A 57,277-nucleotide genomic window follows, 5' to 3' on the forward strand; every position below is an offset into this window, starting at 1 on the left:
GCCTGCCCGGGGGTCCGCACCTCCAGGCCCAGCATGTCGTCGGTGCACGGGCCCCCGGGGGTGGGCCCGGCCGGCGTCTCGGGAGCCGGCGGGGGCGGAGGCGCGGTCACCGGCTCCGTCGAGGGCGGCCGTATCTGCGCCACAGGGGGGACGACCTGCTCGAGCGCCGGCAGCTCCGCCGGCTCGGTGACCGCGGTCGGCGTCGTGGGGGTCTCGCCGCCGTCCGTCACGAGGCGCACCACCAGCCAGGCCAGGCCGGCGAGAAGGACCAGCAGGACGGCCAGCACGGTCAACCGGCGGCGCCAGTAGACGGCTGCGGGGAGCGGACCGACCGGGTGCAACACGCCGGGAACGGTAGTGCGCCCGGTCCGGACTGGTCCGCTCGCCGCGCCGCGCCGTCCGCACGGCACACTGGACACCCGTGACCGGTCCGTCCTCCGCCGCCTCCACCACCGCCCCGGCAGGCGAGTCGATCGTGGACTGGTACGCGACGGCCGCGCGGGACCTCCCGTGGCGCACCGAGGGCATCGATCCCTGGGCCGTCCTGGTCAGCGAGGTGATGCTCCAGCAGACCCCCGTCGCGCGCGTGGAGCCCGTCTGGCGCTCCTGGATGCAGCGGTGGCCCACCCCCGCCGATCTGGCGGCCACGCCGCCGGCCGAGGTCATCCGGGCCTGGGGCAAGCTCGGCTACCCACGCCGGGCCCTGCGGCTGCGCGAGGCGGCCGTCGCCGTCGTCGAGCGGCACGGGGGCGTCGTCCCGGCCGACGTGGCGGCCCTGGAGGCGCTGCCAGGCATCGGGACCTACACCGCCCGAGCCGTGGCCTGCTTCGGCTACGGCCAGCGCCAGCCGGTGGTCGACACCAACGTCCGGCGCGTGGTGGCCCGGCTGGTGCACGGTCGCGCCGAGGCCGGGAACGCCCGGGCCGGCGATCTCGCGGACATCGCGGCCCTGACCCCGGAGGACGACGCCCGCGCCGTCCGGTTCTCCGTGGCGGTGATGGAGCTCGGAGCGCTGGTGTGCGTCGCCGGCACCCCGCGGTGCGGGGTGTGCCCCGTGCGCGACCGCTGCGCCTGGCGGCTGGCCGGGTCGCCCGCGCACGACGGACCGCGCCGCCGGGTGCAGAAGTTCGCCGGCACCGACCGCCAGGTGCGCGGCCGCCTGCTCGACGTCCTGCGCGCCGCGGCGGAGCCCGTGGACGCCGCGGCCCTGGAGCCGGCCTGGGACGACCCGGCGCAGCGCAGCCGCTGCCTGGACTCGCTGCTCACCGACGGCCTGGTCGAGCAGACACAGGACGGGAGATTCGCCCTTCCGACGTGAGGCGCCCTGCGAGGGTCGGCTTGCGGGGCGGGGCCGGAGGCTCCCCACGCAGGTCGACGAAAGGGCTCGACGCAGCCGGGGGTACGGCAACTGGCCGCGGTGCGATCCGGAGGATCGCCATGTCACGACGAAGGGGCCGCCCCCACCTCGCGGTGGGGACGGCCCCTGTCGTGCTGCCTACCGGATCACTCGGCCGCGGCCGCGGGACCTTCCTCGTCACCCTCGGCGCCCGAGAGGGCCACCGGCGGGGTGTCGGGCAGGTCGAGCGGCTTGGCCTCGCCGCGGAAGGTGAACTTCTGCGCGGGACCCTCGGCGTCGTCGACGTCGACCACGATGATCTGCCCGCTGGACAGCTCGCCGTAGAGGATCTTCTCGCTCAGCGCGTCCTCGATCTCGCGCTGGATGGTCCGGCGCAGCGGCCGGGCACCCAGCACGGGGTCGAACCCGCGGGACGCCAGCAGCTTCTTCGCCGCCGGGGTCACCTCGATGGCCATGTCCTTGTTCTTCAGCTGCGTCTCCAGGCGGCCGAGCATGAGGTCCACGATGTGGATGATCTCGTTCTCGGTCAGCTGGTGGAACACGACGATGTCGTCGATGCGGTTGAGGAACTCCGGCCGGAAGTGCTGCTTCAGCTCCTCGTTGACCTTGAGCTTCATCCGGTCGTAGTTCGACTGGTCGTCGTTCCCGGCCTGGAATCCGAGACCCACGGCCTTGGAGATGTCCCGCGTACCGAGGTTGGTCGTGAGGATCAGGATCGTGTTCTTGAAGTCCACGATCCGGCCCTGACCATCGGTGAGCCGGCCGTCCTCCAGCACCTGCAGCAGCGTGTTGAACACATCTGCGTGCGCCTTCTCGATCTCGTCGAAGAGGACCACCGAGAACGGCTTGCGCCGCACCTTCTCGGTCAGCTGACCACCCTCGTCGTAACCGACGTAACCGGGAGGGGCACCGACGAGGCGGGACACGGTGAACTTGTCGTGGAACTCACCCATGTCGATCTGGATGAGCGCGTCGTCCTCACCGAAGAGGAACTGCGCGAGCGCCTTGGCCAGCTCGGTCTTACCGACGCCCGAGGGGCCGGCGAAGATGAACGAGCCGCCGGGACGACGCGGGTCCTTGAGGCCCGCACGCGTGCGCCGGATCGCCTGGCTGACGCTCTTGATGGCCTCTTCCTGGCCGATGATCCGCTTGTGGAGCTCGTCCTCCATGCGGAGCAGACGCGTGGTCTCCTCCTCGGTGAGCTTGAAGACGGGGATACCGGTCCAGTTGGCCAGCACCTCGGCGATCTGCTCGTCGTCGACCTCGGCGACGACGTCCATGTCGCCGGCCTTCCACTGCTTCTCGCGCTCGGCCTTCTCGCCCAGCAGCTGCTTCTCGGTGTCGCGCAGCGACGCGGCCTTCTCGAAGTCCTGCGCGTCGATCGCCGACTCCTTCTCGCGGCGGACGGCCGCGATCTTGTCGTCGAACTCGCGCAGGTCCGGCGGCGCGGTCATCCGCTTGATCCGCATCCGGGCGCCGGCCTCGTCGATCAGGTCGATCGCCTTGTCCGGCAGGAAGCGGTCGGAGATGTACCGGTCGGCCAGCGTCGCCGCGGCCACGAGGGCGCTGTCGGTGATGCTGATCCGGTGGTGCGCCTCGTACCGGTCGCGCAGCCCCTTCAGGATCTCCACGGTGTGGGCGAGGGTCGGCTCGCTGACCTGGATGGGCTGGAAGCGGCGCTCGAGGGCGGCGTCCTTCTCCAGGTGCTTGCGGTACTCGTCCAGCGTGGTGGCACCGATGGTCTGCAGCTCACCGCGGGCGAGCATCGGCTTGAGGATGCTGGCGGCGTCGATCGCGCCCTCGGCGGCACCGGCCCCGACGAGGGTGTGGATCTCGTCGATGAACAGGATGATGTCGCCGCGGGTGCGGATCTCCTTCAGGACCTTCTTCAGCCGCTCCTCGAAGTCACCGCGGTAGCGGGAACCGGCGACGAGCGCGCCGAGGTCGAGGGTGTAGAGCTGCTTGTCCTTCAGCGTCTCGGGCACCTCGCCCTTGACGATGGCCTGCGCCAGCCCCTCGACGGCGGCGGTCTTGCCGACGCCGGGCTCGCCGATGAGGACCGGGTTGTTCTTCGTGCGGCGGGACAGCACCTGCATGACCCGCTCGATCTCCTTGGCCCGCCCGATGACCGGGTCGAGCTTCTGGTCGCGCGCGGCCTGGGTCAGGTTCCGGCCGAACTGGTCGAGGACCAGGGAGGTCGACGGCGTGCCCTCGGCGGGGCCGCCGGCCGCGGCCGGCTCCTTGCCCTGGTAGCCGGAGAGCAGCTGGATGACCTGCTGGCGGACGCGGTTGAGATCGGCGCCCAGCTTCACGAGGACCTGGGCGGCGACGCCCTCGCCCTCGCGGATCAGGCCGAGCAGGATGTGCTCGGTGCCGATGTAGTTGTGGCCGAGCTGGAGGGCCTCGCGGAGCGAGAGCTCGAGGACCTTCTTCGCCCGCGGCGTGAAGGGGATGTGACCGGACGGCGCCTGCTGGCCCTGCCCGATGATCTCCTCGACCTGCTGGCGGACGCCCTCGAGCGAGATGCCCAGGGACTCCAGGGCCTTGGCAGCGACGCCCTCACCCTCGTGGATCAAACCCAGGAGGATGTGCTCGGTGCCGATGTAGTTGTGGTTGAGCATCCGGGCCTCTTCCTGGGCCAGGACGACGACTCGGCGGGCTCGGTCGGTGAACCGTTCGAACATCTGCTGCTTCTCCTCTGACCGGCTGGTCCGGCACTGCCCTTCCCGTGCTGGGAAGGAGCACCCGACGTCCGTCGGCGCGCGGGGGCACCGGTCTTTCCACTGTAGTCGCGGACCACGTCGCTCCGTCGTCGTACGGCGGTGCGGTGGATGGCTGCCCGGTGCAACGGCCCCCACGCGGGTGGTGTTCCGCCCCCGTTACGCCGTGAGCGGACGACGGCGTGCCGCCCCCGGTAACGCCGACGGCCCGGCTCCCTGGACAGGGAACCGGGCCGACCGCCGAGCACGTCGGCGTGCTCACACCTCGATCAGTGCGCGGCCTCGTAGGCCTCGACGACGCTGGCGGGGATGCGACCGCGGTCGCTGACCGCGTGGCCGTTCTTGCGGGCCCAGTCGCGGATGGCGCCGGCCTGCTCGCGGTCCATGCGACCGCCGCCACCGGTGGCCCGGGACCGGCCACCGCCGGAGGCCCGGCCCGCGCCACGGCCGACCTTGCGGGCCGCCGAGACGTACCGGGCGAACGCGTCACGCATCTCCTGGGCGTTCTTCTCCGCCAGGTCGATCTCGTACGAGGTGCCGTCGAGCGAGAAGCTCACGGTCTCGTCGGCCGGGAGATTCTCGTCGAGGTCGTCGCTCAGTATGACCTGGACCTTGCGCGCCATTCGTTCCTCGCTATTCGCTACGGCCCGGAAGCCGGACGGAAATTGACACCCGACGGGTGCGAGGACCATTAGAGCACAAGCAACTGCTTTTCCGTAATGGCGGGAGCGGTCGCGCCCTTTCGGATGACACCGGAGATGCGGCACCAATCAGGAACTGATTGGGCGAACCAACGGGAACAGGATCGTCTCCCGAATTCCGAGACCGGTCAGCGTCATCATGAGCCGGTCCATCCCCATGCCCATACCGCCGGTCGGCGGCATTCCGTACTCGAGGGCCTCCAGGAAGTCCTCGTCGAGCGCCATCGCCTCCGGGTCACCGGCCGCGGCCAGCGCGGCCTGCGCGGTGAACCGCTCCCGCTGCACCACCGGGTCGACCAGCTCCGAGTAGGCGGTGGCCCGCTCGATCCCGCCGATGTAGAGGTCCCACTTCTCGGCCACGCCCGGCGCCGAGCGGTGCGCCCGGGTGAGCGGCGAGGTGTCCACCGGGTAGTCGATGACGAAGGTCGGCGCCTCCAGCGTGTGCTGGACCAGGGCCTCGAAGAGCTCCTCGACGAGCTTGCCGTGGATCCACGCCGGGTCGACACCGACGTCGTGCTGCTCGGCCAGCTGCCGGAGCCGCTCGATCGGCGTCTCCGGGGAGATCTCCTCCCCCAGGGCGTCCGACACCGCCGTGTACAGCGGGATCTGCGGCCACTCCCCGGACAGGTCCACTTCGGTCCCGTCGTGGTGTCGGGCCACGTGGTCGCCGAAGAGCGCCGCAGAGCACTCCTGGATCAGCTCCCGGGTGACCGTCGCCATCACCTGGTAGTCGGCGTAGGCCTGGTAGGCCTCGAGCATCGCGAACTCCGGCGAGTGCGAGCTGTCGGCGCCCTCGTTGCGGAAGTTCCGGTTGATCTCGAAGACGCGGTCCAGGCCGCCGACGATGCACCGCTTGAGGAACAGCTCCGGCGCGATGCGCAGGTAGAGGTCGAGGTCGAAGGCGTTCATGTGGGTGCGGAACGGCCGGGCCGCCGCTCCCCCGTGCACCGTCTGCAGCATCGGCGTCTCGACCTCGAGGTAGCCACGCGAGCCGAGGCCGGCGCGCAGGGTCGACATCACGGTCGCGCGCTGGCGCACCGTGCGCCGGGCCTCGTCGCGCACGATGAGGTCGACGTAGCGACGGCGGACCCGCAGCTCCTCGCTCATCGGCTTGTGCGCCACCGGCAGCGGCCGCAGCGACTTGGCGGTCAGCTGCCAGGAGTCGGCGAACACCGAGAGCTCGCCGCGGCGGGACGTCCCGATCTCGCCCTCGACGAAGACGTGGTCACCGAGGTCGACGTCGGACTTCCAGGCGGCCAGCGCCTCCTCCCCCACGCGGTCGCGGGAGAGCATCACCTGCAGCTCGGCGTCGCCCTCGCGCAGGGTGGCGAAGCACAGCTTGCCGGTGTTGCGGTAGAAGATCACCCGGCCGGTGACCCCGGCCCGCTCGCCGGTCATCGTGTCCGGCTCGAGGTCGGGGTGGGCGGCGCGGATGTCGGCGAGCGTCGTCGTGCGGGGCACGCTCACCGGATAGGGGTCGACGCCCGAGTCGCGCAGCCGGTCGAGCTTGGCCCGGCGGACCCGCATCTGCTCCGGCAGCTCCTCGCCGCCGTCGTCGCCGCCCGTCCCGTTCGGTCCTTCGTCGGTCACGGGAGCCCAGCCTACGGGGCACCCGCCCGCCGCTCGGCGGCCTGCTGCCGCTGGAAGGCCAGCCGCAGCCCGTGCACGGTCAGGTCGGGTTCGCGCGCCTGGATCGACCGGCAGCTGTCGACGAGCAGCGGGGCCAGCCCACCGGTGGCGACGACGACGGGCGCGGTGCCGAACTGGCTGACGATCTCCGCCGCGATCCGGGCGACCAGCCCGTCGACCAGGCCGGCGAAGCCGAGCACCAGCCCGGACTGCAGGGCGGCCACGGTGTTCTTGCCGATCGCCTGCGGCGGGCAGCTCAGCTCGACCGAGCGCAGCTGTGCGGCCCGGCTGGCCAGCGCGTCCCGGCTCACCTCGACGCCCGGGGCGAGGGCGCCACCGAGGAACTGGCCGTCGGGGCCGACGGCGTCGACGTTGGTGGAGGTCCCGAAGTCGACGACGACGACCGGACGACGGCCGCCGTCGGGGGCCCGGCCGAACATCTCCGCGGCCGCCAGGGCCGTGACGACGCGGTCGGCCCCCACCTCCCGCGGGTTGTCCACGTGCAGCGGGACGCCGGTGCGCACACCGGGGCCGATCAGCACCACCGGCACCTCGAGGGAGTCCAGCAGCTGCCGCAGCGCCGGCAGCAGCGCGGGAACCGTGGAGCAGGCGGCGACTCCCGTCACCTCGGTGTCGCGCAGGAGCCCGCGCCACAGCATGCGCAGCTCGTCGGCGGTGGCCCGCGGCGCGGTGGTCACCCGCCAGGACCCCACCCGCCGGTCGCCGTCGAAGGTGGCGAGGACGGTCTGGCTGTTGCCGACGTCGACGGTCAGCAGCACGGCAGTACCCGACCGGTCACCGGACCGGCACGCCCAGGTCGCTGCGCCGCTGGTCGGTCGCGCCGGGCACCGGGGCCGACGGGTCGCTGCCGAGCTCGACGACGCGGTTGGCGCCGTCGACGTGGACGACCTTGGGGATGTAGCTCTTGGCCTCGGTCTCGTCCATGACGCCGTAGCTGATCAGGATGACCATGTCGCCCGGGTGGACGAGGTGGGCGGCGGCACCGTTGATGCCGATGACACCGGTCCCCCGCTCACCGGGGATCACGTAGGTCTCCAGCCGCGCGCCGTTGGTGATGTCGACGATCGCGACCTGCTCACCGGGCAGCAGGTCCGCGGCGTCGAGCAGGTCCTCGTCGACGGTCACCGAGCCCACGTAGTGCAGGTCGGCCTGGGTGACCGTGGCGCGGTGGATCTTGGACTTGAGCATCGTGCGCATCATCGGGGCTCTCCCAGCTGGACGGCGGTGTTGTCGAGGAGTCGGGTGCTGCCGGCGCGGACGGCGACCAGCAGGCGGGCGGGGCCGGCGGCCGGCGGCGGCCCCAGGTCGGTATCGGTGAGTTCGAGGTAGTCCTGAACCAGCTGCGGCGCCTCGGCGAGCACCGCCCGGGCGGCGGCGAGGACGGCGTCGCGCCCCTGCGGACCGGCGGCGGCGCCGGCCCGCAGCGCCCGGCTGACCGCCGCCGCCGTGCGGCGCTGCTCCGGGTCGAGGTAGCGGTTGCGGCTGGACAGCGCCATGCCGTCGTCCTCGCGGACGGTCGGCACGCCGACGACCTCCACCCCCAGGGCCAGCTCCCGCGCCATCGCCCGGATCAGCGTCAGCTGCTGGTAGTCCTTCTCGCCGAACAGCGCGAGGTCGGGCCGGACCATTCCGAGGAGCTTGGCGACGACGGTGAGGACGCCCGCGAAGTGGCCGGGACGCACCGCACCCTCCAGAACGCCGCCGAGCGGACCCGGATCGACGGTCACGCCCAGCGCGGCGGGCGGGTAGACCTCCTCGACCGGGGGGTGGAAGACGACGTCGGCACCCTCCTCGGCCAGCGCGGCGAGGTCGGCGTCCCAGGTGCGGGGGTAGCGGTCGAAGTCCTCGCCCGGGCCGAACTGGGTGGGGTTCACGAAGACGGAGACGACGACGCTGCCGGCGCGCGCCCGGGCGTCCCGGACGAGCGTGCGGTGCCCCTCGTGCAGCGCGCCCATGGTCGGCACGAGGGCGACCGGGCCGGGCAGCCCGGCCACGAGGCGGCGCAGCTCGGCGACGGACTCGGCGACCGCGGGCAGCGTTCCGGCCCGGCTCACCAGGAGCCCGCCGGGTCGTCGGAGCGGGCGGCAGCCAGGGCGTCGAGCACCGGTGCGGCCTCGTGGGGCTTCAGCCGGCCGGCGGCCAGCGTGCGCTCGGCGGTGCGCCGGGCCATCGCCACGTAGGCGGCGACCGAGTCCGGGGCGCGCTCGGCGAGGGTGTCCAGGTGGCGGGCGACGGTGCCGGCGTCGCCCCGGCTGACCGGGCCGGTCAGCCCGCGGTCGCCCCGGCGCAGGCCGTTGTCGAGGGCGGCGCCGAGCAGCGGGGCCAGCACCCGGGCCGGCTCGGTGACGCCGGCGGTGCGCAGCAGCTCGGCGGCCTCGGCCACCAGGGTGACCAGGTGGTTGGCGCCGGTGACCAGGGCCGCGTGGTAGAGCGCGCGGTCGCCGTCGGCGACGAAGAACGGCTCGCCGCCCATCTCCAGGGTCAGCGTCTCGGCCACCGGGCGGTGCTCCGGCCGGCTGGTGACGCCGAAGGGCGCGAGGGCGAGCCGGTCGGCGTCCTCGGGCGCGCCGGTGAAGGTCATCGCCGGGTGCAGCGCGAGCGGGAGCACGCCGGCCTGCTCCGCGGGCGCGAGCACGGCCAGCCCGTGGGCGCCGGAGGTGTGGAAGGCCAGCTGACCGGCCCGCCACGCACCGGTCTCGGCGAGGCCGGCGACGAGGCCGGGAAGGGTGTCGTCCGGCACGGCGAGGACGACCAGGTCGGCGGCGGTCACCACCGCGTCGGCGGGCAGCAGCGGCACGCCGGGGAGCAGCCGGGCGGCGCGCTCGGCGGAGGCGGCGGAGAGGCCGGAGGCGGCGACGACGTCGTGGCCGGCGGCGGCGAGCGCCGCGCCGAGGACGGCGCCGACGCGGCCTGCGCCGATGACGCCCACGCGGAGGCGGGCGGGCGCGTCGGACGGGCGGGTGGGCGCATGGGCCGGGGCCAGCGCCGGACGGGCGGTCCTGCGAGCAGCAGGCATCGGTGCACCTCTCGTTCCAGTCCCTGGCGGGTACCGGACGTCGGGCGCGATCTCCGCGGTCGGGGATCGCGGTCGTGCGGGTGGTGCGGGTCGTGCCGGCCGGCGTCCGCTGCAACCGTCTGTGTCACGCGGGCGACCTGCCGGTGGCGAGTCTGTGTCCAGTGTGCGCCCGAGGCAACGCCTGGTTGCTGTGTCGTGGCTCACGCGCGCGCGGAGCCCCCCGGCGGGCGGCGGGTGCGCCGATCCCCCTACCGTGACGGCCGGCACATCGGCGAGGGAGGCAGCGTGCACACGTTCGAGGGACGCACCGCACTGGTCACCGGCGGCAGCCGGGGCATCGGCCTGGGCATCGCCCGGAGCCTGGTCGACCGCGGGGCCCGGGTGGTGCTCACCGCCCGCAAGCCCGACGCGCTGGCCGAGGCGGTCGAGGCGCTGGGCGGCCCGGAGGTGGCCGTCGCGGTGGCCGGCAACGCCGGCGACCCGGAGCACCGGGCGACCGCGGTGCGCACCGCGGTGGAGACGTTCGGCAGCCTGGACGTGCTGGTCGGCAACGTCGGCATCAACCCGGCGTACGGGCCGCTCATGGACCTGGATCTCGACGCCTGCCGCAAGATCCTGGACACCAACGTGGTCGGCGCCCTGGGCCTGGTGCAGGAGGCCTGGCGGGCCTGGATGTCCGAGCACGGCGGAGCGGTGCTGTTCGTCGCCTCCGTGGCCGGGCTGCGGTCCTCGCAGGAGATCGGCGCCTACGGCGTGAGCAAGGCCGCGCTGATCAACCTCACCACCCAGCTGGCCGTGGAACTCGCACCGAAGGTGCGGGTGAACGCGGTGGCGCCGGCGGTGGTGAAGACCCGGTTCGCGGGGGCCCTGTACGAGGGTCGCGAGGCGGAGGCCGCGCAGGCCTACCCGATGGCCCGCCTGGGCACGCCCGAGGACATCGGCGAGGCCGCGGCCTACCTCCTCGGCGACGGCGCCGGCTGGGTCACCGGCCAGACCCTGGTGATCGACGGCGGCGGGCTCTCGCGCGGCCCCCGCTGACCGGCCTCAGCGGCCGAGCACCCGGGCCAGGACGTCGTCGGAGTCGTCCTCCTCCCGGTAGCGCCGCCGGCGGCGCCCGCCCGACGAGGGGCTGACGCCGTTCTCCGCGAGGATCTGCTCGAGCCGGACGGGGGCGTCCGGGCCCGTCCCGCCGTCCGGCTCCGGCTGCGGCGCCGCCCAGTGCGGCGCCATCGCCGGGTGCTGGGTCGTGGGCGCCGCGGCAGCGGGCAGCGGGGGCTCGAGGTCGTCGGTGCGGCGGCGCTGCGGGGCGTCGCCGGCCGGGGTGTCGAGCAGCGACCGGGCGGCCAGCCACTCCAGCGGGGAGGGCAGGGGGTCGACCGGCGGCGGGCCGTCGGACGCGTGCCGCGAGGGGCGGCCACCGAGGTGGGGATCGTCCTCGTGCGCCGCGGCACGGTCGTGCCGGCCGTACTCCGGCGCGGGCACCGGCACCGGCACCGGCGGCGCCGGACGGCGGGTGGCGGCCGGGGGCACCGGGGGGCGCAGCACGGCCGGCGGCGGTGCGGCGGCGGGCACCGGGGCCGGCGGGGTCGGCGCCGGGAAGGACGTGGTCGCCGGCGCCGGCGCGGCGGACCAGGTGCTGGTGCTGGTGTGCACCTGCTCGAACTGCTGGGTGGGGCGCGGCTCGTCCAGCCGGATCGCCGGCCAGCCACCGGTCAGCTCGCGGGGCGGCGCCTCGTCGCTCCAGCCGGCCCCGCCGTCGAGGGTGCGGGCCGGCCCGTCCAGGCGGGCAGCCTCCCCCGGCAGCCGGCTGGCCTGGGTGCGCATGACGATCCGCTCGACCAGCATCTCGCTGGACAGCTGCTCGGCCAGCTCCGTGCGGAGCCGGCCCATGTCCTCGCGCAGCGCGGCCAGCTGGCCCAGCTCACCCCTGAGCCCGGCCAGGGCGGCGACGTCGTCGCGGAGCGCGGCCACCCGGGCCACGTCGTCGCGGAGCGCGGCCACCCGGGCCACATCGTCGCGCAGCCCGCTGAGCGCGGCGAGGTCCCCCCGCATGCTCGACACCTGCGCCACCTCGTCGCGCAGACCGGCCAGGGCGGCGATGTCCCCGCGCAGCGCGTCGAGCTCCGCGCGCATCGAGTCCTCGGTCTCGCGGCGCAGTTCGTTCTCGAGCTCGAGCTCGTACTCCCGGCGGGCGGCGACCTCGCGGTCGAGCTCCAGCTCGTAGGCGCGGCGCAGGTCCACCTCCCGGGCCGCGGCGCGCACCCGGTCGGCGCCGCGCCGGCCCGCGGCGAACGTCGCGAGCACGAACGCCCAGGCGACCGCCACGACGGCGACCCGCAGCAGCTGGGCGTCGTCGGTCAGGAAAACGGCCAGCGTGGCTCCCGCGGCGAGCACGAACCCGCCTGCCTGCAACATCGTCCGGGAGGCCGGGAGGGCAGGGCCGCGGGCGACGTCGTCGTCCTCGCGGCGGGGCATGGGACCAGCGTAGCGACGAGTGGCGCTCACCGGGCGGAACCGCTCCCGTGCCGTCCGTGGTCGGAAGTGCCACAGTGCTGAGGTGACTCTCTCGCTGCTGGACTGGCGCCGCCGGGTGGCCGCGCTGCACGCCGACGTCCGGGCCGCCCCGGATCCCGAGGACGGCTGGCGGCGGTGGCGCGCCGGCCGCGACGAGCTGTTCGCCGGCCATCCCCAGTCACCGCTCGACGCGGGCGCCCGGGCGGCGTTCCGGGGCCTGCCGGTGGCCCCGTACGACCCGGCGCTGCGGTTCGAGCCGGTGCTGGAGCCGGCCGCTCCGCAGCGGCTGGAGGTGCCGACGGCCGCCGACGGCGTGGTGCCGCTGGAGCGGATCGGCGCCGTCACGCTGCCCGGCGTCGGCCGGCTCGACGTCTGGTGGGTGGCGCTCTACGGCGGCGGGGTCTTCCTGCCGCTGCGCGACGGCAGCGCCGGCGGCACGACCTACGGCGGCGGGCGCTACCTGCTGGACACCGTGAAGGGGGCCGACCTGGGCGGCGACGGCGACCGGCTGGTGGTCGACCTCAACTTCGCCTACCACCCGTCCTGCGCCTACGACCCGCGCTGGTCCTGCCCGCTGGCCCCGGAGGGCAACCGGGTGACGACGCCGGTCGCCGCCGGGGAGCTGCTGCCCCCCGGCGGCTGGTACGCCTGATGATCAGGTGACCTGATCATCAGGGGTCCTGGCTCAGCGTCGACGGTGAGCCAGGACCCCTGGTGGTGAGCCAGGACGGTGCTTACTGCTGGGCGAGGGCGCCGTCGGAGCTGAAGACCAGGCCGATGGAGACCTCGCCCTGCTGGATGGCGGTCTTGGTCAGCGGGCCGCCCTCGTCGTACTCCTGGAAGTCGGCGAACTGCAGGCCGTAGGTCTCCTCCAGACCGGGCTGGCACTGCGGCCGCGTCGGGCACTCGCCCGGTCCGCCGAGGATCAGCGACCCGTCGCCGCAGGCATCGGCCAGCTCGGTGAGCGTGGTGACGCCCAGCTGGTCGGCGAACTCCTGGGTGACGGCGAACGCGTTCTGGTCGGCGGCCGCGGCCGGCTCCCCGAAGACGAGCCCGGCCTGCTCGGCGAGCGGGGTGAGCTCCTCGACCGTCGCGTCGACGTCGCCGGAGGCGACCCCCTCGGCCTCGCTGCCGTTGAGCTGCCGGTTGATGATGTCGGTGACGGTGGCCAGGTACTCGGGGAACGCCTGGATCTCGCCGCGCTGCAGGGCGGGCAGGTACAGCTCGCGGTTGCCCACCGTCTGCACGGACGCGTCGAAGCCCGCCGCGGTGAGCACGTCGGCGTACACGGTGGCCAGGATCTGCGACTCGGTGAAGCCGGCCGCCCCGACCACGATCGAGCCGCTGCCGCCGCTGACCCCCGAGTCCAGGCCCTGTTCGGCGACGTAGGCGGCGGCCACCTCGTCCACGGCCTGCCGCTCGACGTCGACCGCGGCGTTCATCGCGATCAGGTCCTCGGTGGTGAGCACCTCGGAGACGGTGTTCAGCGTCTCGAGCAGCGCCGGGTTGGCCTCGGCCGCGGCCGCGTTGACCGCCGGGATGACGTTGTCGGCGTTCTGCAGCTCCTGGTCGTCCTCCAGGACGACCAGCTGGTCGCCGGGGACGGGGGCGCAGGTCTCGCCCGACGCCTGGGCGTCGCCGCCGGCGGCGCCTCCGGTGCCGGAGGAGCCGGACTCGCCGCAGGCAGCGGTGAGGGCCGCGGCCATGGCGAGAGGGATGAGGTGCCGGGTACGTGCGCGCATGAGCCCGCCTTCTGTGTCCCGTGACCGCCTGTTGCAGTCACGCGTGTCTGGCGGGAGGACTCCCGCAGGCACCATCGAACCGCTCCGTTGCACACAACGCAATCGAGATGGCCGTCGCCGGGATTCCGTTACCGACGCGTGATCAGAGGGGGACGCCCGAGGAGGTCGGCTCCGGGACCGGGGCGGTCCGCCGGGCGCGGAGGAAGGGCAGCCGCTTCTCCCCCGGGGTGAGCGCCCAGGACACGGCCACGAGGAGCAGTTCGGTGAGCACGGCGAGGGCGGCGACCAGGACCGCACCGGCGACGACGGCGCCGTAGTCCTGCTGGCGGAACCCCAGCGTGATGATGCTGCCGAGCCCGCCACCGGCCACCAGAGCGGCGAGCGTGGCCGTGGCCACCACCTGGACGGCGGCGGTGCGGACGCCGGTCATCAGCAGCGGAGCGGCCAGCGGCAGCTCCACGCGCATCGCCACCTGCCGTCCCGAGAGACCCATGCCGCGCGCGGCCTCGACGACGTCGCGGTCCACCCCGCGGAAGCCGACGTAGGTGTTGGTGAGGATCGGGGGGACGGCGAAGACGCCCAGCGCGATGGTCGTCGCCGTCGGCCCGAAGCCGATCGGGGTGACCGCGAAGATGGTGAGCAGCGCCAGCGTCGGCACGGCGCGGGACACGTTGGACAGCGCCACCGTGAACCCGCCCCCGCGGCCGGTGTGCCCCAGCAGGACCCCCACGGGGAGTGCCACGAGCATGGCGGCCAGCACGGCGAGGACCGAGATCCGCAGGTGCTCGGCGAGCAGGTCGAGGATGCCCCCGGACCGGCTCCAGTTGAACGGGTCGTTGAGGTACACGAGCGCGTCGGAGAACCGGTTCACGCCCGTGCCCCCCGGGCCCAGGGGGTGAGCAACCGCTCCGCGCCGGCCAGGAGCAGGTCGGCGAGCAGGGCGAGCAGGACGCACCCCACGGCTCCGGTCACGATCTGCGCGCGGTAGAAGTTCGCCGCGAACCCCCCGGTGATCAGCTGTCCGAGCCCGCCGTGGCCGACGATGACGCCCACGGTGACCAGCGCGACCGTCGACACGGTGGCGACCCGGATGCCGGCCATGAACGCCGGCAGGGCCAGCGGCAGCTCGACCTGCCAGAAGAGCCGGACCGGCCCGTAGCCCATGCCCCGCGCCGCCTCCCGCACGTCGGCCGGCACCGCCTGGAGGCCCGCGAGGAAGTTGCGTACCAGGATCACCAGCGAGTACAGGACGAGGCCGATGAGCACGGTCGTCGCGGTGATGCCGGTGATCGGCGCGACGAAGGCGAACATCGCCAGCGACGGGATCGTGTAGATCAGCGTGGACAACCCGAGGACCGGACCGGCCAGCCACCGGCTGCGGCGGGCCAGCAGGGCAAGCGGCAGCGCGATCAGCGCCCCGAGGACGACGGCGGCGATCGTGAGCCTGACGTGCTCGCCCAGGTAGCCCACAATGGTGTCCCAGTTGGACGTCACGTAGGACGGGTCGAACCAGGGATTCGGCGCCGCATCGACCGCGAGCAGCACGGTGCTCGCCGCGTTCACCATCGGGCGCGTACCAGGAAGGCCACCTCGTGGACGCTACTGCTCCCCCGCCCGCCTCGCCGACGTCGTCACCTCGCCCGTCCGCAGCTCCCGGCGGCGCCGAGGAGATCCGCCTCGAGGGGGTGAGCAAGGTCTACGCCGACGGGACCGTCGGCGTGGCCGAGCTGGACCTGACGTTCGCGGCCGGCGAGCTGACCGTCCTGGTCGGGCCCTCCGGTTGCGGCAAGACGACCACGATGAAGATGATCAACCGGATCATCGAACCGTCGACCGGGCGCATCCTGCTCGGCGGCGAGGACGTCACGGGTGCCGATCCGGTGCAGCTGCGCCGGCGCATCGGCTACGTCATCCAGAACGTCGGCCTCTTCCCGCACCAGACCGTGCGGGTCAACGTGGGCACCGTGCCGCGGCTGCTGGGCTGGGACAAGCGGCGCACCCGCGCCCGCGTCGACGAGCTGCTCGACGTCGTCGGGCTCGACCCGGCCGTCCACGGCGACCGCTACCCCCACCAGCTGTCCGGCGGTCAGCGGCAGCGGGCCGGCGTGGCACGCGCCCTGGCCGCCGATCCCGGCGTCCTGCTCATGGACGAGCCGTTCTCGGCGGTGGACCCCGTCGTGCGCGAGCGGCTGCAGTCGGAGTTCCTCCGGCTGCAGGAGTCCGTCCGCAAGACGATCGTCTTCGTCACCCACGACATCGAGGAGGCCGTGCGGATCGGTGACCGCATCGCCGTCATGAGCGGGGGCGGCCGGGTGGAGCAGTTCGCGACCCCCGCCGAGATCCTGGGCCGGCCGGCGAACGACTTCGTCGCCGACTTCGTGGGCGCCGACCGCGGGCTCAAGCGGCTGGCGGTGACCGGTATCGACGCCGCCGACCTCGAGCAGCCACCGGTGGTGCACGTGGCCGACGGACTGGCCGACGCCCGCTCGGCGTTGCGCGACTCCGGTGCCCGTTGGGCCGTCGTCCTCGACGACGCCGGCAACCTGCACGGCTGGTTGCCTCTGGAGCGGTCCGAGGGGCCGGGCACGGTCCGCTCGGCGGCCCGGCGCATGGAGGCATGGGTGCCGCGGGACGCCTCGCTGAAGACGGCGTTCGCCACGATGCTCCAGCAGGAGGCCGGCTGGGTCGCCGTGCTCGACGGCGACCGGTTCCTCGGCGTCCTCACCCCGGAGTCGCTGCACACCGCGCTGCGCCGCTCCGTCGAGGGCACCGTCCCCGAGACCGCCGGCGCCACTTTTGCATGATCGTGCCGAGTGGGGCCCGGAGGGTTCCGCGTAGGCACGATGGACGCGCTCAGGGCAAGCGGGGACGGCTCCTGGCCGCGGTGTCGTCCGGAGGACGACGATGTGCTCAGGCGCTGACGCCGTCGGGAGGGCGGTCGTCCTCCGGGGGGATGCGGCAGACCGACTCCAGCCACAGCGCCGCGGCGATCAGCGCGGCCGAGCTCACCAGCCCGATCAGGGCGGCGACGGCGTCGCTGCCGGCGTACTGGAGCCGGCCCACCGCCGGTCCGACGTGCAGCAGCACCCCGGCCCAGATGCCGGTGAACACCGCACCCACGTAGGCGCTGGCCTGGGCGAGGACGGCCAGACGTGCCACCAGCATCGGCTCCACCGGCCGCACGACCGGCGCCCGCCCGTCGACGGGGGCCCGGCCGGCCCGGGCCTCCCGCAGGGCGGACAGCCGGGTCCGGAGGGTGCGGGCGCCCAGCGCCTCGGCGAGCGCCAGGACGGCCAGCGGCGCCGACAGCCACCAGCGCAGTGGCGGCACGTCCCCGTACCAGGTGCGCACGAGCAGCCAGGTCGCCACGGCCAGCCCGAGGGCGAGCACGGCGAGGTCCCGGCGGCGGACGGGGGTCACGGCCGGCTCAGTGGAGGTGGTCCCAGCGCACGACCGCGGCGACGTCCGCGGGGTCGAGCGCTGCCACGAGGTCGGTGACCTTCCCGCGCCCCGGGAGGACGGCGGTCGGGTCGAGGGTCAGCCACGGCACCAGCACGAAGGCCCGCTCGTGCGCCCGCGGGTGCGGCAGGGTGAGTTCGGGGTCGTCGGAGAGCACCGGCGAGCCGTCGTCCGCGGTCACGGTGACCACGTCGACGTCCAGGGTGCGGGCGCCCCACCGCACCTCGCGGGTGCGGCCGGCCGCCTCCTCCAGCTGGTGCGCCAGGGCCAGCCAGCCACGCGCGTCCCGGTCGCCGCGGACGACGACGACCGCGTTGAGGTACGGCGGCTGCTCGACCGGCCCCCACGGCGGCGTCTCGTACAGCGTGGAACGGGCGACGAGGCCGTGCTCCGTGAGTGCTGCCACCGCGCCGCGGAGCGCGCCGGCGCGGTCGCCGAGGTTGGCCCCCAGCGACAGGACGGCGCGGGTCACCGGCGCTCTCGCCGGATGGTGACCGTGACGTCGTCGAACGGGACGCCCAGCTCGGCCTCGGGCTTGTGCACGGTGATCTCGACGGCGTCGACGAGCTCGTTGGCCAGGCAGACGTCGGCCAGCCGCTGGGCCAGGGTCTCCAGGAGGTTGACCGGCTCCCCGTTCAGCACCGCGTGCAACTGCTGGGCGAGATCGGCGTAGTTCACCGTGCGGTCGAGATCGTCGCCGGCGGCCGCGGCCGAGGTGTCGAGCTCCAGGACGGCGTCGGCGCGGAACATCTGGCCGCGCTCGCGCTCGAAGGCGTAGACCCCGTGGTGGGCGTGGGCGCGGATGCCGCGGACGGCGATCCGGTCGGGGGTGCGGTGGTCAGCCACGGCCGGCTCCCTTCGCGGCCCGGACGGCCTCGAGCGTGCGCAGCGCGTCGACCGACGCCGCGGCGTCGTGCACCCGCACGCCCCAGGCCCCGGCCTCGGCGGCCAGCACCGTGGTGGCGAGCGTGGCGGCGTCGCGCTGCTCCGCGGGCCGGACCGTGCCGTCGTGCCCGGCGAGCAGCCGGCCGAGGAACGTCTTGCGGGAGGCGCCCACGAGCACCGGCAGCCCCAGGGCCACGAGCCGGTCGAGCCCGGCCAGCAGCGCCCAGTTGTGCTCGGCGCGCTTGGCGAAGCCCAGGCCGGGGTCGAGCACGAGCTGCTCGGGCCGTACCCCGGCGGCGACGACGTCCTCGACCCGCGCGGTGAGCTCGGCGCCCACCTCGGTGACGACGTCGCCGTACTGCGCGGCCGCGTACATCTCCCGGCTGTGCCCACGCCAGTGCATGAGCACCCAGGGCGTGCCGGCGTCGGCCACCAGCTTGGCCATGCCCTCGTCGGCCAGGCCGCCGCTGACGTCGTTGACCAGGACGGCACCGGCGTCCAGCGCCGCCTCGGCGACCTCGGCGCGGGTGGTGTCCACGCTCGTGGGCACGCCGGCGGCCGACAGCTCGCGGATCACCGGCAGCACCCGGCGGCACTCCTCGGTGGGGTCGACGCGGTCGGCACCGGGCCGGGTGGACTCCCCGCCCACGTCCACGTAGTCGGCGCCGGCCGCGTGCATCGCCAGCCCGTGCGCGATCGCGGTCGCGGGGTCGGCGAAGCAGCCGCCGTCGGAGAACGAGTCGGGGGTGACGTTGAGGACGCCCATGACCAGGCAGCGGCCCGGCCGCGGCAGGAGTCCCGTGCTCATCGCCGCGTCCCGACTACCGGCCGAGCACGAGGCTCATCGCCTCGCTGCGGGTGGCCGCGTTCTCCCGGAAGATCCCCCGCACCGCCGAGGTGACGGTCGAGGAGCCGGGCTTGCGGATGCCGCGCATGGCCATGCACAGGTGCTCGGCCTGGACCACGACCAGCACGCCGCGCGGCTTGAGGGCGTCGGCGAGGGCGTCGGCGATCTGCCGGGTCATCCGCTCCTGCACCTGGGGACGGCGGGCGTAGACCTCCACCAACCGGGCCAGCTTCGACAGCCCGGTGACCCGGCCGTCCTCCCCCGGGATGTAGGCGACGTGCGCCACCCCGTGGAAGGGCACGAGGTGGTGCTCGCAGGTCGAGTACATCGGGATGTCCTTGACCAGCACCAGCTCGTCGTGGTCCTCGTCGAACGTCGTGGCGAGGATGTCGAACGGGTCCTGCCAGAGGCCGGCGAAGGTCTCCGTGTAGGAGCGGGCGACCCGCGCCGGGGTGTCCTGCAGGCCGGGCCGGTCCGGGTCCTCCCCGACGGCGATCAACAGCTCGCGGATCGCCGCGGCGGCCCGCTCCTGGTCGACCCCGGGAGCCGGCTTCAGCAGCTGGTCCTCCGGTTCCGCCGGGATCTCACTCATCGCTGGGCCGGGGCCCCGACGTCGCCGACGGGAGTGGTGTCGGGGACGGAGCCGTTGTGCCCGGCCCGCTCGGACGGCGTGAGCACCGGCGGCTGGGTGGACGGGGTGCGCTTGCCGAAGCCGTTGTACGGCGCGAGGGAGGGCCGCTTGGCGACCGGCGCGCAGATGCGCGCCATGTCCTCCTTGGACAGCGTCTCCTTCTCCATCAGCTCGAGCACCAGCTGGTCGAGGACGTCGCGGTACTCGACCAGGATCTCCCAGGCCTCGTCGTGCGCGGCCTCGATCAGCGCCCGGATCTCGGCGTCGATGTCGCCGGCCACGGCCTCGGAGTAGTCCGGGCGGGAGCCCATGTCGCGGCCCATGAACGGCTCGGAGTCGGCGCTGCCGTACTTCACCGCGCCGAGCTTGGCGCTCATGCCGTACTGGGTGACCATCGCCCGGGCCATCGAGGTGGCCTTCTCGATGTCGTTGCCCGCGCCGGTGGTCGGCTCGTGGAAGACCAGCTCCTCGGCCGCGCGCCCGCCGAGGGCGTAGGCGAGCGTGTCGATCATCTCCGAGCGCGTCTGGGTGTACTTGTCCTCGGTCGGGAGAACCAGCGTGTGCCCCAGCGAGCGGCCGCGCGGCAGGATCGTCACCTTGTGCACCGGGTCCAGGTTGGGCAGTGCGTGCGCCACCAGGGCGTGCCCGCCCTCGTGGTAGGCGGTGACCTTCTTCTCCTTCTCGCTCATCGCCCGCGTCTTGCGCTCCGGGCCGGCGATCACCCGGTCGATGGCCTCTTCGAGGGTCTCGTCGGTGATCAGCGACCCGTTGTTGCGGGCGGTCAGCAGCGCGCCCTCGTTGAGCACGTTGGCGAGGTCCGCGCCGGTGAAGCCCGGGGTGCGTCGGGCGACGGTCTCGAGGTCGACGTCGGGCGCCAGCGGCTTGCCCTTCGCATGCACCTCCAGGATCCGCTTGCGGCCCAGGAGGTCGGGGCGGTCGACGGCGATCTGGCGGTCGAAGCGACCCGGGCGGAGCAGCGCCGGGTCGAGGACGTCCGGCCGGTTGGTCGCGGCGATCAGGATGACGCCGCCCTTGACGTCGAAGCCGTCCATCTCGACGAGCATCTGGTTGAGCGTCTGCTCGCGCTCGTCGTGACCGCCGCCCATGCCGGCGCCGCGCTGCCGGCCGACGGCGTCGATCTCGTCGACGAAGATGATCGCCGGCGCGTTCTCCTTGGCCTGGGTGAACAGGTCGCGGACCCGGCTGGCACCGACGCCGACGAACATCTCGACGAAGTCCGAGCCGGAGATGGAGAAGAACGGGACGCCGGCCTCACCGGCGACGGCGCGGGCCAGCAGCGTCTTGCCGGTCCCGGGCGGGCCGAACAGCAGGACGCCCTTGGGGATCTTGGCGCCGACGGCCTGGAACTTGACCGGGTTCTGCAGGAAGTCCTTGATCTCCTGCAGTTCCTCGATCGCCTCGTCGGCACCGGCGACGTCACCGAACGTCGTCTTCGGCATGTCCTTGGTCAACTGCTTGGCCTTGGACTTGCCGAAGGCCATGACGCCGCGGCCGCCGCCCTGCATCGAGTTGAACAGCCAGAACAGTAGGAGCAGGAGGATCAGGAAGGGCAGGAAGCTGACCAGCAGGCTGACCAGGAGGCTGTCCTGGGTGACGTTGGTGTCGAACTCGGACTCGCCGTCCTCGGCACGCAGCAGGTCGACGATCTGGTCCTCGATCGCCACCGGGTAGGACGTGGTCACCTCGGTGGCGCCCTCGACCTCGTCGGTGAGCACCAGGTCGAGGGTCTGCTCCTTGGTGTTGAGCGTCGCCGACTCGACGTTGCCCTCCTCGATCTGCTCGAGGGCGGTCGAGGTGGTGATCTCCTTGAGGGCAGCGTCGCCGCTGAACACCGAGGAGACGGTGAGCGCCAGCAGGATCACCAGGACGACCCAGAACCAGACGGAGCGGAAGATCTTCTTGCGTTCCATACACCGATACCGGGAGCCGGCGTGCCGGCCTGCCCGTCGACCCTCCTGATCGTCCCAGGACACCACCAACGGCCCGGGTACGGACCCCGGCGCTCGATGCAGCGTCGTCGGCATCGACGGTACACCGGCTGACCTGTCCGATTCCTGCACGCGACCTGGGAACCCCCCGGGCGGGTAGCGCTGCGGCCGCTCCGCCGGACCGGTGCACCGAGCGGGGGCCGGAGGCTCCCCGAGGCGGACCGGAGACGCGCCGGACGAGAACCGGGAACGGCAGGCAGCCGCGGCACCCGAGGCGACCCGCCCTGCGAGGGTCGCAGCCGGGACGGGCCCGGAGGGTCCTCACCGGCTGCGACGGGAGGGCTCAGCGCAGCCGGGGGACCGCACCTGGCCGCGGTCGTCGTCCGGAGGACGACAGAGTTACTGGTACACCTCGGGCTTGAGGGTCCCGATGTAGGGCAGGTCGCGGTAGCGCTCGGCGTAGTCCAGGCCGTAGCCGATGACGAACTCGTTCGGGATGTCGAAGCCGATGTACTTGACCGGCACCTGGACCTTGACCGCGTCGGGCTTGCGCAGCAGGGCGCAGACCTCGAGCGAGGCGGGCGAGCGGCCGCCGAGGTTCTTCAGCAGCCAGGACAGCGTCAGGCCGGAGTCGATGATGTCCTCGAGCACCAGCACGTGCTTGTCCGTGATGTCCCGGTCGAGGTCCTTGAGGATGCGCACGACGCCCGAGGAGCTGGTGGACGACCCGTAGGACGACACCGCCATGAACTCCATCTGGGTGGGCAGCTGGAGCGCGCGGGCGAAGTCGCTCATGAACAGCACCGCGCCCTTGAGCACGCCGACGAGCAGGACCTCCCTGCCCGCGTAGTCGGCAGCGACCTGGGCGGCGAGCTCGCCGATCTTCTCCCGGATCTGCTCCTCGCTGAGCAGGACGTGGTCGATGTCCGGCCCGTAGCCGTGGTCGGGACCGAGCGCCCCGGGAGTGCTGGCAGGCTCCGTCACGGAAGGGGCTCCTCATCGGGTGCGGGTCCGGGGGGGGGGGGGGGGGGGGGGGGGGGGGGGGGGGGGGGGGGGGGGGGGGGGGGCGGGGGCCCCGGGCCCCCCCCCCCCCCCACACCCCCCCCCCCCCCCCCCCCCCCCCCCACCCCCCCCCCCCCCCCCCCCCCCCCCCCCCCCCCCCCCGCCCCCCCCCCCCCCGCCCCCCCCCCCCCCCCCCCCGCCGCCCCGCCCCCCCCCCCCCCCCCCCCCCCCCCCCCCCCCCCCCCCCCCCCCCCCCCCCCCCCCCCCCCCCGTCAGGGTGTTACTTGATGATCTTCGTGACGCGCCCGGCGCCGACGGTGCGGCCACCCTCGCGGATGGCGAAGCGGAGACCCTCCTCCATGGCGATGGGCTGGATCAGCTCCACCGTCATCTCGGTGTTGTCGCCCGGCATGACCATCTCGGTGCCGGCGGGCAGGGTCACGACGCCCGTCACGTCCGTCGTCCGGAAGTAGAACTGGGGACGGTAGTTGTTGAAGAACGGCGTGTGACGGCCACCCTCGTCCTTCGAGAGGATGTAGACCGAACCCTCGAAGTTGGTGTGCGGGGTGATCGAGCCGGGCTTCACGACGACCTGGCCGCGCTCCACGTCCTCGCGCTTGATGCCGCGGAGGAGCAGACCCACGTTGTCGCCGGCCTGGCCCTGGTCGAGCAGCTTGCGGAACATCTCGACGCCGGTGACGGTCGTCTTCGTCGAACCCTCGCGGATACCGACGATCTCGATCTCCTCGGAGACCTTGACGATGCCGCGCTCGACACGGCCGGTGACGACGGTGCCGCGACCGGTGATCGTGAAGACGTCCTCGACCGGCATGAGGAACGGCTTGTCGATCTCGCGCTCCGGCTCCGGGATCGCGGTGTCGACAGCGTTCATGAGCTCCATGAGCTTGTCGCCCCACTCGGCGTCGCCCTCGAGGGCCTTCAGCGCGGAGACGCGGACCACGGGGACGTCGTCGCCCGGGAACTCGTACTCGCTGAGCAGCTCGCGGACCTCGAGCTCCACGAGCTCCAGGATCTCCTCGTCGTCGACCATGTCGGCCTTGTTGAGCGCGACGACGATGTAGGGGACGCCGACCTGGCGGGCCAGGAGGACGTGCTCCTTGGTCTGCGGCATCGGACCGTCGGTGGCGGCCACAACCAGGATCGCGCCGTCCATCTGCGCGGCACCCGTGATCATGTTCTTGATGTAGTCGGCGTGCCCGGGGCAGTCGACGTGCGCGTAGTGCCGGTTCTCGGTCTGGTACTCGACGTGCGCGATCGAGATCGTGATCCCGCGAGCCTTCTCCTCGGGCGCCTTGTCGATCTGGTCGAACGCGGACGCCTCGTTGAGGTTCGGGTACTTGTCGTGCAGGACCTTGGTGATCGCCGCGGTCAGCGTCGTCTTGCCGTGGTCGATGTGCCCGATGGTGCCGATGTTGACGTGCGGCTTGTTCCGCTCGAACTTGGCCTTGGCCACTGGGTTCCTCTCCTCGTGGTTACGCAGGTGGTGCGTGCTCTGGGGGTTGCGGGCAGTGCTCGGTGGTGCCGGGACTACTCGCCCGTCACCTTCGCGATGATCTCCTTGGCGACGTTGGCCGGGACCTCGGCGTACGAGTCGAACACCATCGAGTAGCTCGCCCGTCCCTGGGTGCGGCTGCGCAGGTCGCCCACGTAGCCGAACATCTCCGACAGCGGCACCAGGGCCTTGACGATGCGGGCGCCGGAGCGCTCCTCCATCGCCTGGATGATCCCGCGGCGGGAGTTGAGGTCGCCGATGACGTCGCCCATGTTCTCCTCGGGCGTCGTCACCTCGACCGCCATCAGCGGCTCGAGCAGGGCCGGGCTCGCCTTGCGTGCCGCCTCCTTGAAGGCGATCGAGCCGGCGATCTTGAAGGCCATCTCCGAGGAGTCGACCTCGTGGTACTGGCCGTCGAGGAGGGACGCCTTGACGCCCACCATCGGGTAGCCGGCCAGCACGCCGTACTGCATGGCGTCCTGCATGCCCTGGTCCACCGAAGGGATGTACTCCTTCGGCACGCGCCCACCGGTGACCTTGTTCTCGAACTCGTAGGTCGCCGAGTCGGCGCTCATCTCGAGCGGCTCGATCGCGATCTGGACCTTCGCGAACTGCCCGGAGCCACCCGTCTGCTTCTTGTGGGTGTAGTCGTAGCGCTCGACGGCCTTGCGGATCGTCTCGCGGTAGGCGACCTGCGGCTTGCCGACGTTCGCCTCGACGTTGAACTCGCGCCGCATGCGGTCGACGAGGATCTCCAGGTGGAGCTCGCCCATGCCGGAGATGACCGTCTGGCCGGTCTCCTCGTCGAGCTTGACCTGGAAGGTCGGGTCCTCCTCGGCGAGCTTCTGGATCGCGGTGCCGAGCTTCTCCTGGTCGCTCTTGGTCTTCGGCTCGATGGCGACCGAGATGACCGGGGCGGGGAAGCTCATCGACTCGAGGATCACCGGCTTCTGCGGGTCGCAGAGGGTGTCACCGGTCGTGGTCTGCTTCATCCCGTTGACCGCGACGATCTGGCCGGCGCCCACGCCCGCGCGCTCCTCGCGCTTGTTGGCGTGCATCTGGTAGATCTTCCCGACCCGCTCCTTGCGGTCCTTCGTGCTGTTCAGCACGGGGGAACCGGCGTCGAGCCGCCCGGAGTAGACCCGGATGTAGGTCAGCTTGCCCAGGTGCTGGTCGGTCTGGATCTTGAACGCCAGCGCCGAGAACGGCTCGTCCTCGTCGGCGTGCCGGAGGACCTCGGTCTCGCCGTCGAGGGCGGTGCCCACGATGGCCTCGATGTCCAGCGGGCTGGGCAGGTAGTCGACGACGGCGTCGAGCAGGGGCTGCACGCCCTTGTTCTTGAACGCCGTGCCGGTGAGGACCGGGTTGACCTGGCCGGCGATGGTCGCCTTGCGGATCGCCGCCTTCAGGCGATCGGTCGCGATCTCCTCGCCGCCGAGGTAGTCCTCCATCAGCGAGTCGTCGAAGTCCGCGATGTTCTCGAGCAGCTTCTCGCGGTACTCGGCGGCCTGGTCGGCGAGCTCGGCCGGGATCTCCTCGACCGCGTAGTCCTCGCCCATCTTGGTCTCACCGCGCCAGGTGAGGGCCTTCATCGTCACCAGGTCGACGACACCGATGAAGTCGGCCTCGGCGCCGATCGGCAGCTGCAGCACCAGGGGGTTGGCAGCGAGCCGCTCGACCATCATGTCGACGCAGCGGAAGAAGTTCGCACCGGTGCGGTCGAGCTTGTTGACGAAGCACATGCGGGGGACGCCGTACTTCTCGGCCTGCCGCCACACCTGCTCGGTCTGCGGCTCGACACCGGCGACGCCGTCGTACACCGCCACCGCACCGTCGAGCACGCGCAGGGACCGCTCCACCTCGACGGTGAAGTCGACGTGCCCGGGGGTGTCGATGATGTTGATGTCGTGGCCGTTCCAGGAGCACTTCGTCGCGGCCGACGTGATGGTGATGCCGCGCTCCTGCTCCTGCTCCATCCAGTCCATCGTGGCCGCGCCGTCGTGGACCTCACCGATCTTGTACGTGATACCGGTGTAGAAGAGGATGCGCTCGGTGGTAGTGGTCTTGCCGGCGTCGATGTGCGCCATGATGCCGATGTTCCGGGTCTTGCGGAGCTGGGCCTCGTTGCTGGCCATTGCTTCTCCTCTTCGTCCTGGTCCGTGTGCGGGTGCCGGGGATCGCCCGGGGTTCCCGCCGACGGCGGGCGCTGGTGGCGTGCGTTACCAGCGGTAGTGCGCGAAGGCCTTGTTCGACTCGGCCATCTTGTGCGTGTCCTCGCGCCGCTTCACGGCGGCACCGAGACCGTTGCTCGCGTCGAGCAGCTCGTTCATCAGGCGCTCGGTCATCGTCTTCTCGCGACGGGCCCGGCTGTACTGGATGAGCCAGCGCAGGCCGAGCGTCGTGCTGCGGGAGGCGCGGACCTCGACCGGGACCTGGTAGGTCGCACCACCGACGCGGCGGCTGCGGACCTCGAGGGCCGGCTTCACGTTGTCCAGCGCGCGCTTGAGCGTGACGACCGGGTCGGTGTCGGTCTTGGCGCGGGCACCCTCGAGGGCGCCGTAGACGATCGCCTCGGCGACCGAGCGCTTGCCGTCGACCAGCACCTTGTTCACCAGCTGGGTGACCAGCGGCGACTGGTACACCGGGTCGGCGACCAGCGGACGCTTCGGCGCGGGGCCCTTGCGCGGCATTAGCTCTTCTCCTTCTTCGCGCCGTAGCGGCTGCGAGCCTGCTTGCGGTTGCGGACACCCTGGGTGTCCAGCGAGCCACGGATGATCTTGTAGCGCACGCCGGGCAGGTCCTTCACGCGTCCACCGCGCACGAGCACCATCGAGTGCTCCTGCAGGTTGTGGCCGACGCCCGGGATGTACGCGGTCACCTCGATGCCACTGGTGAGGCGGACGCGAGCGACCTTGCGCAGCGCCGAGTTCGGCTTCTTCGGCGTCGTCGTGTACACGCGCGTGCAGACTCCGCGACGCTGGGGCGAACCCTTCAGCGCCGGGGTCTTGGTCTTCTCGACCTTGTCCTCGCGGCCCTTGCGGACCAGCTGGTTGATCGTGGGCATGGGTGGCCTGGATCTCCTACCTGCGCTGGGTGAAGCTGTCGAATTCCTGCTGACTAGGTCGTGCTCTGCTGCGGTGCTCGGGTGCCGGCTCCTTGCGGAACCTTCCCGACCCCGGCCATGTTCCACCGTCCGGTCCACGCGGTCGGGTGTGTCGCCCTCCCCGGGACCGGTCCGCGTCGGACCGAACTCGGTTGCCCCTCGCGACTCGGCGCCGCCACCCCACCCCGGCCGGGCCGGGAGGGCGGTCCCCGGCGGCCCGAGATTCGTCATCTCTGGCCACCCAGGCGCACCGCGAACGGGAGCAGGCCCAGGGCACCCTGGGCACGGCTGACCACGATACCCGTGCCTGGTGAACCGGTCAAAGCCGGGTGCCTCACACCGGTCGACAGGTCGACCGGCGAGCGCACGGGCGGCAGCCGGGGTGCCCGGACACTACCGCTGCCGGCACCCCTGGGACAGCTCCACCGCGCCCCCGGCGCGGGGACCGATAGCGTGCGGGAGGCGCCAACGGTGGTGCCGCGACACAGAGGAGTGCACGTGCGCATCGGCATCCAGGCCAGCTACAGCGGCGGGTTCCAGGAGACGGCGGCGGAGATCCGCGACCTGGAGTCGGCCGGCCTCGACCTCGCCATGGTGGCCGAGGTGTACACCTTCGACGCGGTCAGCCAGCTCGGCTACCTGGCCGCCGTCACCGAGCGGGTGGAGCTCCTCAGCGGGATCCTGCCCATCTACAGCCGCACTCCCGCGCTCACCGCCATGACCGCCGCCGGACTGGACTTCGTCTCCGGTGGCCGCTTCACGCTCGGCCTGGGCGCCTCCGGCCCGCAGGTCATCGAGGGCTGGCACGGCCTCCCCTACGACGCCCCGCTGCAGCGCACCCGCGAGATCGTGGAGATCTGCCGCCAGGTGTGGCGCCGCGAGCGCCTGGACCACCAGGGCAAGAAGTACACGGTGCCCCTGCCGGCCGACCAGGGCACCGGGCTGGGGAAGCCGCTGAAGCTGATCAACACCCCGGTCCGCGAGGGCATCCCGGTGATGCTGGCCGCGCTCGGCCCGAAGAACGTCGAGCTGGCGGCCGAGATCGCCGAGGCGTGGGAGCCGATCTTCTTCGTGCCGGAGAAGGCGGCGTCGGTCTGGGGCGACTCCCTGGCGGCCGGCAGGGCCAAGCGCGACCCGGCCCTGGGTGAGCTGCAGGTCATCACCGGCGTCCCGGTGGCCATCGGCGACGACGTGGAGGCGATGCTCGACGTCGTGCGGCCGACGCTGGCCCTCTACATCGGCGGGATGGGCGCCCGCGGCAAGAACTTCTACAACGACCTCGCCGTCCGGTACGGCTACGAGGCCGAGGCGAAGACGATCCAGGACCTCTACCTCGACGGGAAGAAGGACGAGGCGGCCGCCGCGGTTCCCGACGAGCTGGTGCGGGCGTCGTCGCTGATCGGCCCGGAGTCCTACGTCGCCGAGCGGATCGCTGCCTTCTCCGAGGCCGGTGTCTCGACGCTCATGCTGCAGCCCCTCGACGGCAGCCGTGAGGGCCGCCTGAAGACCGTGGAGACGATGAAGCGCCTCAGCAGCTGAGCCGGGGGCTCTGGGAGTGCTCCTCGTGCTCTCGGAGCCCTGCAGGACTCGCAGACCACGAGCAGCACCCCCAGAGCGGGCAGACGAAAGGGCCCCCAGATCGCCAGGCGATCTGGGGGCCCTTTCGTCACTGCATGGCTAGGGGATCAGCCCCGCCAGTCGTACTCCTCGAGGCGGACGGCCTCGCCGGTGCCCTGACCGAAGACGTCCGGGCTGTAGTACTGCCCGTCCTCGTAGCCCGCCATCGTGTAGACGGCGGCCCGCGCCTCCTCGGTCGGCTCGACCGTGATGTTCCGGTAGCGGCTGATGCCCGTACCCGCCGGGATCAGCTTTCCGATGATCACGTTCTCCTTGAGGCCGAGCAGGCTGTCGCTCTTGCCCTGGATCGCGGCGTCGGTGAGCACCTTGGTCGTCTCCTGGAAGGAGGCGGCCGACAGCCACGACTCGGTCGCGAGCGAGGCCTTGGTGATGCCCATGAGCACCGGACGCGCCGAGGCCGGCTCGCCGCCCTCGGCGACGACGCGGCGGTTCTCCGTCTCGAAGATCGTCCGCTCGACCAGCGCACCGGGGAGGAACTCCGTGGCGCCCGAGTCGATGATGGTCACCCGCTTCAGCATCTGGCGGATGATCACCTCGATGTGCTTGTCGTGGATCGACACACCCTGCGACCGGTAGACCTCCTGGACCTCGCGGACCAGGTGCAGCTGCACCTCGCGCGGGCCCATGATCCGCAGCACCTCGTGCGGGTCCACCGCACCCTCGGTCAGCTGCTCGCCGACCTCGACGTGCGCGCCGTCCTCGACCCGCAGCCGCGAACGACGCGACAGCTTGTCGTACACGACCTCCTCGGATCCGTCGTCCGGCGTGATCGTGAGCTTCCGGAACTGCTCGCCGTCCTCGATGCGGACGGAGCCGGCCAGCTCGGCGATCGGGGCCTTGCCCTTGGGGACGCGGGCCTCGAAGAGCTCCACCACACGCGGCAGACCGTGGGTGATGTCGGCACCGGCCACACCACCGGTGTGGAAGGTGCGCATCGTCAGCTGGGTGCCGGGCTCACCGATCGACTGGGCGGCGATGATGCCGACGGCCTCACCGACGTCCACGAGCTTGCCCGAGGCCAGCGACCGGCCGTAGCAGGTGGCGCAGGTGCCCAGCAGCGACTCGCAGGTCAGGACGCAGCGCACCTTGACCTCGGACACCTGGGCGTCGATCAGCGTCTGGATCAGCACGTCACCCAGGTCGGCGTTCGCCTGGGCGATCACCGTGCCGTCCTCGGCCACCACGTCGGCGGCCAGGGCGCGGGCGTAGACGCTGGTCTCCACGTGGGCGTCACGGGCGACCCGACCGTCGACGACGGTGCCGATCGGCATGAGCACACCACGGTCGGTGCCGCAGTCCTCCTCGCGGATGATGACGTCCTGCGAGACGTCCACGAGACGACGGGTGAGGTACCCGGAGTCCGCGGTCCGCAGCGCGGTGTCGGCCAGGCCCTTGCGAGCACCGTGCGTGGAGATGAAGTACTCCAGCACCGACAGACCCTCCCGGAAGTTGGCCTTGATCGGCCGCGGGATGATCTCGCCCTTCGGGTTGGCGACCAGACCACGCATACCGGCGATCTGGCTGATCTGCATCATGTTGCCTCGGGCGCCCGAGTTGACCATGACCCAGACCGGGTTGGTGGTCGGGAAGTTGTCCACCATCGCCTGGGAGACCTCGGCCCGCGCGCGGGTCCAGATCTCGATCAGCTCGCCACGACGCTCGGCGTCGGTGATGACGCCGCGCTCGTACTGGCGCTCGATCTTGGCGGCCTCGGCCTCGTGCCGGTCCATGATCTCGCGCTTGGCCGGCGGGGTGACCACGTCGTCGATGGCGATCGTGACGCCCGAACGGGTCGCCCAGCGGAAGCCGGCCGCCTTGAGGGCGTCCAGCGTCGCGGCCACCTGCACCTTGGGGTAGCGCTCGGCGAGGTCGTTGACGATCGCCCCGAGCTCCTTCTTCGGCACCTGGTAGTTGACGAAGCGGTAGTCCTCGGGCATGGCCTCGTTGAACAGCACCCGGCCCAGGCTGGTCTGCACGAGCGCGGGGGCGCCCGGCGTCCAGTCCTCGGGCGCTTCCCACGGCTCGTTCACCGCGCCGTTGTCGACGCCGTAGACCTCGTCGAGGCGGATCCAGGCCCGCTCCTGCAGGGCCAGGTCGCCCTTGTCGTAGGCCATGACCGCCTCGGACGCCGAGGAGAAGGCGCGCGGCTGACCACCGTCGGCCTCCAGCGGCGAGGCCACCAGGGTCGTGAGGTGGTACAGGCCCAGCACCATGTCCTGGGTCGGCGCGGTGATCGGGCGACCATCGGCCGGGCTCAGGATGTTGTTGCTGGACAGCATCAGGATCCGGGCCTCGGCCTGCGCCTCGGCCGACAGCGGCAGGTGCACCGCCATCTGGTCACCGTCGAAGTCCGCGTTGAACGCGGTGCAGACGAGCGGGTGGATCTGGATGGCCTTGCCCTCGACCAGCTGCGGCTCGAAGGCCTGGATGCCCAGGCGGTGCAGCGTCGGCGCGCGGTTCAGCAGCACCGGGTGCTCGGTGATGACCTCTTCCAGCACGTCCCAGACGACGGGGCGGGCGCGCTCGACCATCCGCTTCGCGGACTTGATGTTCTGCGCGTGGTTGAGGTCGACCAGCCGCTTCATGACGAAGGGCTTGAACAGCTCCAGCGCCATCTGCTTGGGCAGACCGCACTGGTGCAGCTTCAGCTGCGGGCCGACGACGATGACCGAACGGCCGGAGTAGTCGACGCGCTTGCCGAGCAGGTTCTGGCGGAACCGGCCCTGCTTGCCCTTGAGCAGGTCGCTCAGGGACTTCAGCGGGCGGTTGCCCGGGCCGGTGACCGGCCGGCCGCGACGGCCGTTGTCGAACAGCGCGTCCACGGACTCCTGGAGCATCCGCTTCTCGTTGTTGACGATGATCTCGGGGGCACCGAGGTCCAGCAGACGCTTCAGCCGGTTGTTCCGGTTGATCACGCGGCGGTACAGGTCGTTCATGTCGCTGGTGGCGAAACGGCCACCGTCGAGCTGCACCATCGGGCGCAGGTCCGGCGGGATGACCGGGACGCAGTCCAGCACCATGCCCATGGGCGAGTTGCGGGTCTGCTGGAAGGCCGCGACGACCTTCAGCCGCTTGAGGGCCCGCAGCTTGCGCTGGCCCTTGCCGCTGCGGATGGTCTCCCGCAGCGAGACGGCCTCGGCGTCGAGGTCGAAGCCGGCGAGCAGCTTCTGCAGCGCCGCGGCGCCCATGCCGCCCTCGAAGTACTCACCGAAGCGGTCGCGCAGCTCGCGGTAGAGGCCCTCGTCGGCGATGAGCTGCTTGACCTCGAGCTTGCGGAAGGTGTCCATCACCTCGTCGAGGCGGTCGATCTCCCGCTGGGAGCGGTCGCGCAGCTGGCGCATCTCGCGCTCGCCGCCCTCGCGCACCTTGCGGCGGACGTCGGACTTGGCGCCCTCCGCCTCCAGCTCGGCCAGGTCGGCCTCGAGCTTCTGCTGGCGCGCCTCGACGTTCGCGTCCCGCTGGCCCTCGAGGTTGGACTTCTCCGCGCTGATCTCGGCCTCGATGGTCGGGAGGTCGCGGTGGCGCGCCTCGTCGTCGACCGAGGTGATCATGTAGGCGGCGAAGTAGATGATCTTCTCGAGGTCCTTGGGCGCCAGGTCGAGCAGGTAGCCCAGGCGCGAGGGGACGCCCTTGAAGAACCAGATGTGCGTGACCGGAGCGGCCAGCTCGATGTGGCCCATCCGCTCGCGGCGGACCTTGGCCCGGGTCACCTCGACGCCGCAGCGCTCGCAGATGATGCCCTTGAACCGGACGCGCTTGTACTTACCGCAGTAGCACTCCCAGTCCCGGGTGGGACCGAAGATCTTCTCGCAGAAGAGACCGTCCTTCTCCGGACGGAGGGTCCGGTAGTTGATGGTCTCGGGCTTCTTCACCTCACCGTGGCTCCACTGGCGGATGTCGTCGCCGGTGGCCAGCCCGATGCGGAGCTCGTCGAAGAAGTTGACGTCGAGCAAGGTGTGACCCCTTTCAGGGGCTAGTTAATGCTTTTGCCTTTGTTTTTGGCTGTGGCCGCACCGGGTTCTCCGAGCTTGCGAGGAGAACCCGGTGCGGAATGTCAGACGTCTTCGACGGACGACGGCTCGCGGCGGGACAGGTCGATGCCCAGCTCCTCCGCGGCCCGGAAGACCTCGTCGTCGGTGTCGCGCAGCTCGATCGCGTTGCCGTCGCTGGAGAGGACCTCCACGTTGAGGCAGAGCGACTGGAGCTCCTTGAGCAACACCTTGAACGACTCCGGGATGCCCGGCTCGGGGATGTTCTCGCCCTTGACGATCGCCTCGTACACCTTGACGCGGCCGAGGATGTCGTCGGACTTGATGGTGAGCAGCTCCTGCAGCGCGTAGGCCGCGCCGTAGGCCTGCATCGCCCAGCACTCCATCTCACCGAAGCGCTGACCACCGAACTGCGCCTTACCACCCAGCGGCTGCTGCGTGATCATCGAGTACGGGCCGGTCGAGCGGGCGTGGATCTTGTCGTCGACCAGGTGCAGCAGCTTCAGGATGTAGACGTAGCCCACCGAGATCGGCTCGGGGAAGGGCTCCCCCGACCGGCCGTCGAACAGCCGCGCCTTGCCGGTCTCCTTGACCATCCGGTCGCCGTCGCGGTTGGGGATCGTCGAGCCGAGGAGGCCGACGATCTCGTCCTCCTTGGCGCCGTCGAACACCGGGGTCGCGGTCCGGGTGCCGGGGCCGGCCGCCTTCGCCTTCTCGGGCAGGTTCTTGGCCCAGTCGGGGTCGCCCTCGACCTGCCAGCCCTGCTTGGCGACCCACCCGAGGTGGGTCTCCAGCACCTGGCCGACGTTCATGCGGCCGGGCACGCCGAGCGGGTTCAGGACGATGTCCACGGGGGTGCCGTCCTCGAGGAACGGCATGTCCTCCTGCGGCAGGATCTTCGAGATGACGCCCTTGTTGCCGTGGCGCCCGGCGAGCTTGTCGCCGTCGGAGATCTTGCGCATCTGGGCGACGTAGACCCGGATCAGCTCGTTGACGCCGGCGGGCAGCTCGTCGCCGTCCTCGCGCGAGAACACGCGGACGCCGATGACCTTGCCGGACTCACCGTGCTTGACCTTCAGCGACGTGTCGCGGACCTCGCGGGCCTTCTCGCCGAAGATCGCCCGCAGCAGCCGCTCCTCGGGGGTCAGCTCGGTCTCGCCCTTGGGCGTGACCTTGCCGACGAGGATGTCGCCGGGGACGACCTCGGCACCGATGCGGATGATGCCGCGCTCGTCCAGGTCGGCCAGCACGTCCTCGGAGACGTTCGGGATGTCCCGGGTGATCTCCTCGGCGCCGAGCTTGGTGTCGCGGGCGTCGACCTCGAACTCCTCGATGTGGATCGAGGACAGGACGTCGTCCTGCACGAGGCGCTGCGACAGGATGATCGCGTCCTCGTAGTTGTGGCCCTCCCACGGCATGAAGGCGACGAGCAGGTTCTTGCCCAGCGCCATCTCGCCCTCGTCGGTGCAGGGGCCGTCGGCGATGACCTGGCCGACCTCGACGCGCTGGCCCTCGTCGACGACGGGGCTCTGGTTGATCGAGGTGCCCTGGTTCGAGCGGCGGAACTTCAGCAGCCGGTAGGTCTGCCGCGTCCCGTCGTCGGCCATGACGGTGACGTAGTCGGCGGTGGAGTCCTCGACCACACCGGCCTTCTCCGCCACGACGACGTCGCCGGCGTCGACGGCGGCACGCAGCTCCATGCCGGTGCCGACCAGCGGGGCCTCGCTGCGCAGCAGCGGCACCGCCTGACGCTGCATGTTGGCGCCCATGAGCGCGCGGTTGGCGTCGTCGTGCTCGAGGAACGGGATCATCGCCGTCGCGACCGAGGTCATCTGCCGCGGCGAGACGTCCATGTAGTCCACGTTCTCGGGGGCGAGGTAGTCGACCTCACCGCCCTTGGTGCGGACCAGGACGCGCTCCTCGGCGAGGCGACCCTGCGCGTCGAGCGGCGAGTTCGCCTGCGCGACGACGAAGCGGTCCTCCTCGTCGGCGGTCAGGTAGTCGATCTGGGTGGTGACCTGGCCGTTCTCGACCTTGCGGTACGGCGTCTCGATGAAGCCGAACGCGTTCACCCGGCCGAACGAGGAGAGCGAGCCGATCAGGCCGATGTTCGGGCCTTCCGGCGTCTCGATCGGGCACATGCGGCCGTAGTGGCTCGGGTGGACGTCGCGGACCTCCATGCCGGCCCGCTCGCGGCTCAGACCACCCGGACCCAGCGCCGACAGGCGGCGCTTGTGGGTCAGGCCCGCGAGCGGGTTGGTCTGGTCCATGAACTGGGACAGCTGGCTGGTGCCGAAGAACTCCTTGATGGAGGCGACGACCGGCCGGATGTTGATCAGGGTCTGCGGCGTGATCGCCTCGACGTCCTGGGTGGTCATCCGCTCGCGGACCACGCGCTCCATGCGGGAGAGGCCGACCCGGATCTGGTTCTGGATCAGCTCGCCGACGGTGCGCAGGCGACGGTTGCCGAAGTGGTCGATGTCGTCGGTGCCGTGGTCGGGCTCGCCGGCGTGGAGGCGCACGACGTACTCGATGGTGGCGACGATGTCGTCCTCGGTCAGCGTGGAGGTGCTCTGCGGCACCGCGACGCCCAGCTTCTTGTTGACCTTGTACCGGCCGACCTTCGCCAGGTCGTAGCGCTTGGGGTTGAAGAACAGGTTCTCCAGCAGCGCCTGCGCCGACTCGCGCGTCGGCGGCTCGCCCGGCCGCAGCTTGCGGTAGATGTCGAGCAGCGCCTCGTCCTGGCCGGCGATGTGGTCCTTCTCGAGCGTGGCCAGCACGGTGGGCGACCACTGGAAGTGCTCGCGGATGCGGTCCTCGCCCCAGCCGAGCGCCTTGAGCAGCACGGTGACCGGCTGGCGGCGCTTGCGGTCGATGCGGACGCCGACGGTGTCGCGCTTGTCGACGTCGAACTCCAGCCACGCGCCGCGGCTCGGGATGACCTTGGCCGAGAAGACGTCCTTGTCCGACGTCTTGTCCAGGGACTTGTCGAAGTAGACGCCCGGGCTGCGGACCAGCTGGGAGACGACGACGCGCTCGGTCCCGTTGATGACGAAGGTGCCCTTGTTCGTCATGATCGGGAAGTCGCCCATGAACACCGTCTGGCTCTTGATCTCGCCGGTGGTGTTGTTCATGAACTCGGCGGTGACGAACAGCGGCGCCGCGTAGGTCATGTCCTTGTCCTTGCACTCCTCGAGGGACGCCTTGACGTCCTCGAAGCGCGGGTTGGAGAAGGACAGCGACATCGAGCCGCTGAAGTCCTCGATCGGCGAGATCTCCTCGAGGATCTCGGCGAGGCCACCGACGGCCGAGGCCTGCTCCTCGGGCGAGAGCGTGGCCCGCCACTCGGGGCTGCCGACCAGCCAGTCGAAGGACGCGGTCTGCAGGGCGAGCAGATCCGGGACCTCGAGCGGCTCGGAGATCTTGGCGAACGACACGCGCAGCGGCGCGCCGGGGATCTTCTGCTGGTCGGCCTCGCCGGTACGGGGGCCGTCCTGGGGGACCGGGGTGGTCTGGGTGCTACCCGACTCGGTGGTGCCGGGGGTGGTGCTGGTGGGGCGAGAGCCTGCCAAGATGCGTCCTTCCAAGGACCTCACGACGTGCGGGCGGGGGTGCGGGTCGTCCTGGGTCGTCGTCGGTAATGGCGAGGCTGTCCGCGACGGCCACGATCGCCCGCTACGACGGTCAGCGCGGGCGACGCCGGGAGGATTCCCGGGCACCCGTCGTGACCCGTCTCGGCGGGCAGGCAGTCAGAGGGCAGCGCAACAGGAGACCCTACCCCTGCTCTTGCGCGATGTCCACGCGGGGGGTACCGGTGCGACCGGCACCACAGCCCGGGACGTGCGGGCGCAACGGCAGGCGGGGCGTGCACCACCACCATGGGGCACACCGCCCCGCCCCGGGGACCGCCACGCCGGGGCCGCCCCGCGGCCCGGGGGTCAGCTGGAGGTCAGCAGCGTCAGCTCGCTGATCCTCCACTCACCGTCGACGGTGACCATCCGCAGCTGCACCGTCTGGACGCAGGCCTGCGCCCCGTCGGCGGTGACCTGGCACTCGGAGCCCTCCGGCGGCTGCTGCCCGCCGCTGTTCACCGACTCGACGACGTACCGGCCGAAGACCACCAGCGTCGCGGTGTCCTGCGCGTCGTTGATCTGCTGGAGCCCGACGTCGTCCACCTCGTAGCTGGTGGTCGCCGAGACCTGCTCGTAGGTGTCGATGATCCCGCCCTGCGCCAGGTCGCGCTCGTACTGCTCGCGCAGCTCGCCGGTCAGCACGGCGAGCTTGCCCTCCACGCTGCCCTCGGAGTCCTCGTAGTCGTACGCGTAGACGGCGCGGACGCCGTCCCGGGCGGCGTCCACCACCGACGCGTCGACGTAGCGGGGGTCCAGCCGCTGCCAGAGCAGCGCGCCGGCCGCGGCCGCGGCCAGGAGGCAGAGCACCGCCAGGACGGCGGCCAGGGCCCGCCCGCGGGGACGACGGGTCGGGAGGGGGCGGTGACCGGCGCCCCGGGTGCTGCGGCGGGCGCGCGGCTCGGCCGCGGGACCGGCCGCTGTCGCCGTGCCGCCGGCCACGGCGGGTGCGCTCTCGTCCCGCTCGCGCCGGCTGCCGGCCACCCGTGGGCGGGGGGCGGGCCGGGTGCCGGGAGCGGGACGGGGGCGCGCGGTCGGTCGCGGGCGATCCTCGGGGATCTGGCTCACGACCGGCTCACCGTCCCCGGATGGCCGACAGCAGCCACCGGTCGTCGACCTTGGTCAGCTCGACCTCGATCCGGTAGCGCAGCAGCTCGGCCTGGCCGCCGGCGTTGCTCTGCTGCGTGGACGCGATGACCAGCAGGGCCGTGGCGCTGTCCTCGTCCGCCCGCGTGACGCCGGCGCCGACGACCTCCGTGCTGGTGACGGCCTCGGCGTCGAGGATCGCCTGTCGCCGCTCGTCCAGCCGGGCGATCGTCTCCTCCCCGAGCTGGCCGGTGGTGATCGCCTCGATCTCGCGGATGTCGTCGTCGAGGGTGAGGTGGTCGAAGGAGGTCAGGTCCACCACGTGCGAGCGGGCGGCCTGGAGCGCCGCGACGTAGGTGTCGGTCCGGATCGCCGAGGGGTCGGGGCGGGTGGACCAGAGCAGGGCCGCCGCCGCGACCAGCAGGACCAGCAGCGCCCCGAGCAGCGGCACCACCGGGACGGCCGGCCGGGTCGGGGCCGCGTCCGCCCGCGGGCCGGGCGCCGCCGCCTCGTCGTCGGCGACGGGGGGCCGGGCGGCGTCCCCGACCCGGTCCTCCTCGGGCGCTCGGGCCCGCGCGTCACTGGTCACCGGCGCATCCTCCTCTGTCGTCTCGTCGGGATCGGCCCGCGGCAGGCCGTGTTCAGCCGTTCGGGGCAGCCGGGTCAGGCGGTGGTGCGGGCGAAGGGGGTGGCGTGCAGCAGGCCGCCCAGCAGCTCGTCGAGCCCGGCCAGCACCGGCGGCCGGGTGCCCCCTCCGCTCTGCTGCCCGGAGCCGCCCACGCCACCGGAGCGGCCGATGTTCTGCTCGCCGCGGAGGTTGGAGCCGGTCTCGTCGGTGCCGTCGCCCGGATCCGGGTCGACGCCGTCGACCACCCGGCAGCGGACCGCCTCGGTGTCCAGGGCCTGGACGGCGCCCGGACCGGACAGCTGGGCGGTGGACGCGTAGCCGCTGGTGCAGGGCGGGGGGTCATCGGCGTTGAGGACGAAGCCGAAGTGCGCCCGCATGGTGCCGCCGTCGTTGCGGACGACGCTGAACCCGCCGGAGACCACGTCCGGGTAGGTGACCAGGAGCTGCTCGACGCCGTCGAGCCGCGGGATGGTGACCCCGTTGAGGACGTCCAGGTTGCGGATCAGCGGCCCGAGCCCGGGGCCGGCCTCGGCCACCAGCCGCTGCAGGGCGTCGCCGGCATCGGGACCGTTGACCAGCAGGCCGCGCAGGTCGGCGTCGCTCTGCACCAGGGTGTCGCTGACCAGCCGCAGGTCGGCCGCCCACTGCTCGATCGCCGACCGGCTGTCGACCTGGGTCTGCAGCACCGTCCGGCCGTCCGTGATGAGCCGGAGGGTCTCCGGCAGCGACTCCTGGGCGCGGGTGAGCAGCAGGTCGCCGTTGTCGATCAGCCGACCGAGGTCGTCCCCCGCCCCGGCGAAGGCCCGGCCGAGCTCGTCGACGACGATCCGCAGGTTCTCCTCGTCCAGGGAGCCGACCAGCTCGTCCACGCTCAGCAGCAGCTGCTCGACGGGCACCGGGATGGACGTCCGGTCCTGCGGGATGACCGCGCCGTCGGTGAGGTAGGGGCCCGCGTCGTCGTCGGGGACGAGGTTGACGTACTGCTCCCCCACCGCGCTCCGGGTGGCCACCACCGCCGCGGTGCTCGCCGGGATGGGCGCGGCGTCGGGCCCGATGGTCAGCGTCACGCGGACCCCGTCGTCGACGAGCTCCATGTCGCTCACCCGGCCCACGGGGACCCCGCGGTAGGTGACCTCGGCGTTGACGAAGATGCCGCCGGAGTCCCGGAAGTCGGCGGACACCTCGTACCCGGTGCCGAGCAGCAGGCGGTCCAGGCCGACGTAGGTGAACCCCAGGTAGGCCATCCCCAGCACCGCCACCATCGCGAACGCGGCCAGCTGCAGCTTCGTGGTGCGGGTGATCACGACAGGCCTCCCAGCAGGTCGGGCAGGCCGACGACGCCGCCCTCGCCGGGCGCCCGGCCGACGACGTCCTCGGGCAGCAGCGCCCCGAGGACCGAACCCGGCACGGTCCCCGGCGCGGCCGTGCCGCCCCCGGCGTTGCCGACCTCGTTGCCGGGCGGGGTGCCCGGGACGCCGCACTGCTCGCCGGTGACGTCGTCGGGCGCCGACTCCTCGAGGGCCCCGGTGAGCGGATCGACGACGTAGCGGCAGAGGACCTCGGTGAGGTCGAGGTCGAGCGTGGCGGTCATGTTGGTGAACAGCCCGTAGCCGCCGGTCCGGAGGTCCTGCCGGTAGTTCAGGGCCGGCAGCGAGCTGGCCGGGAACGGGTAGGTGAGCAGCAGGTCCAGCGAGCCGGCGAGGTCGGGGCCGGCGGCGGCCAGCTGGGCGAGGATCGGCTGGAGCAGCTGCAGGTCGGCGACGGTGTTCGCGCCCGCCTGGTCGATGATCCGGGTGCCGACGTCACCGAGCCGGGCGAGGCTGTCCAGCATCGACACCAGCAGGTCGCGCTGCTGGTTCACCACGTCCAGCCCCGGGCCGATGGTGTCCAGCGCCGTCTCGATCGTCTGCGTGCGCTCGGCCAGGCCGGCGGCGAGGGCGTTGACGCTGTCCAGCGCGCGGCCGATCTCGTCCTTCTGCTGGTCCAGCCCGCCGATGAACGTGTCCAGCTGCTCGATGGTGCTGCGGATCGCCGACTCCCGGCCCTCGAGCGCGACGCCGAGCTCCCGGGTGATGGTCTGCAGCTGGGCGAGCCCGCCGCCCCCCAGGACGAGGGAGAGCGCGCCGAGCAGCTCCTCCACCTCGACGTTGCGGTTGGTGCGGTCCAGCCCGATCCGGGCGCCGTCCGCCAGGGTGCCCTCGGGCTCCTCGTTGCCCGGGGGCGCCAGCTCGACGAACTTCTCCCCCAGCAGCGAGGTCTGGCCGACCATCGCCACGGCGTTGGCCGGCAGCTGCACGTCGCCGTTGACCGAGAGGGTCACCAGCGCGGTCCAGTCGTCGGCCAGCTCGATCTCCTCGACCCGGCCGACCGGCACGTCGGCGACCCGGACGCCGGACTGCGGCACCAGGTCCAGGACGTCGAGGAACTCCACCTGCACGGTGTAGGGCTCGTCGCCGAGGTCCGCCCCGCCGGGGAGCCCGACGGAGTACGCGCCGCGGAAGCCGCAGCCGCCCAGCAGCACGATGCCGCTGACCAAGGCGGTCGCCCGCACGAGGGCCCGGGTCATCACTGCCCTCCCGAGAGGTCGGGGAGGCCGACGAGCGCGCCGCCGGTGCGGCCGCCCCCGGAGCTGCCGCCGAAGAGCCTGGTGAGCAGCTCCTGGAGGTCGGGGACCCCGTTGCCGTCGAGGTCGTCCAGCGCGCCGTCCGCGTCGGCGTCCCCGGACAGCAGCCGGGTGCAGATCTGCTCGATCGGGGGCAGCTGCAGGCCCTGGGTCAGTGGATCGGTGAGCACGTCGGGGACCAGGTCGAGGTCCAGGCGCAGCCGCCCGGTCGCGCCCAGGATCTGGCAGACGATGATCTCGGGGCTCGTCGCGCCGAGGGAGTTGTCGCGGGTGTCCAGCGTCCCGTAGTCGGGGTTGTAGGCGTGCGCCAGGTTGCCCAGGGCCGCGGGCGCCACGTCGAGGACCTCCGCCAGCGCGTCGCGCTGCTGGACCAGGGCGAGGGTGACGTCGGCCAGCCGGTCGACGTTGGTGCGCAGCAGGTCGGTGTTGTCCCGCACGAAGCCCGCCACCTGCCCCAGCGCCGAGGACAGCAGCTGGATCGCGGCGGCCAGGTCCTCCCGCTCCCCCTCCAGCAGGTCGGCCACGGCCGCGAGGTCCTGGTTGAACCGGCCCACCTGGGCGTCGATGGTGGCCAGCGCGCCGGTGAAGGCCTGCAGGTTCTCCACCGATTCGAACAGCCCGTCCCGGTTGTCCGCCAGCGTCTCCACGGCCAGCGAGAAGCCGGTGAGCGTCCGGTTGAGGTCGTCCCCGGTGCCGGCGAGGTTGGCCGCCCCGACGTCGACGAGGTCGGACAGCGCGCCGTCCTCGTTGGCCCCGGTCGGGCCGAGCGCCGCCGACAGCTCGTCCAGGGCGCCGTACACGGCGTCGAGCTCGACCGGGGTCGCCGTGCGCTCCACCGGCACCTCGGCGCCGTCCTGCATCGTCGGCCCGCCGTCGTAGACGGGGGCGAACTGCACGTACCGGTCCGAGACCAGCGAGGGCGCCAGCACCACGGCGTCGGCGTCGGCCGGGATGTCGTAGTCCTCGTCGATCACCATCTCCACGCGCACGCGGTCACCCTCCGGGCGGACCTCGGTGATCTCCCCGACCTCGATGCCGAGGACCCGCACGTCGGACCCCGGGTAGAGGCCGACCGTCTGCGTGAACCAGGCGGTCACCCGGTACTGGCCGGCGGGCTTCAGCACCGTCCAGCCGAGCGCGCCGACCAGGACCAGCGCAGCCGCCAGCGCGACCCCGCGCTGCACCGAGCCGCTCATCAGTTGCCCTCCTGGCAGGAGACCGGCAGGCCGACCACACCGGGCCCGCCGCAGACGACGCTGCCGACCACGCCGGGCAGCAGGTTGTCGACGAAGCTGTCGAACCACCGCCCGGTGCCCAGGGTGTTGGTGAACACCCGGACGAACGGCGCCATGTTGTCGACGGTCTGCGCCAGGTTCGCCCGGTTGCGCGCCAGGATGTCGGTCACCGTCGACAGCTGCTGCAGCGCCGGGGTGAGCGCCTCGCGGTTGTCGGCCACCAGCCCGGACAGCTGGGTGGACAGCTGCTGGGTGCTGGTGAGGATGTCGTCGATCAGCTGCCGGCGCTCCTGCACCTCGGCGAGCAGTGTGTTCGAGTCGAGGATCAGGCGGGTGAACTCGCCGTTGCGGTCGGCCAGCACGTCGGTCACCGTCCGGGTCGCCGTCAGCAGCTCCCGGAGCTGGGCGTCGCGCGAGGCGATGGTGTCCGACAGCCGGGCGAGACCCTGCAGCGAGGTGCGGACCTCGTCCGGGGTCTCCGCGAAGGTCTCGGCGAGCACCTCGAAGGAGCCGGCCAGCTGCGCGGTGTCCAGGTCCTCCACGGTCGTGGACAGGTCGGCGAAGGCCTCGACGACGTCGTAGGGCGAGGCCGTCCGCTCCCGCGGGATCCGCTCGCCGGGGTCGAGCGCGGTGGCGCCGCGGGGCACCAGGGCCAGGTACTTCGCCCCGAGCACCGTCTCGATCTTGATCGCCGCCTCCGACCGGTCGCCCACGAAGGCGTCCTCGACCCGGAACTCGACGGTGACCGCGCCGTCCTCGAGGGAGAGGGCCTCGACGTTGCCCACCTTCACCCCGGCCACGCGCACCGGGTCGTCGGGCTGCAGGCCCGCCGCCTCGGTGAACTGCGCCCGGTAGACGGTGCCACCGCCGATCAGGGGCAGGGACTGCGCGTTGAACGCCAGCAGGACCAGCGCGGTGATCACCGTCAGGCTGACCGCACCCACGGTGACCGGGTTCCGGTCCCGGAAGGGACGCGACCGGCGGGCCATCAGCTGCACCCCCGCTCGCCGTTGCGCAGACCGCCGGTCGGCACCTCGACGGCGTTCTCGGTGCCGTCGGGGTTGCTGACCGGCAGGACGACGTTGCCCGACGCCCCGCACAGGAAGAAGTTGAACCAGCTGCCGTTCACCGCCGTCCGGGTGACCAGGTCGATCTTCGTCGGCGCCAGCTGCAGGAAGTCCTCGAGGACGTCCCCGCTGTCGGCCAGGTTGGCCGACAGTGCGCCGAGGGCCTCGATGTCGGCGGCCAGCGGGGCCCGTACGTCGACCAGCAGGTCGGTGGTCGACCGGGCCAACCCGTCGATGGTCTGCAGCGAGTCGAAGATGGCCTCGCTGTCGCCGGCCAGGCCGGTGACGAACTGCTGCAGGCTCACGATCAGCCCCGACAGCTGCTCGTCGCGGGCCGCCACGCTGCCCAGGACCGTGGTCAGGTTCTCGATCACGCTGCCGATCACGGCGTCCTTGTCGGCCAGCGAGTCGCTCAGCGAGGCGACGTGCGACAGGAGGCTCTGCACCGTGCCGCCCTCGCCCTGGAAGACCTGGATGATCTCGAACGACAGCCGGTTGACGTCGGCCGGCGACAGCGCCTGCAGCAGCGGCTGGAACCCGCCGAAGAGGGTGGTCAGGTCCAGCGCCGGGGTGGTCTGCGCCAGCGGGATGAGCTCGTCCTCCGCGAGGGTGCGCCCGGCCGAGCCGTCGCCCTCCTGGAGCGCGATGTACCGCTGCCCCACGAGGTTCCGGTAGCGGATGATCGCCTCGACCCCGGCCGGCAGCGGCACGTCGGCGCTGACCTCCAGGGCCACCTCCGCCACCGGCCGGTCGGTCCCCTCGGCCAGCGCGATGCCGGTCACCTGGCCCACCCGGACGCCGGCGATGCGCACCTCGTCGCCCTCCACCAGGCCGGCCACGTCGGTGAACTGCGCCCGGTAGGCCAGCTGCTCGCCGTAGCCGGCGTTGGTGATGGTGCTGATCAGCACGTAGCTGGCCAGCACGGTGACCAGAGCGAACGCCAGCAGCTTGGTGAGCGGGCCGGCCATCCCGCGCAGCGCCCTCCTCACGACGCCCACCCCGCTCCGCGGCCGACCGCTCCGCTGCGCGCCGCGCTCATCGGAGGGCCACCTGGGTGCCCCGCAGCAGCGGCGCCATCGTGGCGGCGGCGAGGTCGGACACCTCTGTCGGCTCGGTCCCGGTCTGGTAGGCGAGGATGCTGCGCACGAAGTCCAGCTCCGCTGTCGATCCGGCGAGGTCGTAGGGCAGGGACCGCCCCGCCGTCGGGTTGGGGTCCCCGGCGCCCTCGGGCACGTCGTCGGGCCCGCGGCCGCCGAGGCAGACGGGATTGCCCGAGACCGGGTTGTCCGGTGAGTCGACGTCGTCCTCCGGTGGTGTCGGGCAGTAGTACTCGCCGCGCTCGGCCGCCCGGACGAGCCCGTCGATGTCGTCGAGGCCCTGGCAGTCCGGTCCGCTCCGGTCCAGGTACGCCGGCTGGTCACCGGGCACGTAGGGGTTGCGCGGCGGCAGGGTGACGACGATGTTCAGGTTCAGCGCGGGGTCGCCGTCGGCGCCGAAGGCCTCGCTGATCATCGGGTTGAACCGGGTGAGCCCCTCCAGCAGGCACGGGTAGACCGGGGAGTACTCGGCGAAGACGCCCAGCACCGGCCGGGAGCTCTCGGCCAGCGAGATGATGGACCGCTCGTTGCTCTCCAGGAAGCCGGCCGTCACGTCGGCGGCCGACCGGCCCACGGTGAAGGTCCGGCGGAGCTGCTCGGACTGGTCGACCAGCGTCGTGCTGGTGACGGCCAGGTTGTCGAGCACCGCCAGCAGGTCGTCGGCCGCGGAGTCGTAGGTGTCGGCGGTGTCGGCGATCCCGGAGATGTCGGCCTGCAGCTGCGGCAGCACGGTGTTCAGCTCGCCGACGTACTCCCCCACCGCGGCCAGGTTGGCGCCCAGCCGGTCGCCCCGGCCACGCAGCGCGTCGGCGACCGCCCCGAGGGTGGTGGCGAGGTCCTGCGGCTCCACGGCCTGCAGCAGCGGCAGCAGGTCGTCGATCACGCGCTGCAGCTCGATGGCGTTCTCGCTGCGGTCCTGACCGATCACGTCGCCGTCGGCCAGCCGCTCGGCGCTCGGCTGCTCGGGCAGCTCCAGCGAGACGAAGCGCTCGCCGAACAGCGTCTTCGGCAGCAGCCGGGCCGTCACGTCCGCCGGGATCTGCGCCAGGTACTCCGGCTCGATCGCCAGCTCGATGACGGCGCCGCCCATCCCGGTCCGGACCTCGCGGACGTCGCCCACGATCACGCCGCGGACCTTGACGTCGGAGGCCTCCTGGAGCTGGTTGCCCACCGTGTCGGCCTCCAGGGTCACGCGGGCGACCTCGGTGAACGCCTTCTGGTACGTCGCCACGGCCAGCGCCAGCAGGAGGACCAGGACCACGAGGAAGGCCAGGCCCTGCAGCCGGCGCCGGACGACGGCGCCCCGGTCGGTTCTCATCGCCCGCTCACCCCGCGATCCGCACGGTCGTCGTCGAGCCCCAGATGGCCAGCGACAGGAACAGGTCGATGACCATCACCGCCACGATCGAGAACCGCACCGCCCGGCCCACCGCCAGCCCCACACCGGCGGGTCCGCCACCGGCGCGGAAGCCGTAGTAGCAGTGGCTGAGGATGATCACGACGGCGAAGACGAGCACCTTCAGGAACGACCAGAAGACGTCCTGCGGCGGCAGGAACAGGTTGAAGTAGTGGTCGTAGGTGCCGGTCGACTGCCCGTAGGCCTGCGTGGTGATGGTGCGGGTGGCGAAGTAGCTGCTGAGCAGCCCGAGCACGTACAGGGGGACGACGGCGATGAAGCCGGCGACGATCCGGGTGGTGACCAGGAAGGGCAGGGACGGCACCCCCATGACCTCGAGCGCGTCGATCTCCTCGTTGATGCGCATGGCGCCGATCTGGGCGGTGAAGCCGCACCCGACCGTGGCCGAGAGCGCCAGGCCGGCCACCAGCGGGGCGATCTCCCGGGTGTTGAAGTACGCCGAGAGGAAGCCGGTGAACGCCGAGGTGCCGAGCTGGTCGAGGGCCGCGTAGCCCTGCAGCCCGACCTCGGTCCCGGTGAAGAACGACAGGAACGCGATGACGCCGACCGTGCCGCCGATGACGGACAGCGCGCCGGAGCCGAAGGTCACCTCGGCGAGCAGCCGGAACGTCTCCCGCTTGTAGCGGCGCAGCGTGCGCGGCACCCAGCCCAGCGCCCGGCCGTAGAAGCCCAGCTGGTCGCCGAGGTCGTCGAGGGTGTCCAGCGGCCGCCGGTAGACGGTGCGCACGACCCTGCGCGCACGGACCCGGATGCGGTCGGTCGGCGAGAGGAGGGCCATCACGCCCCCTTCGGGGGGACGAGCTGGAAGTACAGCGCCGTCATGACGAAGTTGACCGCGAACAGCAGCAGGAACGTGATCACCACCGCCTGGTTGACCGCGTCACCCACGCCCTTCGGCCCGCCGCCGGCGTTGAGCCCCTTGTAGGCGGCCACGATGCCGGCGATGAGCCCGAAGACCAGGGCCTTGATCTCGCCGGACCAGAAGTCCTCGACCTGCGCCAGGGCGCTGAAGGAGGCCAGGTAGGCGCCTGGCGTACCGCCCTGCAGGACGACGTTGAAGAAGTACCCGCCGGCCACGCCGACGACGCTGACCAGGCCGTTGAGCAGCACCGCCACCAGCATCGCGCCCAGCACGCGGGGCACCACCAGCCGCTGGATCGGGCTGATGCCCAGGACCTCCATGGCGTCGATCTCGTCGCGGATCTTGCGGGCGCCGAGATCCGCGCAGATCGCCGACCCGCCGGCGCCGGCGATGAGCAGCGCGGTGACGATCGGGCTCGCCTCGCGGAGGACGGCCAGGACCGACGCCGAGCCGGTGAAGGACTGGGCGCCCAGCTGCCGGGTCAGCGATCCGAGCTGCAGCGCGATGACGGCCCCGAAGGGGATCGCGACCAGCGCCGTCGGCAGGATCGTGACGCTGGCGACGAACCAGGTCTGCTGGATGAACTCGCGGAGCTGGAACGGCCGCTTGGGCAGCGCCCGGAGGACGTCCAGCGCGAAGGCGAACAGGTTGCCGCTGGCCGCCAGTGGCCGGGTCGGCGAGTACTTCCCGTCCAGCAGCCCGGGTGCTCCCGGCTCACCGGTGGCCGTCATCGGTCCCCACCGGACCGCGGCAGGACGATCGTGGCGGCGGAGCCGCCCGGGTCGGCGCCGGGCTCGGGAGCCCAGTGCCGCCCACCCGTGCCGCCGGTCGGGGCGGCCGCGCCGGCGCCGGTCCGCGCGAGGAGGTCCGCCGGCAGCGACGCCCGGATCGCCTCGGCGGTGGCGGGGTCGAACTCGTGCAGCATGCGGGCGACCCGCTCCTGCCGGCGGCGCACCGCCCTGCGCTCGGGGAGGCCGGGCGAGGGGTCCAGCTGCGGCGGCACCGCGTCCCCGCCGCTGGCGCCCTTGGGCCCGATGCCGTTGTGCGCGTCGCCGCCGCGGGCCTCGAGGGCGGCCATCTCGGCCTCGACCTGGGCGACGTCCTTCTCCTCGCTCATCCCGATCGGGCCCTCGCGGCGGCCGTTGAGGAACTGGCGGACGACCGGCTCCTGGGAGGTGAGCAGCTGCTCGCGGGGGCCGAACATGGCGAGGTGGCGGCGGAACAGGAGGCCGAGGTTGTCCGGCACGGTCCGGGCGGTGCCGATGTCGTGCGTGACGATCAGGAAGGTGGCGTCGATCTGGGCGTTGAGGTCGACGATCAGCTGGTTGAGGTAGGCCACGCGGACCGGGTCGAGGCCGGAGTCCGGCTCGTCGAAGAGGATGATCTCGGGGTCGAGCACCAGGGCGCGGGCGAGGCCGGCGCGCTTGCGCATACCGCCGGAGATCTCCCCGGGCAGCTTCCCCTCGGCGCCCTGCAGGCCGACCATGTCCATCTTCTCGAGCACGATCCGGCGGACCTCGGACTCGCTCTTCCTCGTGTGCTCGCGCAGCGGGAAGGCGATGTTGTCGAAGAGGTTCATCGAGCCGAACAGCGCACCGTCCTGGAACAGGACGCCGAACAGCTTGCGGATCTCGTAGAGGCGGGACTCGCTGGTGCGGACGATGTCGGTGTCGGAGATGACGATCGAGCCCTTCTCGGGCTTCAGCAGGCCGACCAGCGACTTCAGGAACACCGACTTACCGGTGCCCGACGGCCCGAGCAGCACCGAGATCTCCCCGGGCGGCAGCGTGAGCGTGACGTCGCTCCAGATGTTCTGGCTGCCGAACGACTTGGTCAGCCCCGAGACCTCGACTGCGACGCCCACGTGTCCCCTGCCTCCGCTCCGACCGTTCCCGCCGGTTCCCCGTCCCCGCCGCGTCGACGGTCCCGGCAGTGCGCGGCGCACGGTCGACTCCGCATGCGGAGAGATCGCGTCGCGTCACTACCGGTCAGTAACGAACGGGTGCGGCGAAGGTTACGTGTGTCACGGGGTTCCGGTGACCCAGGTCTCCCCCTACCGGCCGAGAACCACCCGGACATGCGACAGGGGCCGTCCTCCGATGGAGGACGGCCCCTGTGCGGGGTGGTGCGATCCCGGGCTAGGCCCGGGAGGGGGTCACTTGACGGTGACGGTGGCGCCGGCGCCCTCGAGGGCGGCCTTGGCCTTGTCAGCGGCGTCCTTGGCGACCTTCTCCAGGACCGGCTTCGGCGCGTTGTCGACCAGGTCCTTGGCCTCCTTGAGGCCGAGCGAGGTCAGGCCGCGCACCTCCTTGATGACCTGGATCTTCTTGTCGCCGGCAGCCTCGAGGATGACGTCGAACTCGTCCTGCTCGACAGCGGCCTCGGCACCGCCGCCACCGCCACCGGCGGCCGGGGCGGCCGCGACGGCGACCGGGGCAGCCGCGGTGACGTCGAACGTCTCCTCGAACTGCTTCACGAAGTCGGACAGCTCGAGGAGGGTCATCTCCTTGAAGGCGTCGAGCAGCTCGGCGCTGGAAAGCTTGGCCATGGTGTCTCCTTCTGGGATCAGTCGTCGCTGGCCGCGTCGGCGGCCGGCGAATCGGTGGCCGGGGCGGCCGTGTCGGTGTCGGTGGTGGTGTCAGCAGCAGCGGTGTCGCCGGCGGGAGCCTCGGCGGCCGGTGCGTCGGCCGCCTTCTTCTCCTGCAGCGCGGCGGCCAGCCGGGCGACCTGCGACAGCGGGGCCTGGAACAGCCCGGCAGCCTTGGTCAGGTTGCCCTTCATCGCGCCGGCCAGCTTGGCCAGCAGCACCTCGCGCGGCTCGACGTCGGCCAGGGCGGTGACCTCGGCGGGGCTGACGGTGCGGCCCTCGACGACACCACCCTTGACGACCAGCAGCGGGTTGGCGCGCGCGAAGTCGCGGATGGCCTTGGCGGCCTCGACGACGTCGCCCTGGATGAAGGCGATCGCGGTGGGGCCGTTGAGCAGCGGGCCGAGGTCGGTGTGCCCGACCTGGTCCGCCGCCCGCTTCGTCAGGGTGTTCTTGACGACGGCGTAGCTGCTGCCCTCACCGAGGGAACGACGCAGCTGGGTCAGCTGCGCCACGGTCAGCCCGCGGTACTCGGTGAGCACCGCTGCGCTGGACGACTGGAACCGCTCGGTGATCTCGTCGATCACCGCGGCCTTCGCCTGCGTGGGCATGGGCCTCCTCTCGTCTGTCGGGCGACCACTGGACGCTGCACGACGACGGGCGATCGAGGCCCCGGAGACACGGAACGCCCCGGCGCAGGGCGCACGGGGCGATGGGCGGGCGCACGACGGCGCCCGGCTACCGGACCGTCCTCCTGCGCGGGTCGCCCGACATCTGCGGACCTTCGATCGCACGCGGACGTGCGACGACCAGCGGTCTTGGGGGGAACGCAGGCAAGAGTACGCCATGTCGACACGTCGCCGGGAGGCGGTCCCCCCGGAACGCGCAAGGGCCCCGCAGCGACGTGCGCTGCGGGGCCCTCGGGGCGCTTCGCTCAGGCGGGCTCGTCCACCGTCAGGTTGCGGGTGCGGTTCGGGTCGACCGGGATGCCCGGGCCCATCGTGGTGGAGATGGTGACCTTCTTGACGTACCGGCCCTTGGCCGAGGACGGCTTGGCCCGGAGGACCTCGTCCAGGGCGGCGGCGTAGTTCTCGACCAGCTTGGTCTGGTCGAACGACGTCTTGCCGATGACCAGGTGCAGGTTGGCCTGCTTGTCGACGCGGAAGTTGATCTTCCCGCCCTTGATGTCGTTGACGGCCTTGGTGACGTCGGGCGTCACGGTGCCGGTCTTCGGGTTCGGCATCAGGCCACGGGGGCCGAGGATGCGGGCGATCCGGCCGACCTTGGCCATCTGGTCCGGCGTCGCGATCGCGGCGTCGAAGTCGAGGAAGCCGCCCTGGATCCGCTCGATCAGGTCGTCGGACCCCACGACGTCGGCGCCGGCGGCCTCGGCCTCGGCTGCCTTGTCACCGGTCGCGAACACGATGACGCGGGCGGTCTTGCCGGTGCCGTGGGGCAGGTTGACCGTGCCGCGGACCATCTGGTCGGCCTTGCGCGGGTCGACGCCCAGGCGCATGGCGACCTCGACGGTGGCGTCGTAGGCGGTCGTCGACGTCTCCTTGGCCAGCGAGGCGGCCTGGAGCGGGCTGTACAGGGTGTCCCGGTCGACCTTGTCGGCCGCGGCGCGGAACTTCTTGCCGTGCTTCGCCATGATGTGTCCTCTCCGGGGGCCCCGTCCTTCATGAGCAGGGCCCCGGTCATGTGGTGTCCGGGCCTGGCGAGGCCCTCCCACAGGTGCTGGGTGGTGCGGGTGCGGGCTGGTCAGCCCTGGACGGTGATCCCCATCGACCGGGCGGTGCCGGCGATGATCTTCTCGGCCTGCTCGAGGTCGTTGGCGTTGAGGTCGACCATCTTCGTCTGGGCGATCTCGCGGACCTGGTCACGGGTGACCGTGGCGACCTTGGTCTTGTGCGGCTCGCCCGAGCCCTTCTCGACACCGGCGGCCTTGAGCAGCATGCGCGCGGCCGGCGGGGTCTTGGTGACGAACGTGAAGGTCCGGTCCTCGAAGACCGAGATCTCGACCGGGACGACGTCACCGCGCTGCGACTCGGTGGCCGCGTTGTAGGCCTTGCAGAACTCCATGATGTTGACGCCGTGCTGGCCGAGCGCCGGACCCACGGGCGGCGCGGGGGTGGCCGCACCGGCCTTGATCTGGAGCTTGATGACCGCGGTCAACCGCTTCCTGGGGGGCATGACTTCCTTCTATCGGTGGTGGATCAGCTGGTGCTCTGGGCGCCGTCGAGCGCTCAGATCTTGCTGACCTGGTTGAACGACAGCTCGACGGGCGTCTCGCGGCCGAAGATCGAGACCAGCACCTGCAGCTTCTGCTGCTCGGCGTTGATCTCGTTGATGGTGGCGGGCAGCGTCGCGAACGGACCGTCCATGACGGTGATCGACTCGCCGACCTCGAAGTCGACGACGGCGGCCGGCGCGGCCTGGGCGCCGCCGGTCGACGCGGCGGCCTCGGTGGCCCGGGGGGCCTGCGGCGCCGTGGCGGGCACCAGGATCTTGACGACCTCGTCGAGGGTCAGCGGCGAGGGCTTGGAGGTGGCGCCCACGAAGCCCGTGACACCGGGGGTGTTGCGGACCGCGCCCCACGACTCGTCGTTGAGCTCCATGCGGACCAGCAGGTAGCCCGGCAGCACCTTGCGGTTGACCTGCGAACGCTTGCCGTTCTTGATCTCGGTGACCTCCTCGGTGGGCACCTCGATCTGGTAGATGTAGTCCTCGACGTCCAGCGACTGGATGCGCGCCTCGAGGTTGGTCTTCACCTTGTTCTCGTAGCCCGCGTAGGAGTGCACGACGTACCAGTCGCCCGGGGCGATCCGCAGCGCCTTCTTCATCGCCTCGGCAGGGTCCTCGTCCTCCTCCGGCTCGACGTCGGAGTCGGGGGCCGCCCCGGCGATCGGGTCGGTGGCGAGGGTGTCCGGGTCGCCGCCCTCGATCTCCGGCGGCACGTCGGAGACGGCGGTGTCGGTGTCGAGGTCGGCGGTGTCGCTGGACCCCTCGGCGGAACCGGTCTCGCCGGCGCCGGTCTCGACGTCGGCGGTGCCGCGCTCGTCGAAGCGGGCGTCGTCCAGGTCGGTGCCTTCGACCGCGCTGTCGGTGTCGAAGGGCTCGCGGGGGTCGGTCACAGGGTGTCTCTTCCTTGTCAGGGGGTGTTCAGGCGCGGGACGACGGTCAGCCGAAGACGGCGATCACGCCCTGTGCGAAGAGGAGGTCGAGGCCGGCCACGAGCGCGACGACGAACGCCACGAAGATGATGACCACGGTGGTGTAGGTGATCAGCTCGCGGCGGCCCGGCCAGATGACCTTGCGCAGCTCGGCGACGACCTCCCGCAGGAAGCGCGCCAGCGAGCGGCGGGGCTTCATCTCCTCGGCGCGGGCCCGCTCCGCCGCGGCCCGCGAGCGGGTCCCGGCGCCGTCCCGGCCGGAGGCGGTGGCCGACCGCGCGGCCCGCCCGGTGCCGGCGGCCGCCTCGTCGTCCTCGTCGCCGTCGGCGGTGATCCGGCCCCGCCGGCGGCCGCGCCGGTCGCCCGAGCCGGCGACGACCTTGTCCTCGTCGGCCTGGGCCTCGCCGGCGATCTCGTCCTCGGCGGCCTCGAGCGCGGACGCGTCGTCGACCCCCGGGGCCTCGCGGTCGAGCTGCTCGTCGGTGAGCTCGCCGTCGGAGGCCGCGCGTGCGTCGTCCTCGCGGTCCGGCTTCTCGTCGCTCACTGCGCCTCGCTCGCCTCGTGGTGGTGGCCGCTCGCGCGAGGGCCGTCGGTCGGTGCTTCCGTTGTCCTGCTGGCAGGGGTGACAGGACTTGAACCTGCAGCCTGCGGTTTTGGAGACCGCTGCTCTGCCAATTGAGCTACACCCCTGTGCCCTGGGCGGGCCCGGGACGGCGTCCTCGCCATGACGGCACCCGACCTCGGGGGAGATCCGGGGCACGCCGGTGGCGGGGTCAACTGCCCCAGGGTGGCAAGTGTACGGGACCGATTCCGCCGGGAGCCAACCTCCCGTCCGGGGCCCACCCGGGGGCGGATGCGCGCGAGGGGCAACGACCGGGCCACGCGCGCACGGTGGTCTTTGACACGATGGTGCCATGACCGCCGCCTCCTCCTCGGAGTCCGCCGCCCCCTCGACCCCGCTGCCGCCCACCGAGCGACGCGTGTCCCGCCGCATCGGCGCGATCACCGAGTCCGCGACCCTGGCCGTGGACGCCAAGGCGAAGGCGCTCAAGGCCGCCGGCAAGCCGGTGATCGGCTTCGGCGCCGGGGAGCCGGACTTCCCGACGCCCGACTACGTCGTCGAGGCGGGCATCACCGCGGCCCGCACCCCGGCCATGCACCGCTACACCCCCGCGGGCGGGCTGCCGGCGCTCAAGGAGGCGATCGTCGCCAAGACCGCGCGCGACTCCGGCCTCCGGGTGACGCCCGCACAGGTCCTGGTCACCAACGGCGGCAAGCAGGCGGTCTACGAGGCGCTGGCCACCATGCTGGACCCGGGTGACGAGGTCCTGCTGCCCGCGCCCTACTGGACCACCTACCCGGAGGCGATCCGCCTGGCCGGCGGCGTCCCGGTGCCGGTGGTCGCCGACGAGCAGAGCGGGTACCTGGTGTCGGCCGCCCAGCTGGAGGCCGCCCGCACCCCGCGCACCAAGGTGCTGCTGTTCTGCTCGCCGTCCAACCCGACGGGCGCGGTGTACCCCCTCGAGCAGGTCGAGGAGATCGGCCGCTGGGCCGTCGAGCACGGCCTGTGGGTGCTCACCGACGAGATCTACGAGCACCTGACCTACGGCGGCGTGACCGCGCCGTCCATGCCGGTGGTCGTCCCGGAGCTGGCCGACCGCTGCGTGGTCGTCAACGGGGTCGCGAAGACCTACGCGATGACCGGGTGGCGGGTCGGCTGGATCATCGGCCCGGCGGACGTGGTGAAGGCCGCGACCAACCTCCAGTCGCACGCGACGTCGAACGTCGCCAACGTCTCGCAGGCCGCGGCCGTGGCGGCGCTGAACGGTGACCTCTCCGCGGTCGCCACCATGCGCGAGGCCTTCGACCGGCGGCGGCAGACGATCGTGTCGATGCTGCGGGACATCCCCGGGATCGCCTGCCCCGAGCCGCAGGGCGCGTTCTACGTCTACCCGTCGGTGAAGGGGCTGCTGGGCCGGCCGATCGCCGGGCGCACGGCGCAGACCAGCGTCGAGCTGGCCGAGCTCGTCCTGGAGGAGGCCGAGGTGGCGGTCGTCCCCGGCGAGGCCTTCGGCACCCCGGGGTACGTGCGCATGTCCTACGCGCTCGGCGACGACGACCTCGTCGAGGGCGTCACCCGCATGCAGCGCCTGCTCGGTCAGGCGGACTGAGCGGCTCAGCCGCAGAGCGGGAGCGCACCGGGCAGGACGACGGTGGTCCGGCGGCCGGTCACGGCAGCCGGACCACCGCGCGGGCGAGCGAGAGCACCTTCTCGCCGGAGCTGGTGACCGTCAGGTCGATCCGGGCGCGGCCGTCGTCCCCCACGGCGGACACCCGGCCGCGGACCACGATCTCGGCGCCGGCGTCGTCGTCCGGCACGACGACGGGCCGGCCGAAGCGCACCTGGTACTCGACGAGGGACGCCGGATCGCCGGTCCACTCGGTGACGGCGCGGGCAGCCAGCGCCATGGTGAGCATGCCGTGCGCGATGACCCCGGGCAGACCGACGGCCGTGGCCACCCGATCGCTCCAGTGGATGGGGTTGAAGTCCTTGGAGGCGCCCGCGTAGCGCACCAGGTCGGCGCGGGTCACCGGGAAGGTCCGCTCCGGCAGCTCGGTCCCGACGGCTACCTCCGGCCGGCTCATGCCGCTCCCCCGTCCGCTCCGCGGGCGACCAGCATCGTGGTCGCCGTGCAGACGGCCTCGCCGTCCTCGGTGGTCAGCTCGACCCGCGTGGTCAGCAGGTCGTTGCCACCGACGCTGCGCACGGCCTCGATGCTGGTGGTGGCGACCAGCCGGTCGCCGGCGCGGATGGGCCGGTGGTGGGCGAACCGCTGCTCGCCGTGGACCACCCGGCTGTAGTCCAGGGAGACGTCCGGGTCCTCCAGCACCACGTTCGCGGCGCCCAGCGACACGACGACGGCGTACGTCGGGGGCGCGATGACGTCGGGGTGGCCGGCGGCGCGGGCGGCCTCCGGGTCGAGGTGCACCGGATCGGTGGCACCGACCGCGGCGGCGAACTCGGCGAGCGCCACCCGGCCGACCTCGTGGACGGCAGAGGGCGGGTAGCTGCGCCCGACCAGTCCTCGGTCCAGCGTCATGCTCCCGCCCTCCTGCTCAGTCGCGGACCGCGGTCAGCGGGTCTCGCGGTGCAGCGTGTGCTTGCGCTCGCGCGGGCAGTACTTCTTCAGCTCGAGCCGGTCGGGGTCGTTCCGCCGGTTCTTGCGGGTGATGTAGTTGCGGTTCTTGCACTCCTGGCAGGCCAGGGTGATCTTCGGACGGACGTCGGTGGCTGCCATGGAGCTCTCCTAGCCTTGTGGGACAGGGCCGCGGGGCGGGCCCTGCTGCCGGGCCGGCACGAGTGCCGACACGGCGACGGACCCCGGGGTGCGGGGTCCGTCGTGAGTAGCGGTGACCGGACTTGAACCGGTGACACAGCGATTATGAGCCGCTTGCTCTACCAGGCTGAGCTACACCGCCGGGATGACCTCGCGGGCCGGTCTCGCGACAGGACCGGTAGGTCAGGTTACTGCCAGAGCCCCTTTACGGAATCGAACCGTAGACCTTCTCCTTACCATGGAGACGCTCTGCCGACTGAGCTAAAGGGGCGTGCTCGGAGCCGTCGAAGACTGTACCTGGCCGTGGTGGCCGGGTCTGCGCCGGGGCGCAGGTCCCTCCCGAACCGTGCGGGGGAGACTCTAGCAGTCACGTCCGGACGAACAGCCGGCGGTGGGTGGCACCGGGTGCGGCGGAACGCACGCCGGTGCGTGCGAGCAGCCACTTCTCCAGCCGGTCCTCGGGCAGCGGCCGGCTGATCAGGAAGCCCTGCAGCTTGTCGCAGCCCATGGCGATCAGCAGGTTGCGCGTCATCTCGTCCTCGACGCCCTCGGCGACGACGCACAGCCCCAGGTTGTGGGCCAGCTCGATGATCGAGCGCGCGATGAACGACTCCCCCTGGCTGGTGGCCATGGTGAGCACGAAGGACTTGTCGATCTTCAGCTCGTCGATGGGCAGCTGCCGCAGCTGCGACAGCGACGAGTAGCCGGTGCCGAAGTCGTCCATCGACAGCCGGAGCCCGAGGTCGTGGAGGTCCTCCAGGACCGTGCTCTCGCGCACCGAGTCGTCGATGACGCTGCTCTCGGTGAGCTCCAGGACGAGCAGCTCACCGGGCACCTGGTGCCGCGCCAGAGCACCCCGGATCCGCTCGACGAGGTCCGGCTCGCTCAGCGAGCACGCCGAGACGTTGACCGCGACCGACAGCGAGATCCCCTGGTCCAGCCAGCGGCGGCAGCGCGCCAGGGCGAGGTCCAGGACGTGGTCGGTGACGGCACCGATCCGGCCCACCTGCTCGGCCAGCCCGATGACGTCCTCGGGCGGGATGCTCCCGTAGCGCGGGTGCGTCCAGCGCACCAGCGTCTCCACCGACACGATGTCGGAGGTGTGCGCGTCGATGACCGGCTGGTAGACGACGCCGATCTGGCCGGCGGCCATGGCGTGCTCGAGCTCGGTGCCCAGCTGCAGCCGGCGGAGGCTCTGCTGGTCGAGCACCGGGTGGTAGCTGGCCACGCCGCCGGAGCTCCCCGCGGCCAGCAGGGCGACGTCGGCCCGCTGCATGAGCGTCCCGGCGTCGGCGCCGTGCACGGGGGCGGCGGCGACGCCGATGGTCAGCGACACCTCCAGGTCCAGCCCGGCCACCCGGACACGGGTGGCCGCGGCCTCCCGCAGCCGCCGGGCGGCCTGCTCGGTGGCGGCGAGGGAGAGGCCGGGGAGCAGCACCGCGAACTGCTCGCGCTCCATCCGGGCCAGGAGCGCCCGGGGCGGGGCGTGCTCGCGCAGCAGGCCGGCGGTGACCAGCAGCAGCTCGTCGCTGGCCGCGTGGCCGAGGGTGTCGGTGACGTCGGCGTAGGTGCCGAGGGAGGCGAGGATCAGCCCCGCCTGACCGCCACCGCCGGCCGACACCAGCCGGCTCACCTCGTCGGCGAGCCGCTGCCGGTTGGGCAGTCCGGTGAGCCGGTCGTGGTCGGCGTCGTAGCGGATGCGGGTCAGCAGCTGCTGCTGCCGGATCGCGGCGTTGACGTGGGTGAGCATGGAATCCAGCGCGCCGCGCTCGCTGCGGCCGAAGGACACGATGTCGCTGCGGCGGTCGCAGACCTCGAG

General features: G+C 72.2%; 52 protein-coding genes and 3 tRNA genes (2 of these 55 only partly in view). 6 read left to right on the forward strand and 49 right to left on the reverse strand.

All coding sequences use genetic code 11. The annotated features are described in order from the left end of the window. Positions 1–344, reverse strand: partial view of a MucR family transcriptional regulator gene (locus ACI79T_RS03915; RefSeq protein WP_456608741.1) — the 5' portion only. The gene continues 334 nt to the left of window position 1, outside the view; the window shows 344 of its 678 coding nt (coding positions 1–344); it begins with the start codon at positions 342–344; the stop codon falls past the left edge of the window. Positions 345–421: 77 nt separating this feature from the next. On the opposite strand from ACI79T_RS03915, the gene ACI79T_RS03920 reads away from it, so the two are divergent. Next, positions 422–1,318, forward strand: coding sequence for an A/G-specific adenine glycosylase (locus ACI79T_RS03920; protein ID WP_456608742.1), 897 nt, complete (start codon positions 422–424; stop codon positions 1,316–1,318). A 185-nt stretch (positions 1,319–1,503) separates the two neighbouring features. Here ACI79T_RS03920 and ACI79T_RS03925 read toward each other — a convergent pair whose 3' ends face one another. The 7 genes from ACI79T_RS03925 to ACI79T_RS03955 form a co-directional block, all read right to left on the reverse strand. Further along, positions 1,504–4,041 carry an ATP-dependent Clp protease ATP-binding subunit gene (locus tag ACI79T_RS03925; RefSeq protein ID WP_456608743.1) on the reverse strand — a complete coding sequence of 846 codons (2,538 nt, stop codon included), beginning with the start codon at positions 4,039–4,041 and terminating at the stop codon, positions 1,504–1,506. Between the two features lie 305 nt (positions 4,042–4,346). Beyond that, positions 4,347–4,700 carry a histone-like nucleoid-structuring protein Lsr2 gene (locus ACI79T_RS03930; RefSeq protein ID WP_456608744.1) on the reverse strand — a complete coding sequence of 118 codons (354 nt, stop codon included), beginning with the start codon at positions 4,698–4,700 and terminating at the stop codon, positions 4,347–4,349. Positions 4,701–4,847: 147 nt separating this feature from the next. Beyond that, on the reverse strand, positions 4,848–6,368 hold the full coding sequence (gene lysX, locus ACI79T_RS03935) for a bifunctional lysylphosphatidylglycerol synthetase/lysine--tRNA ligase LysX (RefSeq protein ID WP_456608745.1): 1,521 nt from the start codon (positions 6,366–6,368) through the stop codon (positions 4,848–4,850). 11 nt (positions 6,369–6,379) lie between these two features. Continuing rightward, positions 6,380–7,186 (reverse strand): type III pantothenate kinase, encoded by an 807-nt coding sequence (locus ACI79T_RS03940; protein WP_456608746.1) that lies wholly within the window; start codon positions 7,184–7,186, stop codon positions 6,380–6,382. Between the two features lie 16 nt (positions 7,187–7,202). Beyond that, the gene (gene panD / locus ACI79T_RS03945; protein WP_456608747.1) at positions 7,203–7,628 is read right to left on the reverse strand and encodes an aspartate 1-decarboxylase; all 426 of its coding nucleotides are present in this window, start codon (positions 7,626–7,628) and stop codon (positions 7,203–7,205) included. Further along, positions 7,625–8,482, reverse strand: coding sequence for a pantoate--beta-alanine ligase (panC, locus tag ACI79T_RS03950; RefSeq protein WP_456608748.1), 858 nt, complete (start codon positions 8,480–8,482; stop codon positions 7,625–7,627). The genes panD and panC overlap by 4 nt, the downstream gene beginning before the upstream one ends. Further along, the gene (locus ACI79T_RS03955) at positions 8,479–9,444 is read right to left on the reverse strand and encodes a Rossmann-like and DUF2520 domain-containing protein (protein ID WP_456608749.1); all 966 of its coding nucleotides are present in this window, start codon (positions 9,442–9,444) and stop codon (positions 8,479–8,481) included. The genes panC and ACI79T_RS03955 overlap by 4 nt, the downstream gene beginning before the upstream one ends. Before the next feature lie 285 nt (positions 9,445–9,729). On the opposite strand from ACI79T_RS03955, the gene ACI79T_RS03960 reads away from it, so the two are divergent. Continuing rightward, on the forward strand, positions 9,730–10,482 hold the full coding sequence (locus ACI79T_RS03960; protein ID WP_456608750.1) for an SDR family oxidoreductase: 753 nt from the start codon (positions 9,730–9,732) through the stop codon (positions 10,480–10,482). A 6-nt stretch (positions 10,483–10,488) separates the two neighbouring features. On the opposite strand, the gene ACI79T_RS03965 is transcribed toward ACI79T_RS03960, so the two are convergent. Further along, positions 10,489–11,919, reverse strand: coding sequence for a DUF6779 domain-containing protein (locus tag ACI79T_RS03965; RefSeq protein ID WP_456608751.1), 1,431 nt, complete (start codon positions 11,917–11,919; stop codon positions 10,489–10,491). 82 nt (positions 11,920–12,001) lie between these two features. On the opposite strand from ACI79T_RS03965, the gene ACI79T_RS03970 reads away from it, so the two are divergent. Next, positions 12,002–12,610, forward strand: a complete 609-nt coding sequence (locus tag ACI79T_RS03970) for a DUF1684 domain-containing protein (protein ID WP_456608752.1) — start codon at positions 12,002–12,004, stop codon at positions 12,608–12,610. Positions 12,611–12,692: 82 nt separating this feature from the next. On the opposite strand, the gene ACI79T_RS03975 is transcribed toward ACI79T_RS03970, so the two are convergent. From ACI79T_RS03975 to ACI79T_RS03985, 3 genes are all read right to left on the reverse strand, one after another. Next, on the reverse strand, positions 12,693–13,700 hold the full coding sequence (locus tag ACI79T_RS03975; RefSeq protein WP_456608753.1) for a glycine betaine ABC transporter substrate-binding protein: 1,008 nt from the start codon (positions 13,698–13,700) through the stop codon (positions 12,693–12,695). Positions 13,701–13,842: 142 nt separating this feature from the next. Further along, complete coding sequence (locus ACI79T_RS03980) at positions 13,843–14,571, reverse strand: ABC transporter permease (RefSeq protein WP_456608754.1); 729 nt, start codon at positions 14,569–14,571, stop codon at positions 13,843–13,845. Further along, entirely contained in the window at positions 14,568–15,266 is a 699-nt protein-coding gene (locus ACI79T_RS03985) for an ABC transporter permease (RefSeq protein WP_456608755.1), read from the reverse strand. Before ACI79T_RS03985 ends, ACI79T_RS03980 begins: the two co-directional genes overlap by 4 nt. A gap of 119 nt (positions 15,267–15,385) precedes the next feature. Here ACI79T_RS03985 and ACI79T_RS03990 point away from each other — a divergent pair, with 119 nt between their 5' ends. Beyond that, positions 15,386–16,504: an ABC transporter ATP-binding protein gene (locus tag ACI79T_RS03990; RefSeq protein WP_456608756.1), complete on the forward strand. Its 1,119-nt coding sequence runs from the start codon at positions 15,386–15,388 to the stop codon at positions 16,502–16,504. Positions 16,505–16,610: 106 nt separating this feature from the next. On the opposite strand, the gene ACI79T_RS03995 is transcribed toward ACI79T_RS03990, so the two are convergent. The 11 genes from ACI79T_RS03995 to rpsL all read right to left on the reverse strand — a co-directional run bounded on the left by ACI79T_RS03995 (position 16,611) and on the right by rpsL (position 27,050). Continuing rightward, entirely contained in the window at positions 16,611–17,120 is a 510-nt protein-coding gene (locus ACI79T_RS03995) for a DUF3180 domain-containing protein (RefSeq protein WP_456608757.1), read from the reverse strand. A 7-nt stretch (positions 17,121–17,127) separates the two neighbouring features. Beyond that, entirely contained in the window at positions 17,128–17,631 is a 504-nt protein-coding gene (gene folK / locus ACI79T_RS04000; protein WP_456608758.1) for a 2-amino-4-hydroxy-6-hydroxymethyldihydropteridine diphosphokinase, read from the reverse strand. Next, positions 17,628–18,005, reverse strand: coding sequence for a dihydroneopterin aldolase (folB, locus tag ACI79T_RS04005; protein ID WP_456608759.1), 378 nt, complete (start codon positions 18,003–18,005; stop codon positions 17,628–17,630). Before folB ends, folK begins: the two co-directional genes overlap by 4 nt. Beyond that, entirely contained in the window at positions 17,998–18,852 is an 855-nt protein-coding gene (gene folP / locus ACI79T_RS04010) for a dihydropteroate synthase (protein WP_456608760.1), read from the reverse strand. The genes folB and folP overlap by 8 nt, the downstream gene beginning before the upstream one ends. 13 nt (positions 18,853–18,865) lie before the next feature. Further along, a complete protein-coding gene (gene folE / locus ACI79T_RS04015) occupies positions 18,866–19,483 on the reverse strand; it encodes a GTP cyclohydrolase I FolE (protein ID WP_456608761.1) in 618 nt (205 codons plus the stop codon). Next, positions 19,480–21,453, reverse strand: a complete 1,974-nt coding sequence (ftsH, locus tag ACI79T_RS04020; protein WP_456608762.1) for an ATP-dependent zinc metalloprotease FtsH — start codon at positions 21,451–21,453, stop codon at positions 19,480–19,482. The genes folE and ftsH overlap by 4 nt, the downstream gene beginning before the upstream one ends. A gap of 417 nt (positions 21,454–21,870) precedes the next feature. After that, positions 21,871–22,455, reverse strand: a complete 585-nt coding sequence (hpt, locus tag ACI79T_RS04025) for a hypoxanthine phosphoribosyltransferase (RefSeq protein WP_456608763.1) — start codon at positions 22,453–22,455, stop codon at positions 21,871–21,873. Between the two features lie 298 nt (positions 22,456–22,753). Beyond that, the gene (gene tuf / locus ACI79T_RS04030) at positions 22,754–23,947 is read right to left on the reverse strand and encodes an elongation factor Tu (RefSeq protein ID WP_456608764.1); all 1,194 of its coding nucleotides are present in this window, start codon (positions 23,945–23,947) and stop codon (positions 22,754–22,756) included. Positions 23,948–24,021: 74 nt separating this feature from the next. Next, entirely contained in the window at positions 24,022–26,121 is a 2,100-nt protein-coding gene (gene fusA, locus ACI79T_RS04035) for an elongation factor G (protein ID WP_456608765.1), read from the reverse strand. Positions 26,122–26,205: 84 nt separating this feature from the next. Next, entirely contained in the window at positions 26,206–26,676 is a 471-nt protein-coding gene (gene rpsG, locus ACI79T_RS04040) for a 30S ribosomal protein S7 (RefSeq protein WP_091929116.1), read from the reverse strand. Continuing rightward, positions 26,676–27,050: a 30S ribosomal protein S12 gene (rpsL, locus tag ACI79T_RS04045; RefSeq protein WP_012950487.1), complete on the reverse strand. Its 375-nt coding sequence runs from the start codon at positions 27,048–27,050 to the stop codon at positions 26,676–26,678. The genes rpsG and rpsL overlap by 1 nt, the downstream gene beginning before the upstream one ends. A gap of 537 nt (positions 27,051–27,587) precedes the next feature. Between rpsL and ACI79T_RS04050 the strand changes: the two genes are divergently transcribed. Further along, entirely contained in the window at positions 27,588–28,628 is a 1,041-nt protein-coding gene (locus tag ACI79T_RS04050) for an LLM class F420-dependent oxidoreductase (RefSeq protein ID WP_456608766.1), read from the forward strand. A gap of 146 nt (positions 28,629–28,774) precedes the next feature. On the opposite strand, the gene ACI79T_RS04055 is transcribed toward ACI79T_RS04050, so the two are convergent. From ACI79T_RS04055 to ACI79T_RS04150, 20 genes are all read right to left on the reverse strand, one after another. Then, entirely contained in the window at positions 28,775–32,680 is a 3,906-nt protein-coding gene (locus ACI79T_RS04055; protein ID WP_456608767.1) for a DNA-directed RNA polymerase subunit beta', read from the reverse strand. A gap of 101 nt (positions 32,681–32,781) precedes the next feature. Continuing rightward, positions 32,782–36,288, reverse strand: coding sequence for a DNA-directed RNA polymerase subunit beta (gene rpoB / locus ACI79T_RS04060; protein ID WP_456608768.1), 3,507 nt, complete (start codon positions 36,286–36,288; stop codon positions 32,782–32,784). 366 nt (positions 36,289–36,654) lie between these two features. Next, a complete protein-coding gene (locus ACI79T_RS04065; protein ID WP_456608769.1) occupies positions 36,655–37,413 on the reverse strand; it encodes a hypothetical protein in 759 nt (252 codons plus the stop codon). Positions 37,414–37,420: 7 nt separating this feature from the next. Next, positions 37,421–38,020 carry a hypothetical protein gene (locus tag ACI79T_RS04070; protein ID WP_456608770.1) on the reverse strand — a complete coding sequence of 200 codons (600 nt, stop codon included), beginning with the start codon at positions 38,018–38,020 and terminating at the stop codon, positions 37,421–37,423. 74 nt (positions 38,021–38,094) lie between these two features. Continuing rightward, the gene (locus ACI79T_RS04075; RefSeq protein WP_456608771.1) at positions 38,095–39,363 is read right to left on the reverse strand and encodes an MCE family protein; all 1,269 of its coding nucleotides are present in this window, start codon (positions 39,361–39,363) and stop codon (positions 38,095–38,097) included. Next, complete coding sequence (locus tag ACI79T_RS04080; RefSeq protein ID WP_456608772.1) at positions 39,360–40,625, reverse strand: MCE family protein; 1,266 nt, start codon at positions 40,623–40,625, stop codon at positions 39,360–39,362. The genes ACI79T_RS04075 and ACI79T_RS04080 overlap by 4 nt, the downstream gene beginning before the upstream one ends. Next, a complete protein-coding gene (locus tag ACI79T_RS04085) occupies positions 40,625–41,878 on the reverse strand; it encodes an MCE family protein (RefSeq protein WP_456608773.1) in 1,254 nt (417 codons plus the stop codon). The genes ACI79T_RS04080 and ACI79T_RS04085 overlap by 1 nt, the downstream gene beginning before the upstream one ends. Next, positions 41,878–42,906 (reverse strand): MCE family protein, encoded by a 1,029-nt coding sequence (locus tag ACI79T_RS04090; protein ID WP_456608774.1) that lies wholly within the window; start codon positions 42,904–42,906, stop codon positions 41,878–41,880. The genes ACI79T_RS04085 and ACI79T_RS04090 overlap by 1 nt, the downstream gene beginning before the upstream one ends. Beyond that, on the reverse strand, positions 42,906–43,973 hold the full coding sequence (locus tag ACI79T_RS04095) for an MCE family protein (RefSeq protein ID WP_456608775.1): 1,068 nt from the start codon (positions 43,971–43,973) through the stop codon (positions 42,906–42,908). Before ACI79T_RS04095 ends, ACI79T_RS04090 begins: the two co-directional genes overlap by 1 nt. Positions 43,974–44,019: 46 nt before the next feature. Further along, complete coding sequence (locus ACI79T_RS04100; RefSeq protein WP_456608776.1) at positions 44,020–45,399, reverse strand: MCE family protein; 1,380 nt, start codon at positions 45,397–45,399, stop codon at positions 44,020–44,022. Between the two features lie 7 nt (positions 45,400–45,406). After that, positions 45,407–46,276, reverse strand: coding sequence for an MlaE family ABC transporter permease (locus ACI79T_RS04105; protein ID WP_456608777.1), 870 nt, complete (start codon positions 46,274–46,276; stop codon positions 45,407–45,409). Next, entirely contained in the window at positions 46,276–47,091 is an 816-nt protein-coding gene (locus tag ACI79T_RS04110) for an MlaE family ABC transporter permease (RefSeq protein WP_456608778.1), read from the reverse strand. Before ACI79T_RS04110 ends, ACI79T_RS04105 begins: the two co-directional genes overlap by 1 nt. Further along, positions 47,088–48,224 carry an ABC transporter ATP-binding protein gene (locus tag ACI79T_RS04115; RefSeq protein WP_456608779.1) on the reverse strand — a complete coding sequence of 379 codons (1,137 nt, stop codon included), beginning with the start codon at positions 48,222–48,224 and terminating at the stop codon, positions 47,088–47,090. Before ACI79T_RS04115 ends, ACI79T_RS04110 begins: the two co-directional genes overlap by 4 nt. Positions 48,225–48,515: 291 nt before the next feature. Continuing rightward, positions 48,516–48,908, reverse strand: a complete 393-nt coding sequence (gene rplL, locus ACI79T_RS04120; protein ID WP_456608780.1) for a 50S ribosomal protein L7/L12 — start codon at positions 48,906–48,908, stop codon at positions 48,516–48,518. Between the two features lie 17 nt (positions 48,909–48,925). Further along, positions 48,926–49,558, reverse strand: a complete 633-nt coding sequence (rplJ, locus tag ACI79T_RS04125) for a 50S ribosomal protein L10 (RefSeq protein ID WP_456608781.1) — start codon at positions 49,556–49,558, stop codon at positions 48,926–48,928. A gap of 323 nt (positions 49,559–49,881) precedes the next feature. Then, a complete protein-coding gene (gene rplA / locus ACI79T_RS04130; RefSeq protein ID WP_456608782.1) occupies positions 49,882–50,598 on the reverse strand; it encodes a 50S ribosomal protein L1 in 717 nt (238 codons plus the stop codon). Between the two features lie 110 nt (positions 50,599–50,708). Continuing rightward, entirely contained in the window at positions 50,709–51,140 is a 432-nt protein-coding gene (gene rplK, locus ACI79T_RS04135; protein WP_269192785.1) for a 50S ribosomal protein L11, read from the reverse strand. A 53-nt stretch (positions 51,141–51,193) separates the two neighbouring features. Next, on the reverse strand, positions 51,194–52,081 hold the full coding sequence (gene nusG, locus ACI79T_RS04140; protein WP_456608783.1) for a transcription termination/antitermination protein NusG: 888 nt from the start codon (positions 52,079–52,081) through the stop codon (positions 51,194–51,196). Between the two features lie 46 nt (positions 52,082–52,127). Further along, positions 52,128–52,664: a preprotein translocase subunit SecE gene (gene secE, locus ACI79T_RS04145; RefSeq protein WP_456608784.1), complete on the reverse strand. Its 537-nt coding sequence runs from the start codon at positions 52,662–52,664 to the stop codon at positions 52,128–52,130. 70 nt (positions 52,665–52,734) lie between these two features. Further along, positions 52,735–52,810: transfer RNA gene (locus ACI79T_RS04150), tRNA-Trp, on the reverse strand. A 224-nt stretch (positions 52,811–53,034) separates the two neighbouring features. Between ACI79T_RS04150 and ACI79T_RS04155 the strand changes: the two genes are divergently transcribed. Then, positions 53,035–54,291 carry a pyridoxal phosphate-dependent aminotransferase gene (locus ACI79T_RS04155; RefSeq protein ID WP_456608785.1) on the forward strand — a complete coding sequence of 419 codons (1,257 nt, stop codon included), beginning with the start codon at positions 53,035–53,037 and terminating at the stop codon, positions 54,289–54,291. A 58-nt stretch (positions 54,292–54,349) separates the two neighbouring features. Here the strand turns inward: ACI79T_RS04155 and ACI79T_RS04160 are convergent, their stop codons facing one another. The 6 genes from ACI79T_RS04160 to ACI79T_RS04185 all read right to left on the reverse strand — a co-directional run. Then, positions 54,350–54,766, reverse strand: a complete 417-nt coding sequence (locus ACI79T_RS04160) for a MaoC family dehydratase (RefSeq protein ID WP_456608786.1) — start codon at positions 54,764–54,766, stop codon at positions 54,350–54,352. Further along, positions 54,763–55,221, reverse strand: a complete 459-nt coding sequence (locus ACI79T_RS04165; RefSeq protein ID WP_456608787.1) for an FAS1-like dehydratase domain-containing protein — start codon at positions 55,219–55,221, stop codon at positions 54,763–54,765. The genes ACI79T_RS04160 and ACI79T_RS04165 overlap by 4 nt, the downstream gene beginning before the upstream one ends. A gap of 33 nt (positions 55,222–55,254) precedes the next feature. Then, complete coding sequence (gene rpmG, locus ACI79T_RS04170) at positions 55,255–55,419, reverse strand: 50S ribosomal protein L33 (RefSeq protein WP_014378026.1); 165 nt, start codon at positions 55,417–55,419, stop codon at positions 55,255–55,257. 107 nt (positions 55,420–55,526) lie between these two features. After that, positions 55,527–55,600, reverse strand: a tRNA-Met gene (locus tag ACI79T_RS04175). Positions 55,601–55,656: 56 nt separating this feature from the next. Next, positions 55,657–55,729 (reverse strand) — tRNA-Thr (locus tag ACI79T_RS04180). Between the two features lie 96 nt (positions 55,730–55,825). Then, on the reverse strand, positions 55,826–57,277 hold the 3' portion of the coding sequence (locus ACI79T_RS04185; protein ID WP_456608788.1) for a putative bifunctional diguanylate cyclase/phosphodiesterase. It continues 1,083 nt past the right edge of the window; only the last 1,452 of its 2,535 coding nucleotides appear in the window; its start codon lies off the right edge, out of view — the gene reads right to left on this strand; the stop codon is at positions 55,826–55,828.

This window comes from Blastococcus sp. SYSU DS0619 (assembly GCF_054051035.1).

Excerpts from the sequence above, each read along its gene's own strand:
- ACI79T_RS03925 (WP_456608743.1), bottom strand. The coding sequence starts at position 4,041 with ATGTTCGAACGGTTCACCGACCGAGCCCGCCGAGTCGTCGTCCTGGCC.
- ACI79T_RS03930 (WP_456608744.1), bottom strand. The coding sequence starts at position 4,700 with ATGGCGCGCAAGGTCCAGGTCATACTGAGCGACGACCTCGACGAGAAT.
- panD (WP_456608747.1), bottom strand. The coding sequence starts at position 7,628 with ATGATGCGCACGATGCTCAAGTCCAAGATCCACCGCGCCACGGTCACC.
- ACI79T_RS03955 (WP_456608749.1), bottom strand. The coding sequence starts at position 9,444 with ATGCCTGCTGCTCGCAGGACCGCCCGTCCGGCGCTGGCCCCGGCCCAT.
- ACI79T_RS03965 (WP_456608751.1), bottom strand. The coding sequence starts at position 11,919 with ATGCCCCGCCGCGAGGACGACGACGTCGCCCGCGGCCCTGCCCTCCCG.
- ACI79T_RS03975 (WP_456608753.1), bottom strand. The coding sequence starts at position 13,700 with ATGCGCGCACGTACCCGGCACCTCATCCCTCTCGCCATGGCCGCGGCC.
- ACI79T_RS03985 (WP_456608755.1), bottom strand. The coding sequence starts at position 15,266 with ATGGTGAACGCGGCGAGCACCGTGCTGCTCGCGGTCGATGCGGCGCCG.
- folP (WP_456608760.1), bottom strand. The coding sequence starts at position 18,852 with ATGAGCACGGGACTCCTGCCGCGGCCGGGCCGCTGCCTGGTCATGGGC.
- folE (WP_456608761.1), bottom strand. The coding sequence starts at position 19,483 with ATGAGTGAGATCCCGGCGGAACCGGAGGACCAGCTGCTGAAGCCGGCT.
- ftsH (WP_456608762.1), bottom strand. The coding sequence starts at position 21,453 with ATGGAACGCAAGAAGATCTTCCGCTCCGTCTGGTTCTGGGTCGTCCTG.
- fusA (WP_456608765.1), bottom strand. The coding sequence starts at position 26,121 with ATGGCCAGCAACGAGGCCCAGCTCCGCAAGACCCGGAACATCGGCATC.
- rpsG (WP_091929116.1), bottom strand. The coding sequence starts at position 26,676 with ATGCCGCGCAAGGGCCCCGCGCCGAAGCGTCCGCTGGTCGCCGACCCG.
- rpsL (WP_012950487.1), bottom strand. The coding sequence starts at position 27,050 with ATGCCCACGATCAACCAGCTGGTCCGCAAGGGCCGCGAGGACAAGGTC.
- ACI79T_RS04080 (WP_456608772.1), bottom strand. The coding sequence starts at position 40,625 with ATGACCCGGGCCCTCGTGCGGGCGACCGCCTTGGTCAGCGGCATCGTG.
- ACI79T_RS04085 (WP_456608773.1), bottom strand. The coding sequence starts at position 41,878 with ATGAGCGGCTCGGTGCAGCGCGGGGTCGCGCTGGCGGCTGCGCTGGTC.
- ACI79T_RS04090 (WP_456608774.1), bottom strand. The coding sequence starts at position 42,906 with ATGGCCCGCCGGTCGCGTCCCTTCCGGGACCGGAACCCGGTCACCGTG.
- ACI79T_RS04100 (WP_456608776.1), bottom strand. The coding sequence starts at position 45,399 with ATGAGAACCGACCGGGGCGCCGTCGTCCGGCGCCGGCTGCAGGGCCTG.
- ACI79T_RS04105 (WP_456608777.1), bottom strand. The coding sequence starts at position 46,276 with ATGGCCCTCCTCTCGCCGACCGACCGCATCCGGGTCCGTGCGCGCAGG.
- ACI79T_RS04110 (WP_456608778.1), bottom strand. The coding sequence starts at position 47,091 with ATGACGGCCACCGGTGAGCCGGGAGCACCCGGGCTGCTGGACGGGAAG.
- rplL (WP_456608780.1), bottom strand. The coding sequence starts at position 48,908 with ATGGCCAAGCTTTCCAGCGCCGAGCTGCTCGACGCCTTCAAGGAGATG.
- rplJ (WP_456608781.1), bottom strand. The coding sequence starts at position 49,558 with ATGCCCACGCAGGCGAAGGCCGCGGTGATCGACGAGATCACCGAGCGG.
- rplA (WP_456608782.1), bottom strand. The coding sequence starts at position 50,598 with ATGGCGAAGCACGGCAAGAAGTTCCGCGCCGCGGCCGACAAGGTCGAC.
- rplK (WP_269192785.1), bottom strand. The coding sequence starts at position 51,140 with ATGCCCCCCAGGAAGCGGTTGACCGCGGTCATCAAGCTCCAGATCAAG.
- ACI79T_RS04155 (WP_456608785.1), top strand. The coding sequence starts at position 53,035 with ATGACCGCCGCCTCCTCCTCGGAGTCCGCCGCCCCCTCGACCCCGCTG.
- ACI79T_RS04160 (WP_456608786.1), bottom strand. The coding sequence starts at position 54,766 with ATGAGCCGGCCGGAGGTAGCCGTCGGGACCGAGCTGCCGGAGCGGACC.
- ACI79T_RS04165 (WP_456608787.1), bottom strand. The coding sequence starts at position 55,221 with ATGACGCTGGACCGAGGACTGGTCGGGCGCAGCTACCCGCCCTCTGCC.
- rpmG (WP_014378026.1), bottom strand. The coding sequence starts at position 55,419 with ATGGCAGCCACCGACGTCCGTCCGAAGATCACCCTGGCCTGCCAGGAG.